The organism is Brytella acorum (assembly GCF_029309905.1).
Lineage (GTDB): Bacteria > Pseudomonadota > Alphaproteobacteria > Acetobacterales > Acetobacteraceae > Brytella > Brytella acorum.
The window spans coordinates 1-55,362 of sequence record NZ_JARBJP010000009.1 but is presented as its reverse complement, the minus strand read 5'-3'; the positions used below and the strand labels follow the sequence as shown (position 1 = coordinate 55,362).

Annotated in this window: 58 protein-coding genes, 1 tRNA gene and 2 pseudogenes (1 of these 61 only partly in view); 22 read left to right on the top strand and 39 right to left on the bottom strand. The window is 61.0% G+C overall.

What is annotated here, in order from left to right:
- Both PWM43_RS12830 and PWM43_RS12825 read right to left on the bottom strand, forming a co-directional pair.
- Positions 1 to 2,207, bottom strand: the 5' portion of a protein-coding gene (locus PWM43_RS12830) for an excinuclease ABC subunit UvrA (RefSeq protein ID WP_289842916.1). 298 nt of this gene lie to the left of the window's left edge; the window shows 2,207 of its 2,505 coding nt (coding positions 1-2,207); its start codon is at positions 2,205 to 2,207; the stop codon falls past the left edge of the window.
- A complete protein-coding gene (locus PWM43_RS12825) occupies positions 2,204 to 3,421 on the bottom strand; it encodes a DUF2075 domain-containing protein (RefSeq protein WP_289842915.1) in 1,218 nt (405 codons plus the stop codon). Before PWM43_RS12825 ends, PWM43_RS12830 begins: the two co-directional genes overlap by 4 nt.
- 334 nt (positions 3,422 to 3,755) lie before the next feature.
- Between PWM43_RS12825 and PWM43_RS12820 the strand changes: the two genes are divergently transcribed.
- On the top strand, positions 3,756 to 5,000 hold the full coding sequence (locus PWM43_RS12820) for an outer membrane beta-barrel protein (protein ID WP_394356080.1): 1,245 nt from the start codon (positions 3,756 to 3,758) through the stop codon (positions 4,998 to 5,000).
- A gap of 105 nt (positions 5,001 to 5,105) precedes the next feature.
- On the top strand, positions 5,106 to 5,498 hold the full coding sequence (locus PWM43_RS12815) for a hypothetical protein (protein ID WP_289842913.1): 393 nt from the start codon (positions 5,106 to 5,108) through the stop codon (positions 5,496 to 5,498).
- 64 nt (positions 5,499 to 5,562) lie between these two features.
- Here PWM43_RS12815 and PWM43_RS12810 read toward each other — a convergent pair whose 3' ends face one another.
- The 6 genes from PWM43_RS12810 to PWM43_RS12785 form a co-directional block, all read right to left on the bottom strand.
- Positions 5,563 to 6,507 (bottom strand): glycosyltransferase family 2 protein, encoded by a 945-nt coding sequence (locus PWM43_RS12810; RefSeq protein WP_289842912.1) that lies wholly within the window; start codon positions 6,505 to 6,507, stop codon positions 5,563 to 5,565.
- On the bottom strand, positions 6,504 to 7,529 hold the full coding sequence (gene hemH, locus PWM43_RS12805) for a ferrochelatase (RefSeq protein ID WP_289842911.1): 1,026 nt from the start codon (positions 7,527 to 7,529) through the stop codon (positions 6,504 to 6,506). Before hemH ends, PWM43_RS12810 begins: the two co-directional genes overlap by 4 nt.
- A gap of 90 nt (positions 7,530 to 7,619) precedes the next feature.
- Positions 7,620 to 7,751: a hypothetical protein gene (locus PWM43_RS12800; protein WP_289842910.1), complete on the bottom strand. Its 132-nt coding sequence runs from the start codon at positions 7,749 to 7,751 to the stop codon at positions 7,620 to 7,622.
- A gap of 162 nt (positions 7,752 to 7,913) precedes the next feature.
- On the bottom strand, positions 7,914 to 8,942 hold the full coding sequence (locus tag PWM43_RS12795; protein WP_289842939.1) for an aspartate-semialdehyde dehydrogenase: 1,029 nt from the start codon (positions 8,940 to 8,942) through the stop codon (positions 7,914 to 7,916).
- Positions 8,943 to 8,998: 56 nt separating this feature from the next.
- Positions 8,999 to 9,634: a 2OG-Fe(II) oxygenase family protein gene (locus PWM43_RS12790; RefSeq protein ID WP_289842909.1), complete on the bottom strand. Its 636-nt coding sequence runs from the start codon at positions 9,632 to 9,634 to the stop codon at positions 8,999 to 9,001.
- Between the two features lie 54 nt (positions 9,635 to 9,688).
- Positions 9,689 to 10,912: a multidrug effflux MFS transporter gene (locus PWM43_RS12785; protein WP_289842908.1), complete on the bottom strand. Its 1,224-nt coding sequence runs from the start codon at positions 10,910 to 10,912 to the stop codon at positions 9,689 to 9,691.
- Positions 10,913 to 11,116: 204 nt separating this feature from the next.
- Here PWM43_RS12785 and PWM43_RS12780 point away from each other — a divergent pair, with 204 nt between their 5' ends.
- Together PWM43_RS12780 and PWM43_RS12775 are read left to right on the top strand one after the other, a co-directional pair.
- Entirely contained in the window at positions 11,117 to 12,862 is a 1,746-nt protein-coding gene (locus tag PWM43_RS12780; RefSeq protein WP_289842907.1) for a hypothetical protein, read from the top strand.
- A gap of 82 nt (positions 12,863 to 12,944) precedes the next feature.
- Positions 12,945 to 14,270, top strand: a complete 1,326-nt coding sequence (locus PWM43_RS12775; protein WP_289842906.1) for a UDP-glucose dehydrogenase family protein — start codon at positions 12,945 to 12,947, stop codon at positions 14,268 to 14,270.
- 142 nt (positions 14,271 to 14,412) lie between these two features.
- On the opposite strand, the gene pspF is transcribed toward PWM43_RS12775, so the two are convergent.
- On the bottom strand, positions 14,413 to 15,534 hold the full coding sequence (pspF, locus tag PWM43_RS12770) for a phage shock protein operon transcriptional activator (RefSeq protein WP_289842905.1): 1,122 nt from the start codon (positions 15,532 to 15,534) through the stop codon (positions 14,413 to 14,415).
- A gap of 144 nt (positions 15,535 to 15,678) precedes the next feature.
- Between pspF and pspA the strand changes: the two genes are divergently transcribed.
- The 10 genes from pspA (at position 15,679) to PWM43_RS12720 (ending at position 26,894) form a co-directional block, all read left to right on the top strand.
- Positions 15,679 to 16,383, top strand: coding sequence for a phage shock protein PspA (gene pspA, locus PWM43_RS12765; RefSeq protein ID WP_289842904.1), 705 nt, complete (start codon positions 15,679 to 15,681; stop codon positions 16,381 to 16,383).
- A gap of 40 nt (positions 16,384 to 16,423) precedes the next feature.
- Positions 16,424 to 16,663: an envelope stress response membrane protein PspB gene (locus PWM43_RS12760; protein ID WP_289842903.1), complete on the top strand. Its 240-nt coding sequence runs from the start codon at positions 16,424 to 16,426 to the stop codon at positions 16,661 to 16,663.
- Between the two features lie 11 nt (positions 16,664 to 16,674).
- Positions 16,675 to 18,054: a hypothetical protein gene (locus PWM43_RS12755; RefSeq protein ID WP_289842902.1), complete on the top strand. Its 1,380-nt coding sequence runs from the start codon at positions 16,675 to 16,677 to the stop codon at positions 18,052 to 18,054.
- Entirely contained in the window at positions 18,051 to 19,454 is a 1,404-nt protein-coding gene (locus tag PWM43_RS12750; RefSeq protein ID WP_289842901.1) for a DUF4097 family beta strand repeat-containing protein, read from the top strand. The genes PWM43_RS12755 and PWM43_RS12750 overlap by 4 nt, the downstream gene beginning before the upstream one ends.
- An 80-nt stretch (positions 19,455 to 19,534) precedes the next feature.
- Positions 19,535 to 20,320 (top strand): MlaE family ABC transporter permease, encoded by a 786-nt coding sequence (locus PWM43_RS12745; protein WP_289842900.1) that lies wholly within the window; start codon positions 19,535 to 19,537, stop codon positions 20,318 to 20,320.
- Positions 20,317 to 21,111 (top strand): ABC transporter ATP-binding protein, encoded by a 795-nt coding sequence (locus PWM43_RS12740; RefSeq protein ID WP_289842899.1) that lies wholly within the window; start codon positions 20,317 to 20,319, stop codon positions 21,109 to 21,111. The genes PWM43_RS12745 and PWM43_RS12740 overlap by 4 nt, the downstream gene beginning before the upstream one ends.
- 163 nt (positions 21,112 to 21,274) lie before the next feature.
- A complete protein-coding gene (gene radA / locus PWM43_RS12735; protein WP_289842898.1) occupies positions 21,275 to 22,678 on the top strand; it encodes a DNA repair protein RadA in 1,404 nt (467 codons plus the stop codon).
- A 9-nt stretch (positions 22,679 to 22,687) separates the two neighbouring features.
- Complete coding sequence (locus tag PWM43_RS12730) at positions 22,688 to 23,284, top strand: IMPACT family protein (RefSeq protein ID WP_289842897.1); 597 nt, start codon at positions 22,688 to 22,690, stop codon at positions 23,282 to 23,284.
- A 69-nt stretch (positions 23,285 to 23,353) separates the two neighbouring features.
- Positions 23,354 to 24,778 (top strand): DUF2252 domain-containing protein, encoded by a 1,425-nt coding sequence (locus PWM43_RS12725; protein ID WP_289842938.1) that lies wholly within the window; start codon positions 23,354 to 23,356, stop codon positions 24,776 to 24,778.
- 160 nt (positions 24,779 to 24,938) lie between these two features.
- Positions 24,939 to 26,894, top strand: a complete 1,956-nt coding sequence (locus tag PWM43_RS12720) for an AsmA family protein (RefSeq protein ID WP_289842896.1) — start codon at positions 24,939 to 24,941, stop codon at positions 26,892 to 26,894.
- A 33-nt stretch (positions 26,895 to 26,927) separates the two neighbouring features.
- Here PWM43_RS12720 and PWM43_RS12715 read toward each other — a convergent pair whose 3' ends face one another.
- The gene (locus tag PWM43_RS12715) at positions 26,928 to 28,217 is read right to left on the bottom strand and encodes an Hsp70 family protein (protein WP_289842895.1); all 1,290 of its coding nucleotides are present in this window, start codon (positions 28,215 to 28,217) and stop codon (positions 26,928 to 26,930) included.
- Positions 28,218 to 28,350: 133 nt separating this feature from the next.
- On the opposite strand from PWM43_RS12715, the gene PWM43_RS12710 reads away from it, so the two are divergent.
- A complete protein-coding gene (locus tag PWM43_RS12710; RefSeq protein ID WP_289842894.1) occupies positions 28,351 to 28,698 on the top strand; it encodes a DUF3147 family protein in 348 nt (115 codons plus the stop codon).
- Between the two features lie 15 nt (positions 28,699 to 28,713).
- Here the strand turns inward: PWM43_RS12710 and PWM43_RS12705 are convergent, their stop codons facing one another.
- From PWM43_RS12705 to glnK, 4 genes are all read right to left on the bottom strand, one after another.
- Entirely contained in the window at positions 28,714 to 28,884 is a 171-nt protein-coding gene (locus PWM43_RS12705; protein WP_289842893.1) for a hypothetical protein, read from the bottom strand.
- Positions 28,885 to 29,089: 205 nt separating this feature from the next.
- Positions 29,090 to 29,605 carry a hypothetical protein gene (locus PWM43_RS12700; RefSeq protein ID WP_289842892.1) on the bottom strand — a complete coding sequence of 172 codons (516 nt, stop codon included), beginning with the start codon at positions 29,603 to 29,605 and terminating at the stop codon, positions 29,090 to 29,092.
- A gap of 54 nt (positions 29,606 to 29,659) precedes the next feature.
- Positions 29,660 to 31,027 carry an ammonium transporter gene (locus tag PWM43_RS12695; RefSeq protein WP_394356079.1) on the bottom strand — a complete coding sequence of 456 codons (1,368 nt, stop codon included), beginning with the start codon at positions 31,025 to 31,027 and terminating at the stop codon, positions 29,660 to 29,662.
- Entirely contained in the window at positions 31,024 to 31,362 is a 339-nt protein-coding gene (gene glnK, locus PWM43_RS12690) for a P-II family nitrogen regulator (protein WP_289842891.1), read from the bottom strand. The genes PWM43_RS12695 and glnK overlap by 4 nt, the downstream gene beginning before the upstream one ends.
- 157 nt (positions 31,363 to 31,519) lie before the next feature.
- On the opposite strand from glnK, the gene PWM43_RS12685 reads away from it, so the two are divergent.
- Together PWM43_RS12685 and cysE are read left to right on the top strand one after the other, a co-directional pair.
- Entirely contained in the window at positions 31,520 to 32,776 is a 1,257-nt protein-coding gene (locus PWM43_RS12685; protein ID WP_289842890.1) for an FAD-dependent monooxygenase, read from the top strand.
- On the top strand, positions 32,773 to 33,585 hold the full coding sequence (cysE, locus tag PWM43_RS12680) for a serine O-acetyltransferase (RefSeq protein ID WP_289842889.1): 813 nt from the start codon (positions 32,773 to 32,775) through the stop codon (positions 33,583 to 33,585). Before PWM43_RS12685 ends, cysE begins: the two co-directional genes overlap by 4 nt.
- A gap of 19 nt (positions 33,586 to 33,604) precedes the next feature.
- Here cysE and PWM43_RS12675 read toward each other — a convergent pair whose 3' ends face one another.
- The 3 genes from PWM43_RS12675 to rlmB form a co-directional block, all read right to left on the bottom strand.
- Positions 33,605 to 34,027: an RcnB family protein gene (locus PWM43_RS12675; protein ID WP_289842888.1), complete on the bottom strand. Its 423-nt coding sequence runs from the start codon at positions 34,025 to 34,027 to the stop codon at positions 33,605 to 33,607.
- 104 nt (positions 34,028 to 34,131) lie between these two features.
- Positions 34,132 to 35,130, bottom strand: coding sequence for a zinc-binding alcohol dehydrogenase family protein (locus tag PWM43_RS12670; RefSeq protein ID WP_289842887.1), 999 nt, complete (start codon positions 35,128 to 35,130; stop codon positions 34,132 to 34,134).
- Positions 35,131 to 35,169: 39 nt separating this feature from the next.
- On the bottom strand, positions 35,170 to 35,973 hold the full coding sequence (rlmB, locus tag PWM43_RS12665) for a 23S rRNA (guanosine(2251)-2'-O)-methyltransferase RlmB (RefSeq protein WP_289842886.1): 804 nt from the start codon (positions 35,971 to 35,973) through the stop codon (positions 35,170 to 35,172).
- Positions 35,974 to 36,073: 100 nt separating this feature from the next.
- Between rlmB and PWM43_RS12660 the strand changes: the two genes are divergently transcribed.
- Positions 36,074 to 36,159, top strand: a tRNA-Tyr gene (locus tag PWM43_RS12660).
- 115 nt (positions 36,160 to 36,274) lie between these two features.
- On the opposite strand, the gene PWM43_RS12655 is transcribed toward PWM43_RS12660, so the two are convergent.
- The 18 genes from PWM43_RS12655 to PWM43_RS12570 all read right to left on the bottom strand — a co-directional run bounded on the left by PWM43_RS12655 (position 36,275) and on the right by PWM43_RS12570 (position 49,292).
- Positions 36,275 to 36,607: a putative PDDEXK endonuclease gene (locus PWM43_RS12655; RefSeq protein ID WP_289842885.1), complete on the bottom strand. Its 333-nt coding sequence runs from the start codon at positions 36,605 to 36,607 to the stop codon at positions 36,275 to 36,277.
- Positions 36,600 to 36,920: a hypothetical protein gene (locus PWM43_RS12650; protein ID WP_289842884.1), complete on the bottom strand. Its 321-nt coding sequence runs from the start codon at positions 36,918 to 36,920 to the stop codon at positions 36,600 to 36,602. Before PWM43_RS12650 ends, PWM43_RS12655 begins: the two co-directional genes overlap by 8 nt.
- 4 nt (positions 36,921 to 36,924) lie before the next feature.
- Positions 36,925 to 37,941, bottom strand: a complete 1,017-nt coding sequence (locus tag PWM43_RS12645) for a hypothetical protein (RefSeq protein WP_289842883.1) — start codon at positions 37,939 to 37,941, stop codon at positions 36,925 to 36,927.
- Positions 37,938 to 39,644 carry a phage tail tip lysozyme gene (locus PWM43_RS12640; RefSeq protein WP_289842882.1) on the bottom strand — a complete coding sequence of 569 codons (1,707 nt, stop codon included), beginning with the start codon at positions 39,642 to 39,644 and terminating at the stop codon, positions 37,938 to 37,940. Before PWM43_RS12640 ends, PWM43_RS12645 begins: the two co-directional genes overlap by 4 nt.
- Before the next feature lie 12 nt (positions 39,645 to 39,656).
- Positions 39,657 to 40,193 carry a hypothetical protein gene (locus PWM43_RS12635; RefSeq protein WP_289842881.1) on the bottom strand — a complete coding sequence of 179 codons (537 nt, stop codon included), beginning with the start codon at positions 40,191 to 40,193 and terminating at the stop codon, positions 39,657 to 39,659.
- Positions 40,194 to 40,340: 147 nt separating this feature from the next.
- Positions 40,341 to 41,033 (bottom strand): hypothetical protein, encoded by a 693-nt coding sequence (locus PWM43_RS12630; RefSeq protein WP_289842880.1) that lies wholly within the window; start codon positions 41,031 to 41,033, stop codon positions 40,341 to 40,343.
- A gap of 11 nt (positions 41,034 to 41,044) precedes the next feature.
- The gene (locus PWM43_RS12625) at positions 41,045 to 41,368 is read right to left on the bottom strand and encodes a hypothetical protein (protein ID WP_289842879.1); all 324 of its coding nucleotides are present in this window, start codon (positions 41,366 to 41,368) and stop codon (positions 41,045 to 41,047) included.
- The gene (locus tag PWM43_RS12620; protein WP_289842878.1) at positions 41,365 to 42,075 is read right to left on the bottom strand and encodes a hypothetical protein; all 711 of its coding nucleotides are present in this window, start codon (positions 42,073 to 42,075) and stop codon (positions 41,365 to 41,367) included. The genes PWM43_RS12625 and PWM43_RS12620 overlap by 4 nt, the downstream gene beginning before the upstream one ends.
- A gap of 18 nt (positions 42,076 to 42,093) precedes the next feature.
- Entirely contained in the window at positions 42,094 to 42,795 is a 702-nt protein-coding gene (locus tag PWM43_RS12615; protein WP_289842877.1) for a hypothetical protein, read from the bottom strand.
- Positions 42,792 to 43,139 (bottom strand): hypothetical protein, encoded by a 348-nt coding sequence (locus PWM43_RS12610; RefSeq protein WP_289842876.1) that lies wholly within the window; start codon positions 43,137 to 43,139, stop codon positions 42,792 to 42,794. Before PWM43_RS12610 ends, PWM43_RS12615 begins: the two co-directional genes overlap by 4 nt.
- Before the next feature lie 136 nt (positions 43,140 to 43,275).
- Entirely contained in the window at positions 43,276 to 43,839 is a 564-nt protein-coding gene (locus PWM43_RS12605; protein ID WP_289842875.1) for a recombinase family protein, read from the bottom strand.
- Between the two features lie 734 nt (positions 43,840 to 44,573).
- Entirely contained in the window at positions 44,574 to 45,848 is a 1,275-nt protein-coding gene (locus PWM43_RS12600) for a virulence-associated E family protein (RefSeq protein WP_289842874.1), read from the bottom strand.
- On the bottom strand, positions 45,845 to 46,648 hold the full coding sequence (locus tag PWM43_RS12595) for a bifunctional DNA primase/polymerase (protein WP_289842873.1): 804 nt from the start codon (positions 46,646 to 46,648) through the stop codon (positions 45,845 to 45,847). Before PWM43_RS12595 ends, PWM43_RS12600 begins: the two co-directional genes overlap by 4 nt.
- Positions 46,645 to 47,190, bottom strand: a complete 546-nt coding sequence (locus PWM43_RS12590; RefSeq protein WP_289842872.1) for a hypothetical protein — start codon at positions 47,188 to 47,190, stop codon at positions 46,645 to 46,647. Before PWM43_RS12590 ends, PWM43_RS12595 begins: the two co-directional genes overlap by 4 nt.
- Positions 47,191 to 47,526: 336 nt before the next feature.
- Positions 47,527 to 47,721: a helix-turn-helix domain-containing protein gene (locus tag PWM43_RS12585; RefSeq protein WP_289842871.1), complete on the bottom strand. Its 195-nt coding sequence runs from the start codon at positions 47,719 to 47,721 to the stop codon at positions 47,527 to 47,529.
- Between the two features lie 128 nt (positions 47,722 to 47,849).
- Positions 47,850 to 48,371 carry a hypothetical protein gene (locus PWM43_RS12580; RefSeq protein WP_289842870.1) on the bottom strand — a complete coding sequence of 174 codons (522 nt, stop codon included), beginning with the start codon at positions 48,369 to 48,371 and terminating at the stop codon, positions 47,850 to 47,852.
- A 448-nt stretch (positions 48,372 to 48,819) separates the two neighbouring features.
- Positions 48,820 to 49,047: a hypothetical protein gene (locus PWM43_RS12575; RefSeq protein WP_289842869.1), complete on the bottom strand. Its 228-nt coding sequence runs from the start codon at positions 49,045 to 49,047 to the stop codon at positions 48,820 to 48,822.
- An 8-nt stretch (positions 49,048 to 49,055) separates the two neighbouring features.
- A complete protein-coding gene (locus PWM43_RS12570; protein WP_289842868.1) occupies positions 49,056 to 49,292 on the bottom strand; it encodes a hypothetical protein in 237 nt (78 codons plus the stop codon).
- A gap of 272 nt (positions 49,293 to 49,564) precedes the next feature.
- Here PWM43_RS12570 and PWM43_RS12565 point away from each other — a divergent pair, with 272 nt between their 5' ends.
- The 3 genes from PWM43_RS12565 (at position 49,565) to PWM43_RS12555 (ending at position 51,807) form a co-directional block, all read left to right on the top strand.
- Entirely contained in the window at positions 49,565 to 50,080 is a 516-nt protein-coding gene (locus PWM43_RS12565) for a helix-turn-helix domain-containing protein (RefSeq protein WP_289842867.1), read from the top strand.
- Positions 50,081 to 50,247: 167 nt separating this feature from the next.
- Positions 50,248 to 50,466 (top strand): transcriptional regulator, encoded by a 219-nt coding sequence (locus PWM43_RS12560; RefSeq protein WP_317134990.1) that lies wholly within the window; start codon positions 50,248 to 50,250, stop codon positions 50,464 to 50,466.
- A 150-nt stretch (positions 50,467 to 50,616) separates the two neighbouring features.
- Entirely contained in the window at positions 50,617 to 51,807 is a 1,191-nt protein-coding gene (locus PWM43_RS12555; protein WP_289842865.1) for an ATP-binding protein, read from the top strand.
- Here the strand turns inward: PWM43_RS12555 and PWM43_RS12550 are convergent.
- From PWM43_RS12550 to PWM43_RS12530, 4 genes and pseudogenes are all read right to left on the bottom strand, one after another.
- A complete protein-coding gene (locus PWM43_RS12550) occupies positions 51,761 to 52,999 on the bottom strand; it encodes a tyrosine-type recombinase/integrase (protein ID WP_289842864.1) in 1,239 nt (412 codons plus the stop codon). The two genes, PWM43_RS12555 and PWM43_RS12550, sit on opposite strands and share 47 nt — an antisense overlap.
- Before the next feature lie 510 nt (positions 53,000 to 53,509).
- Positions 53,510 to 53,650 (bottom strand): annotated as a pseudogene (locus PWM43_RS12540) (IS630 family transposase); the annotation flags it as partial.
- A gap of 81 nt (positions 53,651 to 53,731) precedes the next feature.
- Positions 53,732 to 54,010, bottom strand: a pseudogene (locus PWM43_RS12535) (transposase); the annotation flags it as partial.
- Positions 54,011 to 54,115: 105 nt separating this feature from the next.
- Complete coding sequence (locus tag PWM43_RS12530) at positions 54,116 to 54,700, bottom strand: DUF488 domain-containing protein (RefSeq protein WP_289842863.1); 585 nt, start codon at positions 54,698 to 54,700, stop codon at positions 54,116 to 54,118.
- On the opposite strand from PWM43_RS12530, the gene PWM43_RS12525 reads away from it, so the two are divergent.
- Positions 54,699 to 54,917, top strand: coding sequence for a hypervirulence associated TUDOR domain-containing protein (locus PWM43_RS12525; RefSeq protein WP_289842862.1), 219 nt, complete (start codon positions 54,699 to 54,701; stop codon positions 54,915 to 54,917). The two genes, PWM43_RS12530 and PWM43_RS12525, sit on opposite strands and share 2 nt — an antisense overlap.
- The last annotated feature ends 445 nt before the right edge of the window (positions 54,918 to 55,362 follow it).

Sequence of the window (55,362 nt, the reverse complement as noted above, 5' to 3'; positions counted from 1 at the left end):
GTGGCGAGCTTGATGCGCTGGGCTTCGCCGCCGGAAAGCTCGGTCGCGGCCTGGCCAAGACGCAGATAGCCGAGACCGCCCTTGAGCAGGGTGGACAGCGCCGCCGCCGGTCCCGGAATATCGGCGAGGAAGGCGTGCGCCTCCTCGACATTCATGTCGAGGATGTCGGCGATGTTCCGGCCACGATAGAGCACCTCCAGCACTTCGGGACGATAGCGTCGGCCGTGACAGACCGGGCATGGCGCATAGACGCTGGGCAGAAACAGCAATTCCACCATGACCGATCCGGCGCCCTCGCAGGACGGACAGCGACCTTTGGGCATGTTGAACGAGAACCAGCCCGCATCGTAGCCGCGTTGTCTGGCCATGTCCGTCTGTGCGAACAGCCTGCGCACCATGTCGAACAGGCCGGTATAGGTCGCAAGATTGGAGCGGGGTGTCCGGCCGATGGGCTTCTGGTCGATCACCACCAGCCGTTTCACGATGTCGAGCCCCGAAACGACGCGGCCTTGCGGCGTGCCCTCTTCCCTGTCGGTGGCGTCCTCATCGCCGTCGTCTTCCGCCTCCGTCAGCTTCTGCCCGAGCGCCCCGGCGACGATGGAAGCCAGGACCTGACTGACGAGGGACGATTTGCCCGAGCCCGAAACGCCGGTGACGGATGTAAAGACGCCCAGCGGAAAGCGCACCTCCAGCCCATCGAGATTGTTCCACGTGATATCCGCCAGAGCCAGCCAGCCGATCGGTGCGCGAACGGACGTGCCGACAGGGCGCGTCACGGATTTGACGTCCTCGAACAGATAGGGACGGGTGCGCGAATTCTTCACATCGCGCAGGCCCTCGGGCTGCCCGGAATACAGGATCGTGCCGCCGTGCTCGCCCGCATCGGGACCGACATCGACGATCCATTCCGCCTGTCGGATGACGTCCAGATTGTGTTCGACCAGGAACAGGGAGTTCCCCGCGTCCCGCAGCCGGTCGAGCGCGCGGACCAGCGCCTGCGTGTCCACCGGGTGCAGCCCCGAAGATGGCTCGTCGAGGACATACACCACCCCGAACAGGTTGGAGCGGATCTGCGTGCCCAGACGCAGACGCTGGTATTCGCCCGGCGAGAGCGTCTGCACGCTCCTGTCCATTTGCAGATAGCCGAGGCCGAGATCGGTCAGCACGGCGATGCGTCCGATCATGTCCGCCACGATACGGCTGGCGGCGATGCTCCTGGCGTCCGTGCCGGTTCGGGGCGTGGCGGCGAGCGTGGTCTGGATGTCTTCGAGCGGAAGGGCCGTGAGGGCCGCGATGTTCAGCCCCCCGAAGGTGACGGCGAGCGCGGCGGCGTTGAGGCGGCTGCCGTGGCATTCCGGGCAGTCCGAAACGACCATGAAGGATTCCGCGCGCCTGCGCATTTTCGCGCTCTGGGAATTGGCGAAGCTGTTGAGAAGGTAGCGTCGCGTTCCGGTGAATGTGCCCTGATAGGACGGCTCGACGCCGCGGGCGATGGCGGCCTGAACCTGTGCATGCGTCAGGCCGGGATAGACCGGACAGGTGGGTGTTTCGTCGGTGAACAGGATCCAGTCCCGCGTCTTCTGAGGGAGATCCTTCCACGGACGATCGACGTCCACGCCCCTGGTGACGAGGATGTCTCGCATGTTCTGGCCCTGCCACGCTGTCGGCCACGCGGCGACGGCACGCTCGCGAATGGTGAGGTTCGGGTCCGGCACCATGGAGGCTTCCGTCACCTCATGGACGCGCCCGAGACCGTGACAGCGCGGACAGGCGCCCATCGGCGTGTTGGGCGAAAACGCTTCGGCTTCGAGGTGGGGCGCGCCGGGCGGGTAGGTTCCCGCGCGTGAATAGAGCATCCGCAGCAGGTTCGAGAGCGTGGTGATGCTGCCGACCGAGGAGCGCCCCGAACTGCCGCCGCGCTGCTGTTGCAGGGCCACGGCCGGTGGCAGGCCGTCCACGGTGTTCACGTCGGGCACGGGCATCTGCTGGAACAGGCGGCGCGCATAGGGTGATACGGATTCCAGATAGCGCCGCTGCGCCTCGGCATAGATCGTCCCGAAGGCGAGCGAGGATTTCCCCGAGCCGGAGACGCCGGTGAAGACGACGAGCCGGTCGCGCGGGACGTCCACATCCACGTCCTTGAGGTTGTGTTCCCGCGCGCCGCGAACGCGCACGAATCCGTCTTTGCGGCTCGGATCTGACGTCATGAGGCTGGTCCTTTCGCATGATCGCGCAGCGCGGCGAGTTTCGCCCGGAGCGCCGGGTTGCTGGCGTACAGATAGAGGCCATGCATGGGACGGGTCATGAGCACGTTGATCGCATTGAGCATGATCTCGCGTCGGATGCGTTCGGGCTGTGCGATCCCCTGCCGCCCCGCGAAAGCCGAACGGTCCTCGTAGCGGTCCGTATCGATGATGATCCGTTGGGAGGCGTCATCCCACAGGATGGAAGGGCCGAGAATGACACCGGCATAATTCAGATCGAAACCCTGCACGGTATAGACGGAGCCGACTTCATCGATCGTATCGGGTCGTTCGGCCCAGGGCAGGCGTTCTTCCGGCAGCGAACGGTCCCAGCGCAGATGGAAGCGTCCTTCCGTGATGAAATGATCCGCGCCATCGAGCGTGTAGGGATAATCGTAGGTCGAGAGCATCCGGCATAGCCCGTATTGCCGGTCATGCGCGCGGATGGCGTCGTACATCGTCTGCGCATCGTCGAAAATACGGAAATCGAAGGCCTGCCTTGCCGGAAGAGGCAGAAGCCTGCATTCGCGAAACGCATGAATCCAGGCCGTCACATCGGCCTTTGCCCGCATGCGGAACTGATCCGTCAGATGGACGTGTTCGACGTCGCATCCATGGAGAAGGCCGTCCAGGGCGGCGCGGTCCCAGTAACTCTTGAATTTCAGAACCTGATGCGGATCGAAGACGAGCACGACGACGCGGGCGAGCGCGAGGATTTCCTGAAGATGATTGTCCTGCGCGAAATGGTTGTAGCGATCGGCGCGCGTGAGAAGCAGATGGGCTTCGTCCACGAACACCACATCCGCCGTTTTCCCGGTTTTGCGGAAACTGTTGATGAAGGTCGTCGGGCGCGCGTAATCGGCTTTGCGGAGGCAAGGCAGCGTTTCGGCGACGCGCCTGTAGAACTTGATCATCTCGGGATGATTGACGACGAACAGATTTTTCGTGTTCCGCAATGCGTCCTGTCCGTCCTTTCCACGCGCGATCGTCTGGATGCGATCGAAGGCGGTGTTCATGACGAGACTCTTGCCCGTCCCCGCATCGCCTTCGACGACGAACACGCCGCGCGCACCGCTCAGGTGGCCGCGACAGAACGTCACGATACGTTCGACCAGCGCCTGCTGTGCGGGTGTCAGATCCTGTTGCGGTGAGAGGGCGAGCGGCGCGAAAACATTCATGCCTTTATGGAACGGATTTTGGCACTCAGTGCAATATCTCGACGCATGGTCGGATGCTGTGGGAGGCAGTCCGGAAACCGTCGTTTTCGGTGTCCATCAAGGCGGTCTGGGCCTTCGGGACAGCGTTTTGGGCTGTTGCCGACCGGCTCGGATCAGGGGACGATTCTGGTCTTTTGGTGCCAGATCGCCTATCCGAACCAGATGTCCATCTTCGTCAGGCTGGTGGACATGGCGCGGGATCGTCTCACCGGTTTGCTCGAACCCTGAGAAGAACATGGCTTTTCCGAAGGTCGGGAGGGCCGGACTGCCCGTGGTGATCGGGAGGGCCGTTATGATCAGCCGCATCACGGCGAAAGGTACGGTATGTCTCGTGCTTCTGGGTGTCGCACTATCGACGCCGATGGCATGGGCGGAAATTTCGCTTTTTGGCGCCTCGTCCGATGAGTGGTTGCGCGGCATCGTTTTCCAGGCCCAGCTCGACGGCGGCATCATGGCCAATCCCGCGCGTCCGACGAATGGGATCAATTTCGGTGATTTTCTGGGCGACCACGCAAACCAGGCCCAGTTGAATCAGGTGACCGTCAAAATAGAGCGCGCCATCGATCCCGCGAAACAGACCTATCAGATCGGGTTCACGCTTCAGGGACTCTACGGTTCGGATGCACGCTATTATCATCTGCTGGGGGTGTCCGACCGTCTCATCGATGCGCGCTATCAGCTTCTTCCGGAGCAGGTGCATGTCGATGCCCATCTGCCCTGGCTGACGAAAGGCGGCCTCGATATGCGGGCCGGAATCCTGCAATCCCCCATGGGTGTCGAAACCCTCGACCCGACGCAGCGGCCCTTCTACACCCTGGCCTACACCTCGCAGTATTCCGCGCCTTTCGAGCATCTGGGCGCCATGTTCGACTGGCATCTGACATCGATGTTCGATGTGACCTTCGGGGTCGATACCGGAAACCAGACGAGCTGGGGCCGCGCCGATAACAACAACGCCGCGGCCGGATATTTCGGCGTCAATGTCACGGGTCTTCTGGGGGGAAAGCTCAACATCATAGAGCTTTCACGTGTCGGCCCGGAGGATGCGCGCCGGTCTCTGGGCAAACGGGCGAATACGGCTGAGAGGTTCTGGAACGATCTTTCGCTTTATTACACCGTGAATGAACGTCTCTCCCTCACCGGTGAGTTCAATTATCTCCATGACGACGGATTGCGCGCCGAAACATACAGTTTCGTCAGTTTTCTCGCCTATAAGATATCGCCGACACTAACGTTCAATTATCGCGGGGAAATCTATCGCGATAATACCGGCCTGTTCGTCAGCAGTTTTCTGAGTGACCGGGCCTATATGCAGGCCTATCTCGGCGAGAGCGTTCCCGTCGAAACCGCTCCGCCGACGACCTATGGGGCGCTGACGCTTGGATTGACCTACCATCCCGATCTGGGCGGTGTTTTCCGCGTGTTCGAAATGCGTCCGGAAGTCCGTTTCGACCGTTCGCTGAATGGCACGCATCCGTTCAACACCAACCGGAATACAGGGATGTTCACGTTCGGTGGCGACATGGTGGTGGGGTTCTGAACCGGTCGTTGCGTCTGATCCGTGACCGTATCTTGCAAATTATGTCGGACGATCCCAGTTTGAGCGGGTCTCTGCTGTCATGAGACTTCTTAAGGATACGCTGCAATGTCGATCTCGATTCATCGCGCCGCACTGGTTGCCAGTGTCATGTCGGTCGCGGCTCTCGCAGCCCCTGCCATGGCCGAGCCGGGAGGCTGTCTGAAATATGGTGCGGTGGGCGCGGTCGGTGGTCATATGGTTCATCACGGCGTGGTGGGCGCGGCCGGCGGGTGCGTGACGGGTATGATGCGTCGCCACGAATATCGTAAGGGCGAGCGTGATAAGGCGGCGCTCTGGGACAAGGAACATCCGGCGGACCCCAATCAGAGCTGGCTCGAAAAGAAGCGCACCGCGCTGACATACGAGCAGAAGGCCACGTTATGGGATCACGAGCACCCTCCCGCGCCATCGGCGGGCACGACGCCTTCGGGAACGCCTTCCACCTCGTCGCCGCAATAAGCGGGTCCGGGCCGGGCGTGTCTTTCGGGGGCGTGCTCGGTCCTGTTTCCCGGACGTCCGTTTTTCAGAGGCAGTCCTGGATGTGAGCGTCCAGAAAATGCCGTAGGGCGTCGTCGCCGTCCTGCCGATAGGCGCTTTCGTAAAACCGCCAGTGTCCACCGAGCGAGGGATGCAGGTTGGCCGCGTCGAGCGCGCGGACCCCTTCCTCGAGCTTGCGCCGGAGTTGCTCGGTGGAGCGCATGGGCACGTGCAGCATGAAGAAGCCGAATTCGGACATGTTCCGTAGAACGGCAGGGCTCCTTCGAAATTCCTCGACAAAATGGTTGCCCATCGTCGGAAAAAGGCTCTCCCGCGTCCGCACAGCGACTTTTTCGACACTCACCTTCATCGACGGCCAGACGCTGAGATCGGTTTCGCCGAGGGTCGGACCGAATTGCGTGAGCGCCTGATGTCTCTGTGAATAAAGCGCCGTCTGGGCCCAGTTGAAGAGAAGAACGGAGGCGTCGCCATCCGCGAGAACATGGTTGAAGGCGGCAGCGGCCTCGTGACCCCGGCGGGTGCAGCAGGTGATGAATTCGTCGGCATCGACAAAGAACAGCCAGCGCAGGGGCGGTGACGAGACGCGAAAATACTGCTCCGCGAAAAGGGAGAGCGCGGCCATTTTCGCGGCCTGCTGGTAGGCGACCTCGAAGTCCGTGATGTGCAGGACGCCCGCATCAGGTCGCTCAAGCCGGAACCGGGTGATGATGTCGGCGGTGCGGTCGGTGCTGTTGTTGTCGAGCAGCAGGAAGCGGCGAAAGCCGAGATGGTAGTGATGCCGCAGATTGACGCCGATAATGTCGTCGACGTTCTTGACCAGCATCAGGATCGCGGCTTCCCGCAGACCGTCCACGACCACATTATCGTTGATGCACCAGGCATCGCTGGCCCGCAGGGTGTCGAAAGCGGTTCTGGCGGCCTCTTTGAACGAGGCCGGAGGCTCCAGCAGGTGCGGATGGGTTTCCGTCACGGCGTCCAGCCGCGCATGGCCTGGCGCGTGAGGGCTTCCAGAAGATCGATGGCGGCGGGAGAGGCATTCAGGCAGGGGACGAGGGCGAATTCCTCTCCGCCAGCCTTGATGAAACTCTCCCGGAGTTCGTTGCCGATTTCGTCGAGCGTTTCGATGCAGTCCGTCATGAAGCCGGGCGTGATGACGGCGATCTTCGTCACGCCCTGCGCCGGGAGCGCTTCGACAAAGGGAGCCGTGTAAGGCTGGATCCACTCGGTGGGCCCGAAACGGGACTGGTAGGTGAGCGGCATCTGCTCGTCGCTGAACGACAGCGCATCGCGCAGGGCCGAGATCGTCCTTTCGCAGTCGTCCGGGTAGTGGTCCCCCGCCTGGACATATTGCTTGGGCAGGCCGTGAAACGAGGCGATCACCCGTTGCGGTTTGAAGGACAGGCCAGCGAGCGTCTCCCGCACACTCGCCGCCAGACCCTGGATATAGAGCGGATGGTCGGGGAAAGGCGGGACGGTGTGGACGGCTGGCTGGCGACGCAGCTTCATCAGAGCGCGGAAAAGCTGGTCATTGGCGGTGGCCGTCGTCGTCGCGCTGTATTGCGGATAGAGAGGAAGGCTGACGATCCGATCGCATCCCTGATCCATCAGACTGCGAACGGCGTCCGTGACGGAGGGTTGGCCATAACGCATGGCGACGACGACCGGGGTCTCCGCGCCCAGCCGTTCGCGCAATCCGTCAGCCTCGGCCTCGGTATAGACCCTCAGTGGGCTCGCATTGTGTTTGCGATCCCAGATACGGGCATAGGCGGCACCACTGCGGCGGGGGCGGAAAGAGAGAACGGCGCCCTGAAGGATCGGCTGCCAGATGAGCGGATTGGCCTCGATCACCCTGAGATCGGAAAGGAATTCCTGAAGGTACCGGCGTACTGCGAAATAGCCTGTATCATCGGGTGTGCCGAGATTGAGCAGGATGATCCCGGTCCGCCCTGATGGCGGGACCGGAATGCTCGGAGCGCGATGAAAGAACGTCATCGCATGATGTTGCGCCAGATTGAGGCGCGAAGGAAGAACTGGCGCCTGGTCCGGCCCGAAATCTTCATTCGGCCCGTATCCGGGATGTCATCAGTCTCGCGGACGACGTCTGGAGCGCACGGGGATAGGTCGGAGCACGAGGCGTGCCGCATCGCGCGCTGCGAGGAAGCCAACCGCTACGAGAGCGACAGAACCGAGGGAAAAGACATCAAGCAGAGACATCGTCAGCTCCGATCAGTGCGTGGCACGATGCCGCGACACATGCGTTGTCCAATGTCATCTTGGCATAGTAGGCCGTCGCCGCAACAGTTTCCTTCACATAAAATGCCGAACATAACGACCTTGTAATAAGATTATCATGTTCAGCGCCTGTTTGCCGCGTTGTCAGTGCGATTTGGAAGGAATCAGGTCCATGGCGACCAGCGCCTCGGCGATCTGCACGGCGTTGAGGGCAGCCCCTTTGCGCAGGTTGTCGGAAACGCACCAGAGGCCAAGGCCATTCGGTACAGTCGGATCGATTCGCAGACGCGACACGTAGGTGTCATCCTCGCCCACGCATTCGATCGGCGTGACGTAACCGCCATCCTCGCGCTCGTCGCGCAGGATGACGCCATCGGCATTGCGCAGGGCATGGCGCGCCTTGGCGAGATCGACGGGTTCCTCGCACTCGATGCTGATCGCCTCGGAATGTCCGATGAAAACGGGAACGCGCACGCAGGTCGCGAAGACCTTGATGTCAGGATCGAGGATCTTGCGGGTCTCGACCGCCATCTTCCATTCTTCCTTCGTCGAACCGTCATCCATGAAGCGGTCGATCTGCGGAATCACGTTGAAGGCAATCTGCTTGGTGAATTGCGCGATGGTCGGCGGGTCGTTGACGAATGTGCCTTTCGTCTGGACGAAAAGCTCGTCCATGCCGTCCTTGCCTGCGCCGGAGACGGCCTGATAGGTCGAGACGACGACGCGCCTGATGGTGAAAAGATCGTGCAGCGGCTTGAGCGCGAGCACCATCTGGGCAGTCGAGCAATTGGGGTTGGCGATGATGTTGCGCTTCATTTTCTTGAGCGCGTTCGCGTTGACCTCGGGCACGACCAGAGGCACGTCGGGTTCCATACGGAAATGCGACGTGTTGTCGATGACGATGCACCCAGCCTTGGCCGCGCGCGGCGCGTGGATGGCCGATACGCTTCCACCAGGCGAAAACAGGGCGAGATCCCATCCCTTGAAATCAAAGGTCTCGAGGTTCTGGACTTTCAATACGGTCTTGTCGCCGAAGGAGATCTCCCGACCGGCAGAGCGCGGTGAAGCAAGGGCCACCACTTCAGAGACGGGGAAGTCCCGTTCCGCGAGGATGCGCAGCAGTTCGCGCCCCACTGCTCCCGTCGCACCGACGACGGCCACGCGATAACCCATCCGATTCATGTCCTGTTCCCAGTTCGAGGTCGCCCGGTTTGGGGGCGTATGCGCCGTCAGCCTGCCAGCGGAAGGCGCTTGATCAGGGCTGAAAGACGATGGCGCCGGAGTTCGTAGCGTGCCTTGGCGCTGGTGGCCATGTAATTCAACTGGATCGTGTAGCGCGGACCAACATACGGACGGTGTCCGTGCCACGTGGTCGGGCCGTTTGGAAAGACGAGGAGCGTTCCGTCGATCGGGGGGACCTCAACGGCATAGTCTTCCATGTCGTCGGGTCCGCGCAGCAGACGCAGGCAGCCGTCCTGTGCTTCCCATGAAGCGGTGCGCGGGTTGAGATAGAGCAGCACCGTGACCCGTTTGGCGTCTGAGTCGCAATGGATGCGGCCATCCTTTTCGCGTGTGCGACCCCGCATGGTCAGCATGGTCGGTGCATCGCTCAGGTCGAGGCCGAGCTTTTCCGCGATCAGGGCCTTGAGGCGCGGCCCCTGAAGCTCGCGGACGAGCGCTGCCGTGTCCGGGGCGAGACGCAGGGCTTCGGGAGGGTACGAACCGCCTGAACCGATGGGCGGCATTTCGGCAATCAGCTTGCGCAGATCGTCCTCGGCCACGAAATGGGGGACGGTGATATGCGTGAAGGGGTCCGTTGCCACCGGCGCGGCGGCAAGGGCTTCGTAGTGGAGCGTGATAGCCATGGCGCGACATTACTGCTGCGCCATGGCGGGAACAAGAAGGCTTTGCAGGCGGAATCAGGCGGAGGGCAGATGGGCGGTCCTGCGCCGACGCCACATGTTGCAGACCAGCATTCCGAGGATTCCCACGAGCATGCCGACCGGCGTCGAGAAGAGTTTACCGGGCGGCAGGAACGTCATGAGAGCAGCGGCACTGCCGCCGATGCTGAAGGCCATCGTGCCGAGCAGAGCGGATGCGGACGCCGCCTGATGTCCGTGATGCGTCATGGCCAGGACCATGGCGTTCGGGCCGATGAAGCCGAGCGTGAACGTCGTGGCGACGACGAGGGCGCAGAGCGGGAAGGGGTCGGCGGGTCCGACGAGGTCGCTCAGGCTGACGATCAGAAGGGACGCGCCGCAGAGGAGTGACGCGCCGATCCCGTATTCCATGATGCGGATATAGGACATGCGCTTGGCGATTCGGCTGTTGATCTGGGTCGCGGTGATGAAGCCACAGGCGTTGATGCCGAAAAAGACGGCGAAGGTGCTGGGGGAAAATTGCAACAACTGCTCGAAAAGCTGCGGGGCGTTCGACAGATAGGCGAACATGACGAATGTGCTGAAGCTCGACGTCAGGGCCGCAGTGATGAAAACCGGTTCGTGAACGAGGGACAGATAGCGCCGCAGAATCTCGATGGGCGGCAGGCGACGGCGATGCTCGGGCGCCAGCGTGTCGGGCATGATGGCCGCGCAGAACACCAGCATCAGGATCGCCGCGATCGCGCTGGTCCAGAAAATCAGCCGCCAGTTTCCAAAGTTCAGGAGAATGCTGCCCAGAGTCGGGGCCAGAATCGGCCCAACGCCGAACACCAGCGTGAGCTGTGACATCAGACGCACGGCCTCATGTCCGGTGGCGACGTCACGCACGATCGCGCGGGGCGCCACGGATGTGATGGCCCCCATGAGAGCAGCAAGAAAACGCAGCCAGCAGAACGCGTCATAATTTCGCGTCACAGCCAGGAGGGCGGAAGACAACGCGTAGCCCGCCAGTCCGATCAGTAAAGGGCCTCGTCGTCCGAAACGATCCGAAAGGGGACCGAGGCAGAACTGCCCGACGGCGAGTCCCACGAACCAGCTGGCGAGTGTCAGCTGTGCCGAGCCGGGTCCGTGTCCGAGGTCATGCTCCAGCTGCGGGAAGGCTGGCAGATACATATCCGTCGCCAGAGGTCCGATGGTGGATATGAGGCCCAGAAGGAGCACCTGCCCCCATGAGAGGCCCTGGGGGGAGGTATTTTGTTGCATGGAAGACACAATGAGAAAAATCCGAAACGGGAAGCAGCGAGCGTCGACCCAGCATGAAATCGACAGAAATGGCCGCATATCAACACGGTCCGCGCGCTGTCATAAGACTGTCATACTGCCGTCACGAAAGCTTCGCACTCCACAAATAGGAAACTTTGTAGGGACCGCTTCGACCCCAACCGCCATAGCGAGACGAAGCGCCCCATGCTCCCGAAGTTCCGAAAGAACTCGATTCTCCTTTGTTCCACCACGGCGATGGCGGCCGTGCTGTTCGCAGCACCCGCCCGCGCCGATGCGCTCAGCGACATGGAACGCCAGATCCATGCCATGCAGGCGCAGTTGGCGAAGATGAAGAAAGAACACGACGTCGAGATGAAGCGCATTCACACGCAGCTCGCCGAGCAGCGCGAAAGTGAAGAGCGGAATCCGTATGCCGCTCGTAACAATGCGCGCAATCATTCCTACACGATGCCGCCCCCGCTCGCGACGGCCAGCTCGTACGGCAACAGCACTCTCGATATGCCATCCGCGCCCGTTCGTTTGCCTGCGATCACGGCCAATACGCCTTACGCGCAACTGACGGGAACGCCCACAGGGAAGGTTCTCGATCTCTACGGTCCCCTGCATCGTGGCCAGATCCAGATCGGTGGCGTGCGCATTACGCTGGGCGGTTACCTGGAATCCGCCGGTATTTTCCGGAGTCGGAATAACGTCTCCGACATTTCATCGAATTTCGGCACCATTCCGTTTGCGAACAGCCCGAACTATCACATGAACGAATACCATCAGACGGAGCGTCAGAGCCGTCTGGCCGCGCTGGTCGAGGGTGACATCACCAAGACCCTCCGCGCTCAAGGGTATATCGAGACCGATTTTCAGGGAGCAGGGGCCTCCTCAAACTCCCGCCAGTCCAACAGTTACGTTCTGCGCTCCCGCGTATTTTACGGGCAGTTGATTGATGATGCCAACGATTGGACGGTTCTGGGTGGTCAGAACTGGTCGCTGGTCACACTCTACAACCACGGCCTCGCCGCGCGTGATGAGCAGGTGCCGCTCGTGATCGAAGCGCAATATGTGCCTGGTTTCAACTGGACCAGAAATACTCAGGTCCGTGTGGTCAAGGGCTTCGACCATGGCCATTACCATATCGCGGCATCGATCGAGAACCCGCAGCAGGTGATCGCGGCCGGGTCGGGAGGTGTCTATCTGCCGCCGGGCGCGAAGACCTCGACCTATCAGAATGCCGGCGTCAACGTGAACAATCCCTCGACGAATTATTCGACGGATGTCGCGCCGGACGTGATTGCGAAGTTCGCAGCGGACCCAGGCTGGGGCCATTACGAAGTCTATGGATTGCTCCGCTTTCCGCATAGTCGTGTGTCCTATGTCGGGTATGGCAGAAGCCACACGACGGTCGCTGGCGGCGTCGGCGGCGGCATGGTGCTGCCGCTCATCGATAAAAAACTGTATTTCCAGGCATCGGGACTGGTCGGCACGGGTGTCGGGCGGTACGGAAGCGCCAATATTCCGGATGTGACCATGGGCCCCAATGGTCAGATCCGCCCGGTCAACAACGCGAACGCTCTCGCCGGTATCTATGGAAATCCCAGCAAAAGCTGGCAGCTTTATGCCTATGGTGGCATGGAGATGGTCCGTAACCGCAGTTCGTTTGACGTAAACGGGAAGGCCTATGGCTACGGCAATCCGCTATATGAAGTGGGAGGCTGTGCGGTCGAGGAAAGCCCGCTGGCTTGTCAGGCGAGCGTCAACAAGGTCGTGCAGGGAACAACCGGTTTCTGGTGGACGGCTGAACATGGTGACTACGGGACCATCAAGGTGGGCGCCCAGTATTCCTACACCTATCTGACGTCGTTCAGCGGTGTGGGCGGCCACCCGCATACAGACGACAACATGGTCTTCTTCTCGCTGCGTTACATGCCCTTCCAGTAAGCCGTTACGACCGCGCCTGACTTCTCTCGCCCCGACCTCTGCGGTAGGTTGGGGCGATTGAGGTTGGGAAGGTAAAAAACTGATGCGTATCGCGATGATCGGCGGCGGTTACGTCGGGCTCGTTTCGGGAGCCTGCTTTGCCGAGTTCGGCTCTGATGTCGTTGTTGTCGAAGCCGATCCCGCCAAGCTCGAGATGCTGCGCGAAGGCCATATTCCGATCTATGAACCCGGTCTTGAGAAAATCGTCGACGGTAACGTTGCCGCCGGGCGACTGAGCTTCACAGACGATCTGGGCGCATCTCTCGACGATGTGGACGCCGTGTTCATCGCGGTGGGCACGCCGTCGCGGCGGGGCGGCGGTCATGCCGACCTGACCTATGTCTATGAAGCTGCCCGTCAGATTGCGCGGGCCGCGAAGTCCGATCTGGTGGTCGTGACGAAATCCACCGTTCCGGTCGGGACGGGACGGGAAGTGGCGCGCATCCTGGCCGAAGAGCGTCCCGATCGCACGTTTTCAGTCGCTTCCAATCCTGAATTTCTGCGCGAAGGGGATGCGATCGGCGATTTCATGCGTCCGGACCGTGTCATCATCGGCATTGACCGGACCGACCATGCGGCGGGCGTGCGCGCCGAAGAGGTCATGCGGGCCCTGTATCGCCCGCTCTATCGGATCGAAACGCCCGTCGTCATCACGGATCTCGAAACGGCGGAACTGACCAAATACGCGGCCAATGCCTTTCTGGCCATGAAGATCACCTTCATCAACGAGATGGCCGATATCTGTGAAAAAGTGGGCGCGAACGTCCATGATGTCGCCAAAGGCATGGGGCTGGACCAGCGGATCGGAAAATATTTCCTGCATCCGGGACCGGGTTACGGTGGTTCCTGTTTTCCCAAGGATACCCGTGCTCTCACCGCGATCGGTGAAGACGCCGGTGCGCCTTCGCAGCTGGTGGCGGCCACGGTGGCCGTCAACGAGGCGCGCAAGAAGGCCATGGCCGAGCGGATTATCGCTGAGGCCGGTGGCGATGTCAGCGGCAAGGTCATAGGCATCCTGGGCCTGACGTTCAAGCCTCAGACGGATGACATGCGGGAAGCTTCGTCGCTTCCCATTCTGGCCAGACTGAAGGATGCCGGGGCCGTTCTTCAGGCCTATGATCCCCAGGGCATGAATGCGGCCCGTTCCTTGCTGCCCGCAGAGGTGATCTACGCGCCGGATGCCCTGACGGCGATTACGGGCGCCGATGTGCTCGTCGTCCTGACGGAATGGTCGGAGTTCCGGGCGCTGTCGCCGAGCCGTCTTCGCGATCTGATGCGCGGCAAGATCATTGCCGATCTGCGCAATATCTGGGATCCGGCGGAAATGCGCGAGGCGGGCTTTGACTATCGTTCGATCGGACGCCCTTAAGAGCCGGATTGGCGCATTGTGTCATAATCTGTGGTGAATGCCTCAACATCCATGACGTGACACGCCATTTTTATCGCTGTGATTTCGTAATCGCGGGCAATATCCAGTTTGGCACGGTTTCTGCTCTAGAAGCCGCATGTCATTATTTTTCCTCCATCGTCGCGTTTTCGCGACTCAGCGATCGCCGGGCTTCCTTGTCCGCCAGGCCGTGCAGCCTCAGATGATGCCGGAACTGGTAGTAGGTCAGGCCGAGAGCTTCCGCCGCGCGGCGCTGGCTGAACTGGGCGTCGATCAGGGCGCGCGTCAGCAATTCGCGCTCGAAATTCCGGATGCGTGCGGTGAAGTCGCCGGCCTGTTCTCCGATGTCGGAGCTTCGGCTTCCGTTGTCGGACGCGACCGTCTCGGGCCCGGACATCGTCGTTTTTTCGGGCGTGGCGGCGGGAAGGGATGCGGGCGCGGGACCGTTCCAGCTCTGCGCCGTCGCGAAGGGATCGATGATGATCTCGTCAAGCGGTCTGTCGGCGCGTTCATGACGGTACACGCTGCGTTCGATGACATTGCGCAACTCACGGACGTTGCCGGGCCAGTCATAAGCCCTGAGGGCGTTCAGGGCTTCGTCCGTAAAGTCGGCGAACAGACGGCGTCCCAGACTTGCGGTCATGCGGGTCGCGAAATGCGTGGCCAGAAGTTCGATGTCGTCAGGACGTGCCCGCAGGGGCGGGATAGTGACGACGTCGAAAGCAAGGCGGTCGAGCAGATCGGCGCGAAACGCGCCGTTCCGGGCCATGGCAGGCAGATCGGCGTTGGTCGCGGCGACGACGCGCACGTCCACATGGATCGTTTCGTTGCCGCCGACACGTTCGAAGCTGCCGTATTCGATGACGCGCAGGAGCTTTTCCTGCACGGCCTGGGAGGCGGTGGCGATCTCGTCGAGGAAAAGCGTGCCGCCATTGGCGCGCTCGAATCGCGACAGGCGGCGTTTCTGTGCACCGGTGAACGCTCCGGCTTCGTGACCGAACAGTTCGCTGTCGAGCAGCGTATCGGGCAGGGCCGCGCAGTTGAGCTTGACCAGAGGGTGGTCCCAGCGTGGCGAGAGCATGGCCAGGCGGGCTGCGACGAGTTCCTTGCCTGTTCCGCGCTCGCCGATGACGAGCGCCGGACGGTCGAGCGGAGCGAGACGGGAGACATGATCGAGCATGGCGAGAAAGGCGGGAGCCTGACCGAGCGGTGTCGTCGTGTCTTCAGGTTTGGCGAAGGGCGCCATTTTTCAGCAGGCCTCGTCCGTTTGCGGTGGTCTCGACATGAGTTTCGCTCATGGTTTCACTGTCGAACCAGTTCAGCCGTAATTCACCGTGCTGACAAGAGCATCGGTTTTCTGCTTATCTCTGAAATATAAGGAAGGAACGTCATGGGTATCTTCTCCCGCCTCGCGGACATCGTGAACTCCAATCTCAATGCGATCCTGGCCAGCGCCGAGGACCCTGAGAAAATGATCCGCCTCGTCATCCAGGAAATGGAAGACACGCTGGTCGAAGTGCGGAGCCAGGCGGTCCGCATGATCGCCGAGCGCAAGATGCTGGAGCGTCGGGCGCGCGAGATGCTGCGTGACGAAGATGAGTGGCGTCGCAAGGCCGAGCTGGCTCTGACGCGCGACCGTGAAGACCTCGCCAAGGCGGCTCTGGCGGCGCGTGCGACGGTCGAGCAGTCCCGCACGGCGCTGGATGGCCAGATCCTGCTGGTGACCGAAAGCCTCGATCAGCAGCATGACGATATCGCCAAGCTGCAGGCGAAGCTCGCGGATGCGAAATCACGTGAAAAATCGCTTTCCCTGCGTCATAAGGCGGCGCAGAACAAGTTGCGCACGCGTGAAGCGCTGTATGATCCGCGGGTCGAAAACGCCTTCAACCGTTTTGAACAGGTCGAACGCGCGCTGGACGAACTGGAAGGCAAGTCCGAGGTTTATGATTTCGGGCGCGTGGGAGGCCCGGGGCGTCGTCAGCCGACGTTGCAGGAAGAACTGGCCAGTCTCGAGACGGATGTTGCCGTCGAGAACGAACTGGCCGAACTGAAGAACCGCATGAAGGTACGCCAGTCCGGTCCGGATGCGTCGTAGGCGGCTGCGGACAGGAACATTGGGTTAGGGACTGGGCGTCATGGATATTACCGGGCTTGCGGCGGTCACGATGCCGTTCATCATGGTGATGTATATCGTCTCCGTAAGGACGCGTACCAAACGCGAGCTTATGAACGGGCAGAGTGCGATGAGCGCGGCCAGCCAGGGCGCGCTCGATCAGGCGCAGGTCCAGGCTCGACGGTTGGAGGAGCGGATTGACCATCTCGAGCGCATTCTCGACGAGGATGCGCCGGGCTGGCGTTCGCGTGTGGCCGGATAAGGTAGCAGATCATGGGACGAAGGATCGCGCGTGGCCTTGCTGGCGCGCTCGCCATAGCGGGAATGTTCCCGATGACGGTCATGGCGGAAGCGCCGGGCCACGACGGGGGGAAAAACCGCATCGCGGTCGAGGAGCTGGAACTTCAGACGCCCTGCATCGGTCGTGTCCAGATCGAGGTCGATGACGGGCTGCATGACGGCGTTTCGTTCGACGCTTCGGACGCCGGCTCGGCGCATGCGACGATCCAGATGAAAAAAGATCAGGGCGACAGCAAGGTCGTGATCGCGACCAAGGCATGCGCGCCCCGTGCCGTCCTGACCGTGACCGTTGCGTCGACTGTCAGCGTCTCGATCCATAACAGCCAGGGCACGCATTTCGTCGCTCGGGGCCAGATGGCGTCGCTGGAAGCCAGCCTTGAGGACGGAGCGTTTGATGCGAGCGTCCTCTCGACGGCGGATCTCAATCTGCGGGGCGATGTGCGTGTGCATGTCGGCGTGTTGCAGCGTGCCGCGCAGATCATGGCCAGCGAGAATGCCAGCGTGCTGGTGGACCGCGCGGATCTTGATGCGTTTTCGGCCCAGATGGCGGATGCGAGCAGTCTTCGGATCGAGGATGGACGGATCGACGCGTTGACGCTCGTGACGGGCGGCAATGCGAACGTGGCGATCGGTGGTCGCCTGACGACGGCTGCCGTCACCGCTGCCGGCACCGGACAGGTTCTCATTCCGGCCCCCAGCGGCCCCTTGACCCGCAACGGGACGGGTGCGGTGGTGACGGGACCGCTTCCCAAGCCGCCGGTGGCGGCATCGGCCGTTTCCACGCCGCCACCGTCCACATCGACCGCGACCAAATCGTCGCCGCCCGCTCCGGCCCCGTCAGCCGAGTCTTCTCCGCCAACCTCGTCCCCGCAGGCTCCGGTTCCGACGCCCCCGGCTGTGCAGGCACCGGTTGCAAAGGCACCGGTCGCACAGGTGCCGACCGCTCCGACGGCACAGGCCCCAATAGTGCAGACCCCAACTGCGCAGACACCGGCCTCACAGGCGCCGGCCGCACAAACGCCGTCTCCGCCAAAGGCAGCGGAGCCCGCCACGTCCCAGACTGGTAGCGAGGGGGCTGCGCCCGCTTCCGTGGCAACACCCGCTCAACAACCGATATCGCCGCCAAAAGGGAGTGCCGGAGCGACGGATGATCCGGCTGACGTCTCTGTGCCGCCGGCGCAATCGCAGACCGGGGGAGCTCCGGCGACGCCTGCCGTCGTTCCGACGCCGGACACGCCCAAGGCGTCCACGCCCCCGAGCAAGGCCGCCAACGAGAACGACGCCGCGACCGCGAAGCCGCAGGCAACGCCGACCAAGAGCAGCGACGATTCCAGAAGGAGTGAGGGTCAATGAATCGTCGCGCGATGAATCCATCACGACACAGATCCCCCCTTGCCGTGCTCCTCGCTGTGACGGCTTTCGGTGCCGTGACCCTGGCGGCGGCTCCGGCATCGGCGCGTGATACGGCCATGGGCGTGCTTTCCACGGCGAAACATCGCTTTTATGTGCGGCAGACCTGTCTGGACAGCCTGCATATCCGTGCCGGGGTCACCTCCGGCGCCGGGGAGGCCTCGACGGTTCCGGACGGGATCTCGTTTCGTTCCAATGGAACGGAAGCCGTGCTGGAAGGCCGTTCCTGCTCGGGCATGATGACCGTGCAGATCGGCCCCGATACGGCCGTCATCCTTTCACCAAGCGATACGAATGTATCGGTCGATAGTTTTCTGGCGCCTGTCGTCGCACGGACGGGTGATGGAAACCTGACTATCAGCCATGCGTCCGCGCTCGTGCTACAGGCTTCGGGGGACGGCAACGTTTCGGTCGGGACGCTGACGGGGCCGGCTGAGATCGTCAGCAACGGGAGCGGCTCTCTTCATATTGGGACGGCGGCATCTCCCGAAATGAATGTCCTGCTGGGCGACTCTTCGGACCTGACAGTCGGTGGCGGTTTTGTCGGCTCGCTGGCCATTCTCGATACGGGATCGGGGGATGTCCGGATGCACGGCGTCACCGGCGATGCCTATCTGGCAGCGCTCGGGAGCGGCAGTATCCGCACCAGCATGGTGACAGGGAACGTTCAGCGTCGTTCGGGCGGCATGGGAAGCGTGGCGGTCGGCCATGCCAATGGTTCGGTTTTCGCGTCCCAGGATGTTTTCGGCAAGGGCGGCGTGTCTCTGGCGGATGGTACGGCTCTGACGCCGGACGCGATCCGCACGGCAAACGGCACTGTCATCGGCACGTCCGGGATCAGCGGCACCTGGGCGGAGCTTCTGACCCCGCACCTGGATACGATCGCCGCGCCGGAGCCTCCCACTCCGCCGACGCCGCCGTCGGCCCCCACCGTGGTCCATGAGGAAAACGACGATTCGAGTGTCGATATCACGACGGACGGCTCTCATGTGACCGTGCGCCGGGGGCGCGTGCATCATCACGATGACGGGCTTTCCGGCAGCTTCGTGTTGTTGATGATCCTGCTGGGGCTGACGGTGATGTTCCGTCGGCGGATTTTCCCGCCTCTGGTTCGCTGGCTCGAACAGCGCGGCTACACGGCCGAGCGCGCGCCGTTGCTTCTTCAGCCGTTCTTTCGGCCGCCGCCTGTGGTCGAGATGGAAGTCACGGATCCACGTGTGCTGGCACTGCGCGAGCGCCTGCACGGCATGGAGCCGCGACTGGCGAAACTGGAGGGGTTCGTGACGTCGCGCGACTTCCATCTCTACCGGCAGTTTCGCGATCTCGATCGTGATTCGGCATAGGACGGCGGTCCCTGCTTTGACGTGAGGGGCGCGGCGCGCTACGGCTTGATCATGCTTTCCCATCGCGACGCGCGCCCCACGTGAATTTCGTTCTCGAACCGATCGCGGCGGTCGGCCGTGCAACCCTCGCCTTGATCCGCAAGGCCGGGGCGATGTCGCTGTTCGGCATGGCGGCGCTCTCTCATCTGGTGAGGCCGCCTTTCTACTGGCGCGTGTTTTTCACCAGTCTGATCGAGATTGCCTATTTCTCCCTGCCGGTGGTCGCGCTCACCGCGATCTTCTCCGGCGGCGTGATCGCCCTTCAGTCCTATACCGGGTTTTCGCAATATCACGCGCAAAGCGCGATCGCTTCGATCGTCGTGCTGGCCGTCGTGCGGGAACTCGGACCCGTACTCGCCGGGCTGATGGTGGCGGGGCGTGTCGGCGCGGCCATGGCGGCCGAGATCGGGACGATGCGCGTCACCGATCAGGTCGATGCGCTCTGGACCCTTTCAACCGATCCGATGAAATATCTCGTGGCGCCGAGACTTCTGGCCGGAACGCTGGCGCTGCCGTTTCTGGTGCTGATCGCCGATATTCTGGGCGTGATGGGCGGTTTCGCGGTATCGACCAGCAAGCTCGGATTCGCGCCGGACGCCTATATCATCAACACTCTGGCGGCCGTGAAGCCGATGGACGTGATTGTCGGACTGGTGAAGGCGGCGGTTTTCGGTTTCCTGATCGCGTTGATGGGCTGCTATCATGGCTATACGAGCCGGGGAGGTGCGGAAGGCGTTGGATCGGCCACGACATCGGCGGTCGTCGGCGCGTCCATTCTGCTGCTCGCTTTTGATTACCTGCTGACGGATCTGTTCTTCGCGCAATGACCTCACAGCCGAAAATCCGCATCCGTGGCCTCAAGAAGGCGTTCGGCGACAAGAAGGTTCTCGACGGAGTCGACCTCGACGTCGAAGCGGGCACGTCTTTCGTCATCATCGGCGGCTCGGGCACCGGCAAATCCGTCCTTCTGCGCTGTATTCTCGGCCTGATCGCGCCGGATGAGGGCCGCATCGAGATCGATGGCGAAGACATGGTGACGGCCGCGCCGCGCCGCCGGGAGGAACTCGTCCAGCAGATCGGCATGCTGTTTCAGAACGGGGCGCTGTTCGACAGCATGAGCGTGGCGGACAACATCGCGTTCGGTCTGCGCGCCAAGGGGCGTGCGAAAGCGGATGCGAAACGCGTGAGCTGGAGCGCGGCCCGGCTTGCCGCGGGCGACATTCTCAAACAGGTGGGGCTGGACCCCTCCGTGGGGGCATTGTCACCGTCCGAGCTTTCGGGCGGGATGCAGAAGCGCGTCGGTCTGGCGCGCGCCATTGCCGGAACGCCGGACATCATGTTTTTCGACGAGCCGACCACCGGGCTGGACCCGATCATGGGGGCGGTGATCGACGGGCTGATCGTCGATTGCGTCAAGCGACTGGGTTGCACGGCGATTGCGATCACGCATGACATGGCCTCGGCCCAGCGGATCGGGGACAAGGCGGCCATGCTCTATCAGGGCAGGCTCGTCTGGCAGGGTCTGGCGGCGGATCTGATGAACAGCGGCGATCCGCTGGTCGACCAGTTCACCCACGGGCGCCGCGAAGGCCCGATCACGATGGAACTGCGCCGGTAAGGCCGGTGCCGGAAGGGCCTCCCGGCGACGCCTGTCTGGTTCGTCACCGGTGACTTCTCCGCCCGAAGAGTTCTTGTTTTGTTTGCATCGATGGGCCATCTTCTGAATTCGGCAGGCGGCCAGCCGCCCGATGCCCACATCCAGCGCGCAGGATCGATCTTTCGTGGCCAAACGCCCTTCCGCCCAGTTCGTCTGCCAGTCCTGTGGCGCCGTTCATACCAAATGGGCGGGGCGCTGCGACGCATGCGGTGAGTGGAACACACTCGTCGAGGAGAGCGTGGAGCCGACGCAGAGAGCCGCGCCGGGCAAGACGCGCAAAAGGGCAGGACGGCTTAACGTCGTGCATCTTGACGGGCAGATGTCGCCGCCGCCGCGCATTTCCACGACGATCGCGGAATTCGATCGGGTCCTGGGTGGCGGGCTGGTACCCGCCTCGGTGGTGCTGGTGGGGGGCGATCCCGGCATCGGAAAATCCACGCTCATGCTTCAGGCAACCTGCGCCCTGGCGCGTGCGGGGCAGAATGTCCTGTATGTTTCGGGGGAAGAGGCCATCGACCAGGTGCGGCTCCGTGCCCGCCGCCTGGAGCTTGCCGCGCCGACACTTGACCTGGCGGCGAGCATCAATGTTGGCGATATCGCCGCCAGTCTCGAGCAGGAACGCGGACATACGGTGGTCGTCATCGACTCGATCCAGACCATGTGGCTCGAAAGCGTCGAAAGCGCGCCGGGCTCGGTTTCGCAGGTCCGGGCGTGCGCTTTCGAACTGATCCGTCTGGCCAAGACCATCGGGTTTTCGCTGATCCTGATTGGCCATGTTACCAAGGAAGGCACGCTGGCCGGGCCGCGTGTTCTGGAACACATGGTCGATGCCGTCATGTCGTTCGAGGGCGATCGCGGGCATCAGTTCCGCATTCTTCGTGCCGCGAAAAACCGTTTCGGCGCGACGGACGAAATCGGCGTCTTCGCCATGACGGATACCGGGTTGCGCGAGGTGGCCAATCCGTCGGCGCTGTTCCTGGCCGAGCGGCGGGGCAACATCGCCGGGTCGGCGGTCTTCGCGGGGCTCGAAGGAACGCGTCCCGTCCTGCTGGAAATCCAGGCCCTGCTCTCGCCCAAGGCGGGTGACGGCGCACCGCGCCGGGCCGTCATCGGCTGGGAGACGGCCCGGCTGAACATGTTGCTGGCCGTGCTGGAATCGCGGTGCGGTCTGAAGCTGAGCAGTATGGATGTCTATCTCAACATCGCGGGTGGCCTGCGGGTCAACGAACCGGCGGCCGATCTGGCGGTGGCGGCGGCCCTGATTTCGGCGGCGACCGGCACGCCGACGGCGGCGGATGCGGCCTATTTCGGCGAGGTGGGGCTGTCAGGCGAGGTGCGACAGGTCGCGCAGTCGGACCTGCGGCTGAAGGAGGCCCGCAAGCTGGGTTTCGAGCACGCCATTCTGCCCCGCCGCGTCGTGTCCGGTTCCGCGCGTGCGAGGCCGCCGGAGGGGCTGCGTCTCGGGGAAATCGGGCATCTGAACGATCTCGTCGAGATGTTCACGACCAGGGCTCCGGCGGAGACCTGATTTCCCGTTATGGCGCGCACGCTGACCGGACCCGCGACGCTCGATCTGATCGTCAGAAAAAGCCTCTTTCGCGCCCAGGCGGCCCCGGTCGGCGGCGAAGAGGAGGCCATCGCGTTTTTCGACGCGGTGAAAGCGCCGGACGCCACCCATAACTGCTGGGCATGGCGTATCGGGGCGCGGTATCGCAGCAGCGACGATGGCGAACCGGGCGGGACGGCGGGACGGCCGATCCTTCAGGCCATCGAAATGCAGGAATTTGACGGCGTCATGGTCGTCGTCACGCGCTGGTTCGGCGGCATCAAGCTGGGGGCGGGCGGGCTCGTGCGGGCTTATGGCGGGGCGGCGGCGTCGTGTCTGCGGGAAGCGGAATCCGTGCCCATCGTGCCGATGGCGACGATCCGCCTCCATTGCCCGTTTGCTCTTCTGGCCATCGTCCAGTCGCGGTTCGAGGGCTGGAACGCGCGACAGCTTGCCTGTGATTTCGATGCGGAAGGCGCATGGATCGATCTCGCCGTCCCGCAGGAGGCGATCGGCGAACCGCTGCGGGTTTTGCGGGATCTGACCCGGGGGCAGTCCTCCATCGAAGTTCTCGATCCGCTCCCGTGAAGAGAGGCGGTCATGCCGGTGGGGGAGGCATGAAATGACGGCGGCGACAGACTGCGCTATATGGCACGGATGATCGACCAATCCATCCCATCCTCCGTCCGCCCCACTGAACCGCCGCTCAGGACCAGAGCCGAGCGCCAGGCATCTGGCGTTCATTTGAGAAAGAAGACGCGGCGCGGATGTCACAGTGAATGGAGTCCGCCGAAGGATCGGGCGGACCCGGTGTCCATTCTGGTCGCGCAGGGCGAGCGCCGCATTCCGGATCTTCTTCCCATTCGTTACGGACGCATGAGCGCCTCCCCGTTTGCCTTTCTGCGCGGGGCTGCGGCGGTGATGGCGGCTGATCTCGCGACGACGCCTGTCGCGGGTCCACGCGTTCAGAGCTGTGGGGACTGTCATCTGGCGAATTTCGGGAGCTATGCGTCCCCCGAGGGCCTGCCCGTTTTCGATATCAATGATTTCGACGAGACGCTTCCCGCGCCCTTCGAGTGGGACATCAAAAGACTGGGGACGTCGCTGGTTCTGGCAGGGCGCGAGGGCGGCATGTCGGACAAGGCGGCCCGCAGGCTGGCGGTAACGATGGCCTTGGCCTATGCGGGCGAGATGAACCGGCTTGAGAGCATGACGCCGCTGGAGATATGGTCCAATCGGATCGACCTCGCGGCGGCGATCGAGGGGTTTTCGGACAAGAACGTCCGATCCCGGGCCAAGACCCAGCTCGCGGACCGGCTGGAGAGCGCCAGCAACCATTTCGGTCTGGTGGCCGATGATCGCGGCGCGCCCTCCCTGCGGGAGCGCCCCCCTCTGGTGATGCGGCTCCCGCATCACGAGGACACCATCCGGCAGGCTTTTGCGCGCTATGTGGCGACGCAGCCGCCGGAGCGCAGCATCCTGCTCGATCGCTACAGATTACGCGATATCGTCTTCAAGGTTGTCGGCGTCGGCAGTGTCGGCACGTTCTGCGCGATCGGACTGTTCGCGACGGCCGATGGCGAGACCCTGCTATTGCAGATCAAGGAGGCCCAGCGTTCCGTCATGGCGCCGTTCGCCGGTGAAGCGCCGTTCCATAATCAGGGCGAACGCGTGGTGGTGGGACAGCGGATCATGCAGGCGGCGTCCGACGCTTTTCTGGGATGGACCCATAGTCCGGAGGACGGCGCCGATCCTCGAACCCAGACCCTGTCCGGGGCGGGACGACAGTTTTACGTGCGGCGCGTGAAGGATGCGCGGCTGGCGGCGATCGGTTCGGATGTGGCGCAGGAAGGACTGGCGGATTACGCGCTGCTGTGCGGGCGGACGCTGGCGCGCGCCCATGCGCGCTCTGGCGATGTTGCGATCATCGGCGGCTATGTCGGCAACGGAAAGGCGTTCTGCGACGCGATCGGCAGCTTTTCCATGCTGTACGCGGATCAGACCCGGACGGACTGGAACCACTTCAGGGACGCGATCAAGGCCGGTCGTCTTGCCGCCGTCACGCCGAAACAAGCAGGATAGTCGGAAGGCCGCGTCCTTGATCATGAAACCGGTTAATTCGACAGGTGATGGTCCGGCATGACGGACAACGTCTTTTTCTCTAAGAGAACCGACGGGCTGCCGGAGGGCGGCTTTTTTGCGTGCCGATCTCTCCGGAAGACCGTACGCCGGGAGAGATGGAATGACGGATCAGACGCACGCCCCGCCTGAGGTGACAACCCCTCGTGACCGCCGACGTGCGATCTGGCGGCGCGTTCTGTGGGGTGGCGGCGGATTTGCCGCCGTATGCGTCGTGGCGGGTATCGCGGGGGTGACCTATCTCACGCACGGCAATCTCGGACCTTTCGTGGCGCGCCGGGCCAGCGCCATGCTAAGACGCGAGGTTCAGGTCGCGGCGATGCATGTCACGCCGGGGGCATGGCTGAAGATCGAAGTTGAAAACGCGCGGCTGGCGAATATCGCCGGAGGCAGCGAGCCGGACATGGTGCGGGTCGGTCATCTCTCTTTCGAGGTGCGCGCCATCTCCCTGCTCCATGGCCCTGCCATCCTGCGGCATCTGGCCCTTTCCGATGTTCGGGTGCTGGTGGAGCGCACGCCGCAGAAGCTCCCGAACTGGCGGTTCGGCGCTGCCGCCCTCACGCCTCCGAAGCCCGCGGCGACCCCGCAGACGGTGAGCCCGCAGACGGCGAGCCCGGATGACAGGCGTCATTACCCGACCCTGCTCGACGCCCGGATCGTGAATGGCGAGGTCATCTATCGGACCGCACACGGGGCGTCGTTTCGCACCACGCTGAAGACCGTGACGATCGATACCCGGAACGCCGACACGCCGGTGAGCTTTGCGGTCGATGGCGCGTATAATGACGTGCCGGTCCGCATGACCGCGACCTTACAGCCGTTTTCGGCGCTCCGGCGTATCCGCGACCCCTATGGGATAGACCTGCAGGCGACATCCGGCGACATGGTGATGACGTTCAGGGGCACGGCTGTCGATCCGCTCAATGCCGACGGCATCGTCGGCGCGGTGAGCGTGAAAACCGAGACGTCGAAGTCGCTTATGGCGATCGCGGGGATGGCGGGGCCGCAGGACGTCGCCCTGCGGATGGCCGGGCAGTTCGCTCATGACGGCAGCCTCTGGACGATCACCGGGGGCGAAGGGGCGGTCAAGGACAATCCGATGACCGTATCTCTTCTCCGGTTTGTGGAGGGGATGCGTGGGCAGCCGGATCATGTGACGGCGGATATCGCGTTCAGCCGTCTCGATCTCAACGAGTTTCTCGGAGATCGGAAAGCGTCGGACACGGCGAACAAGGATATGGTGCTCGATATCGACCGCGCGCCCGATCCCCTGATCGATGCGAAAGTTTCTGTCGGGAGCCTGAGCTACAACGTTCTGCATTTTTCCAATATGGCTCTGGCGGCATCCGTCATGCCGGGTGTCGTGTCGGTCGAGAGGCTGGCGCTGGATTATCTTGGCGCGCGACTGAATGCTTCAGGGCGCATGCAGGCCGTCGATGGCGGGGGCGCTCATGTCAGCGCGGTGGTGGATGTGAACGGACTCGACATCCAGAAGCTGCGACAGACGCTCGGCTTTGCTTCCGTGCCGTTGCAGGGGCGGCTGGACCTGCGCATGACCGCCGATGCCACGCAGCGCACCCTGAACGCGGCGGTGCATGAAGCGGATGTGGCGGCTGCCGTGTCCATGACCGGCGGCCGCATCGATCGGACCGTGATCGGCGCGGCCTCGACGGATCTGCGCATGATCTTCCGGCGTCCGAAGGGCATGACGCCGGTTGCGTGCCTGCTGGGCGTCGTGAACGCGCATGCCGGTGTCGGCTCCGCGTTGCCGTTGCGTGTCCGAACGGCGGAGGGGACGATATCGGGCAATGCCCGTTTCGATCTGAACCGGAAATGGTTTAACCTGATATTCGGGAGCCAGGCTTCCACGACGAGCAGCTTCGCGCTGGATATTCCGGTTCAGGTCAGCGGCGGGTTCAGCAGCCCGCGTATTCTCCCGGCGCGATGGACGGCTGACGGTCGGAGCATGCTGGCGGAGACGAGCCGGCTGAACGCCCTGCCCGTGGGCGTTCGGCAGTTCGCCATGCGCAATCCCTGCTACAGACCCGGAGGTCGCTGACCGGAAGTTGATAGTGGGAACGGGCCTTTTTGTTCAGGCGGCGTTCATCAGGGCCAGACCTTCCGCGACCGATACGAATTCTCCGCCCATATCCACGCGTTCATGGCCGAAACGGCGGGTGAAGAGATCGCGGATGGCGGGAACGAACGACGTGCCTCCGGTCAGGAACACCCGATCGATGGCGGAAGCGGGCAGGTTGGCGCGCTGCAAAGCCGTTTCCACAGCCTGGTCGAAGAGCTGGAGATCGGGTGCGATCCAGCTCTCGAACTCGGCTTTCGTAATTTCCCGGTGAATGCTGGTCGTCTGGTGGGAATATTTCAGGATGGTCCGGTCGCTGGACGACAGTTCCATTTTCGCGGCGGCAACGGCGCGATAAAGCACCTGCCCCTGCTGTTCTTCGATCAGGCTCGCCAGCGCATGGAGCTTCTCGGGCTCTGACGCCGTGCGAGCCACGTCGGCGATGTTGCGCAATGTCTGGGGGGTCCGCATCAGGGCGAGGCGGTGCCAGCGGCCGAGGCTGGAATACCATTCCGCCGGAACGGGCAGCGGCGCGCCGCCCATGACGCGATAGGTCGTATTCCGACCCAGTTCGGGTGCGACGACATGGTCGATGATGCGATAATCGAGCTGGTCCCCGGCGATGCCGACGCCAGCGTAACCCAGCGGCGTGGCGCGCTGTTCGGCCAGCGGGTCGAAGCGCAGGATGGAGAAGTCGCTCGTGCCGCCCCCGAAATCTCCGACGAGGATTGTCGCGGGAGCGTCGAGTTTGTGCGCGAAGCGCCAGCCCGCGGCTTCGGGTTCCAGGGCGACATGGATCTCGCCGAACCCGGCGGCACGGAAACTGTCGCGCAGCCGCGCTTCGCCGAAATCGTCGTCAGCCCGGTCACCCGCGAAATGAACGGGTCGTCCCACTGTGGCGGTCACATGGGCGGGATCGATGGCGAGGCTGCGCATCAGTCGGGCGAGAAAACGCGCGATGAGCGTTTCCAGCGTCATCACCTGGCCGACGAGCCGCGTCTGCCGGAACGAGGCCTGCGCCAGATACGACTTCATGGACATGATCAGACGACTTTCCGCCGGATCTTCCAGATAGGCGTCGATGGCTTCGGGGCCGATCGCGTCCTGCAGGGCGCGGCCATGGGACATGTTTTCGTCGTGCCACAGACAGAGCAGCGTCCGGCATGTGTCGGACGGCTCATGATGAGGGAAGGAGAAGCGCGCGGGATGAGGGCGACCATCGGCGTCGAGCAGGACGACGACCGTGTTGGTCGTGCCGAAATCGATACCGAGCCTGATGCCGCGAGACGATGCAATGGATGACATCGCGACTGCATAGGCAGGGCGATCCCGTCTGTCTATATTTGGGAGACGTCAGGGCAGAGGGCCGCGTGAGGCCCGGAACGACAACGGCTCTTCGACGGCAGATCGACCGGATTGAAAAAAGGCACGACCACTGATGTTTTTCGTCCTGAAAGCCGCCTTGTCCGGTCTCATCATCGCAGCGGTTTCGACCATCGCCAGGCGCTATCCGGGACTGGGCGCTCTCGTGGCCTCGCTCCCGCTGATCTCCATTCTGGGGATGGTGTGGTTATGGCAGGAAACGAAGGACCCGGTGCGCATGGGGGCCCATGTGGGCGCGACCTTCTGGTACGTCATTCCGTCACTGCCGATGTTCCTGCTCATTCCATGGATGATGCGGCAGGGGGTGCCGTTCTACGTCGCACTCATCGCGGGATGTCTGGTGACGTTCGTACTCTACAGTCTGACGATGTGGCTGGCCACGCGCCTTGGCGTAAGTCTGTAAGCGCCGGATCAGCCTCTATTCATGCGAACTGGAATTGTCCGTCTCCAGGCCGGGCGCGGCGGCCGACTGGTTGCTGATGCCGTGCTGGTGGACAGAATCCGAATCCGTCTGCGACCCCGGCGCGCACGCACCGAGCGGCGCACAGGCGAGGGCTATGAGAACTGTTTTGCGTATAAATCCCGTCATGACGATGCTCCTTCCTGATGGTGTTCAGAAAGCCAACGATACGGGACATGGATCAGTTGCAAAACGCGCTCGGGCTGAAATCTGGTGGGGCACAGCGCATCGACATAATAAAAAAGCCTGCCGATCCGCCACTCGGGGCAGTTCGGCAGACATTTTCAGGACGTGCGTCCAGGGGGGAAGCACCATTCAGAACGGATGAAAGTTTTCAGCCTTTGAGGTGCCTGTTGCACTCGGACCAGTAACCGCCGCCCTTGACGATCCATTTCAGTCCGCCATTCGCACCGGAAGCCTTGTTCGCATTATACTGATCGGCGCATGTTTTCAGTCGGCCCTTACCGGCGGACAGGGTGCTGTATTTCGAGGATATCGCGCTCGGAAACACCGCGCCGCCCGTGGAGACGGGAGCGGGTCTGGAGACCGGCGCCGGGGTGCTGGCCGCCGGGGTGCTGGCGGGCGCCGCCGTCGGTGCGGATGTCGCGGGCGCGGGTGTTGCCGGAGCGGCTGTCGTCGCGGGAGCTGCTGCCGGTGCCGCGGCGTCACCGCACTGTGTGGACTTGTAGGTCTTGTAGTCCTGGCCATTCAACGATCCGGCCTTCTTGGCCGCCCGGAAGTTCGCGTAGCATTCCTTGGCGGTCATGGCGTGAGCGGATGGCATGAAGGCGGCGCCTGCGGCGATCATCCCGGCCAGCATGGCGGGAGTCGCGAAACGGATCAGGAACATATGTTTTTCTTTCCTTGAAAAATGCGGGATAAAAATGCGGCGAAAACGCGCGGATCAGTTGATCCGCTCACCGTGCAGAACCGTATCCAGCCCTTCCATTTCCTGTTCACGCGTCACGCGCAGGCCGATCACCAGATCGATCGCCTTGAGAATGACGTAGGTCATGATCACCGTCCAGACGATCGTAACGCCAACAGCTTCGGCCTGCCGGATAAACTGTGCGAACGATCCGACCACGCCCGCCGGATTGGCGTCCGTGGCGGAAAGCGGGCCGTAGGCGAACACGCCCGTCAGCAGCGCGCCCGTAATGCCGCCGACACCATGAACCCCGAACGCGTCCAGACTGTCATCGTAACCAAGCTTGTTCTTGAGAATGACGGCCGCGAAGAAGCAGACGCCACCCGCGATCAGACCGATCAGGAGCGCGGGGCCGGGCAGTACGAAGCCTGCGGCGGGCGTGATCGCCACGAGTCCCGCCACCGCGCCCGAGATGATGCCCAGCGCTGTCGGCTTGCGGGAATGCAGCCACTCCACCAGCATCCACGCGATGCCGCCACCGGCGGCGGCGACCTGCGTCGTGAGCATGGCCATGCCTGCCCGCCCGTTGGCGCCACCGGCCGATCCCGCGTTGAAGCCGAACCATCCGACCCAGAGAAGCGATGCGCCGATAATGGCGTAGGTCAGGTTGAACGGCGACAGATCGTCGACCTTGTAACCATGCCGCTTGCCGAGCATCAGGGCGGCGACCAGACCGGCCACACCGGAATTGATATGCACGACCGTGCCGCCCGCGAAGTCCACGGCGCCCAGCGTCGCGAGCCAGCCGATCGGACTCCACACCCAGTGCGCGACCGGCGCATAGACGCACAGAGACCAGAGAACCGTGAACAGACAGAGCGCGGAGAATTTCATGCGTTCGGCGAACGCGCCCGCGATCAGGGCGGGCGTGATGATCGCGAACGTCATCTGGAACATCACATAGACGCTCTCGGGGATCGTCATGGCCATCGGATTGGGGGAATCCGTGCCCATCACGAAAGCCGCATCCGCGCCATTGTGGAAGTGATCCGCGATGCCGCCGAGCATGAAGTGCGAGAAATCGCCGATCATGGGGGTCCCGGTCGAAAAGGCGAGACTGTATCCCGCGACCATCCACACCACGCTGGCCACGCAGCAGATTGCAAAAGACTGGATCACGGTCGCCAGAACGTTCTTTTTGCGGACCATGCCCGCATAGAAAAGTCCAAGCCCCGGGATCGTCATCAGCAGGACCAGGGCGGTGCTGACGAGCATCCACGCGGTGTCACCCGTATCGATCCGCGGGGGCGCGGCGTCGGCGGCGCGGGCGAGGGAGGGCAGTGTCAGGAAAGCGGAAAGGGCCGTCAGAGCGCTGGCCCGCAGGGCGCGAGGACAGCTTGTCATAGAGCGGCTTCTCCGGTCTCGCGGGTCCGGATGCGGATGACACGTTCGAGCGGCGAAATGAAAATCTTGCCGTCACCGATCTTTCCGGTCTGTGCCGCCTGCAGGATGGCTTCGACCACGTCATCCACCTGGGCGTCGGATACGGCGATCTCGATCTTGACCTTGGGCAGAAAACTCACGTGATACTCGGCGCCCCGATAAATCTCGGTCTGCCCTTTCTGGCGTCCGAAACCGCGGATCTCCGTAACCGTCAGCCCCTGAATGCCGAGCGGCGTCAACGCCTCGCGGACATCGTCGAGCTTGAACGGCTTGATGATCGCTGTCACGAGCTTCATCGTCACTCTCCGTCGCTGAATGGGACAACCATTTGCCCGTCCCTCTATCCTTCGGATGAGTAGCCGATTTCGTGCCAGTTGCCCAACGATATCAATGCAGGACACGTCGCCGGATGCAAGCATTCCGCAAATGACGCATGTGTTCTAGATTGACCCCATGATGACGAACGATGTGCACGGAAACAACGCCTCCCGGGAAGCCGGTCCCGACGCCACGGCGGCTGCCGTGGATATCTGCATCAACGGCGCGGGTCCGGTCGGCGCCACGCTCGCCTGCCGTCTGGCGACCATGGGAATGCGCGTTCTCCTTCTGGACCGAGCGGCGTTGCCCGGCATGGAAGATCCGGCGCTGGACGGTCGGGCCTACGCCATTTCCGAAGGCTCGCGCCGGATGCTCGAGGCGGCGGGCGTCTGGGGATGCCTGCCCGGTCCGACCCAGCCCATCAACGAGATCATGGTGCGTGACGGCCGCCCCGGCGAACGTCCGTCCAGCCTGTCGCTCGATTTCGGGCCGCAGGACGCGGACGGTCCTTTCGGATGGATGGTCGAGGCGCGCGATCTGCGCATGGCGCTCAATGCGGCACTGACGCGGACGGAGGGTCTGATCCTGCGTGCGCCGGATCTGGGACAGTTCGCATTCGACGATCAGCACGTCACCATCCGGCTGGCTTCGGGCGAAACCTGGCGCGCGCCGCTCGCGGTCGCCGCCGAGGGCCGCAACAGCGCGCTGCGGAATCAGGTCAAAATTCCCGTCACGAGGCTGCCCTATCGCCAGTGCGGCCTGATCAGCGTCATCACCCATGAGAAGCCGCATGACGGACGGGCTCTCGAGCATTTCCTGCCTCAGGGGCCTTTCGCGCGCCTGCCGCTCCCTGGAACCAGGGAACATCCCAATCGTTCCGCGATCGTCTGGGCCGAGGGGGAGGAACGCGCGCGCCGTTTCTACGGCCTGCCGGATGATGTCTTCGCCCGCGAGATCGCCGCACGCCTCGGCGGAGATGACATCGGCGCGCTCGAGCCGATCGGACGGCGCTGGATTTATCCCCTCTCCGCGCAATATGCGCAGCGTTATACGGCGACGCGTCTGGTGCTCGCGGGCGATTCGGCCCACGGGCTGCATCCGATCGCAGGGCAGGGCCTCAATGCGGGATTCAAGGATATCGTCGCCCTGGCGGATCTCCTCGAAACCGCGTTCCTGAACGGCCGGGATCTGGGGGACGCCAGCCTGCTCATGCAGTATCAGCGCCGGGCGCGCCCGACGAACATGCTCATGCTGGCGGCGTGCGACGGGCTCGAACGCCTGTTCGGCAACGACAATCCCCTCCTTCGCGTCGCGCGCGATGCCGGGCTTTCGGCCCTGAACCGCATGCCGAGACTGCGGCGCGCCTTCGTCAGAGAGGCCATGGGTCTATGATGCAGAGATTTCCCTCCCCGCCCGATCTCGATGCCGTATGGCGGGACATGCTCGTGCAGAGCGATGTCTGCTGCGATGTTCTTATTCAGGGCGTGTTCGCCACGGGCATCAGCGATCACCGCAATTTCCCGAGCGCGCTGGCGGCCCTGATTGGTACGAAGCTGGCCGACCGCGCGCTTTCGGCGCCCGCTCTTACCGCGCTGGCTGCATCAGCTCTCGCCGATCATCCGGACATCGCCGAAGCCGCATGCGAGGACATGATCGCGATCTATGAGCGTGACGCCGCATGCCCGGATTACGTGACGGCGTTCCTTTTCTTCAAAGGCTTTCATTCGATCCAGGCCTATCGCATCGCGCACTGGCTCTGGCAGAACAACCGCCAGCATCTGGCCCGTCATCTTCAGAGCCTCGTCGCCGAACGGTTCAGCGTCGATATCCATCCCGCCGCACGTCTGGGACGGCGGATCGTCTTCGACCACGGAACCGGGATCGTCGTCGGCGAAACCTGCATCATCGATGACGATGTTTCGATGTTGCAGGGCGTGACCCTGGGTGGCACCGGCAAGGAGACGGGGGACCGTCATCCCAAGGTCAGGCGCGGTGTCCTGATCGGCGCGGGCGCCAAGGTGCTTGGCAATATCGAGCTGGGAGAGGGTGCGAAAGTCGGCGCGGGATCGGTCGTGCTCGAGAGCGTTCCGCCTTATACGACCGTCGTCGGCAATCCGGCCCGCAAGATCGGAACCCGACATTCGTCCCTGCCCGCCCTGGGCATGGACCAGCGTCTGCCGCCCCTCGACTACATGATCTGAGAGACGGCAGGTTCGAGGCTCAGTAGTATCCAGGCGGATACACGACCGGAGGCGGCGGTGGCATCATGCCGCCCGCCATCGGGGCGGTGCTGACGACGACAGCGCCGATCAGGCCGGAGGCAATGGCCGTCAGCAGGAACTGATTGCCATTGCGGACCCAGTAATAGCCGCGCGGTGGCGCATAGAGACCGCGATAGCCGTTCCAGTCGTTCACGACATACCGCTGATCACGCCACCGGTCGAAACGATCCCCGCGGCGCCAGTCATCGCGTCCACGGCGAAAGTGGCCGGGGTCGCCGCGTCCGGGCCCACCGTGTTCAGGCCCGTTCCAGCCTCGTCCGCCCTGATTTGGGCCCCAGCCCGGGCCTGGCTGGGCGTTGGCTGCGACCGGAACAATGCCCATCAAGGCGATCGTTGTGAGAACAAGGCACTTGCGAAGCATGATATTTCTCCGTTGACAGCCCGGAAACCTGCATTCCGCCTGTGGCGAGATTGTGAGGAATCAAGGGCCGGTCGGTACCGTTACGCTCGAATTGTAACTCGCCCTCAAAAACCGACGGCCACGGCCTTTCCGATCGTCGTCCCGCTTTCGGACAGATCATGCAGACCTCGCAGCGTGGCCGCATGGATTCCGGTCACACGTTGCGTTTCCGTGGTTTGCAGGATGCCCGCATCGACCAGTCGCGACACGGCGTCGAGAATTTCATGTTGACGGATCATGTCCGGTGTCTCGAACAGGGAGCGGGTGTACATCAGCTCCCAGGACAGCGTGACGCTCTTGGTCTTGAAGGGCAGGATATCAAAGGAGGTGGGGTCGTCGATCAGGGAGATATGACCTTGCGGCGCGATCGCCTCCCCAAGGAAGGCATGGTGGGCGTCACTTCCCGTCAGGCTCGCGATGTAAGGCACCGTCGGGTATCCCAGCGCGGCGAGCTGGGCTTTCATGTCCTGCCGATGATTGATGACATGATGTGCGCCCATGCGCCGTACCCATGCTTCCGTCTCGGGGCGGGAGGCCGTGGCGATGACCGTCAGCCCCGTCATCTGGCGCGCGATCTGGATCATGACCGAGCCGACACCGCCCGCGCCGCCGATGACCAGCAGGGCGTCGGGTCGGTTGGTGGGAACGCGCATTCGATCGAACAGCATTTCCCATGCGGTCACGGATGTCAGCGGAAGTGCCGCCGCTGCTCCCCAGTCCAGTGTCCGGGGCTTGTGTCCCGCCAGGCGTTCATCGACGCAGTGGAATTCCGCGTTGGCGCCCTGCCGGTTGATCGCGCCCGCGTAAAACACGGCATCGCCGGGCTGAAACAGGGTGACGTCGGCGCCAACGGCCTCGACGGTGCCCGCCACGTCCCATCCCAGAATACGGTATCGCTCGCCCTCGAAGGCTGCGGTGCGGCGGCGGACCTTCGTGTCCACGGGATTGATCGAGATCGCCTCGACCTTGACCAGAAGGTCCCGTGCGCGGGGCACAGGCTTGGGCAGTTCAACGTCCGCAAGCACGTGACTGTCACCGATCGTCTCGTATCCGACAGCTTTCATGTTTCCTGCTCCTTCCCTGTCACGCGGCATTTGCCGATCTCAGACCGGCCTTATGAGTTCATAAAGTGCAACGGCGGCTGCGTTGGACACATTCAGGCTTTCCATGTCGCCCGGCATGTGGACACTCGCGATCTCGTCGCAGCTTTCGCGCGTCAGGCGCCGCAACCCGGCGCCTTCGGCACCGAGCACCAACGCGACACGACGGCCTTCGTATCCCGCGCCATTGAGGCGGCCCCCGCCCGCATCGAGGCCGACGACCCAGAGGCCGGCATTCTGCAACTGCGCGAGGGCGCGGGAGAGATTGACCTCCCGCAGGACGGGCACAATATCGAGGGCGCCGGAAGCGGCTTTTGCCATGACTCCGCTTTCCTGGGGCGTGTTCCGATCCTGAAGAACGAGGGCGGCGGCACCGAAGGCCGCCGCCGATCGCAGGATCGCGCCGATATTCCGAGGGTCCGTCACCTGATCGAGCACCAGGACAGGTCCGGGTCGCTCCAGCGCATCCTCAAGAAGCAGGGATTCGAGAGGCTCGACCCGCAAGGCGACCCCCTGATGCACGGCATCGCGCTCGCAGAGCTGATCGATGCGAGAGCGCTCCACGACGTTCGGCGTCACCGGGAGTTTCAGCCCTTTCGTCTCCAGCGCGGTCAGTCCCTCACGGGTTGCGAGGATCTCGTGGATCTGACGGCGGGGATTGGCCAGCGCGCCTTCGGCCGCATGCAGGCCGTAGAGCCAGTAGCTCGACCCGCTGCTGCGTGACGAAGAGGGTCTGGACCCGCGCTCACGCGAACGGGACTCAGGAGAACGGGGGGTAGGCCGGGCACCGGCGGAACGTCTGGACATGAAGGCGGATATAATCCGATCCTACACCTTCCGTCATGCAACAAAACGACTTATCCCCGGTTGACTTCCCGGAAAAAGCGCCATATTTCCCAACCCGGCCGGAGAGGTGCCCGAGTGGCTAAAGGGGGCGGACTGTAAATCCGCTGGCGTACGCCTACGTTGGTTCGAATCCAACCCTCTCCACCATCATCGCCGAATAAATAGCAGAAAACAGCCGTTTCTTGAATTGTCGGCCAGTATGACCCATGATGAAACCCACGATAGAGCACGCGATATCGAGGGGTAATGGGACACGATTTCTTTATCTTTGATCGCCCACGATCTCTCGCCAACGCGCGAACGGCAGCACAACTAAAGGCTCGGCCCTGTCGCGTACCAGGAAGAGCGCATCTGCATCTCCTAACCACCGCTCGAGGGTAACGAAGCCCTCGCCAGACTTCCGGGCCTTCACCTCGCAGACGAATGGCGGGGCGTGCGGCCCGCGCGCGTAGACGTCCACATCTGTGCTGGCGGTGTTCCTGAACTGCATGGCGCCGGAGAGCGGTACGCGCTCGGCCTTGATGCCTGCATTTCTGTGAAGATCCACAATCTTGCGCTCTACACGTGCGCCTTTGTCGCGGGAAGCCTTACCCATTGGCGGCGCGCTCCCGCTTTTCGGCTGCTGTCAAATAATGGCCCAATTTTTCCTCAAGCGCGCCGTCCTGATCGAGCAGCATGACCCCAGTCGAGGACGCCAGGCGCATCAGCTCGATCACGGCGTCGGGCCCATTGTTCTCGCGGGCGATCTGCATCAGGTGAATGAGCATCAAGCCAGCGGCCCGATTCCGTTCCCGATCGACCGAAACCGGCACGTCGGCGGCCATCCATCGTGCCAGCTTGTCATGAGCATCACGGACGATCCCGCGCGCGATCTGGGCGTCGCCGCCCTCTATCTTATGATCGGTCATTATCTCAAAGCCATGTGGGGACGATTTGTTTGGAGAATTCCTTGCGCACGGCCTCTACGTGGGTGAACCACTGGCCTCCTGGCGTCTCACTCTCCAATGAGTGGCTGATGCCAAAAGGCGTCCAGAGACCGGATGAGGCGAGATTCTGGGGAAGGGCGGATGTGTTCGGCCTCCAGGCCTCTGGAGCGTAACGGCTCTCCAGGTAGATCGGCTCGAGATAAAGGATGTTCGGGTTGTAGAAGCAGGTGAACTCGACGCCCGATTGTGAATAGGCCGGATATCCTATCAATCCTGTCTTCGACGTGATGCGTACGGGGTCGTTCACCTCCCCGATGTCGAGATCCGGCGGCCATATCTTCAGCGTAACCGGATGGGCCTTACTCCCCCCTTCGAGCGCGTAGGGTATCTGATAGTCATGGTGAAGCTTTTCGAGCTGCTGATGGACGCTGCCCTGAAGGTAGACATTCCCCGCAATCGGAAAGTTCACGCCGCGATTGATGAAGTTCAGCTTGGCCCGTGTGGCGATGTCGGAAAATATGGCCTGAGCCGTGGTTGGCCCACGGAAGCTCCGACTCTCGATGATGGTGGCCTTGGCTTCGTAGTTCGTGAAAGCGAACACCTGAAAGGCTACGTTCGGCGAGTTCTTGAAGTCCGCGAACGCCTGCATGATCCGACCGTAGAATACCGTGGCCATGCCGGATTCGTCGTCTCCGGCCTCCACGAGGACCATGCTGTTGGCGATCGCGATATTCAGCGGTCTGTTCCCGGACACGGCGGGGGCTGCGACCGAAAGTCGGTTCATCATGGACAGCGTCATGCCCTCGATGCGCAGGGCCAAAGACGCCGCGCTCGTCCAGCCGCCGTTGCGAATTTCCACCTGACAGCGATGTCCCTCAAGGACCGCTGTGTCATCCGTGGCGCTCGGACCCAAGGCGCCTGACGCCACCGTGAAGGTCACGGTGATCTTCTTTTTCGTGAAGGAGTGTCGCGCGTGCGAGTGCGCGGTAACGCTATCGCTCATTGCACGACACTCCGGCTTTCGTGCTGCGCCTGCATCTGGGTGAGAGCCTGCTTTAACCCGTGAGCAAGCTGCTTCGGATCGTTTGTGTTTGTGTGAACGTGGATATCGCCGACGTTGAAGGTGCTCTGATTGGCGCGCGTTTGTCGGTCGATCTGCTGAGCCAGCCCGTAGCGGATCATGGTTTCGGCATCTGACGCTGGGCGCTCCGCCAACTTCGTAAATACTGCCGTGGCGCCATAAGTCGTCGCGTTCGGGTGCCTCAATAGACGCGCCGCCTTTCGCGTCCCTGCGTCACCTCCACTCTGCATCTCATACAAAACCGCCTTCAACTGATCGCCGTAAGCCGCAGTTCGGACATCGATGCCAGTATGTTTCAGGATGTCGTCAACGCGATCCTGATGCCATTGCATAAGCCCGAAGGCGGTCGGCATACCGAATTTGTTCCGGTCCCCGCGCGCGCCGGCATAGAATCCGCTTTCCCGATAAAGATTGGCTGTGATGCCGAGCGCGGCCTCGCGTGAGTACCCCGCTCCCTCGAATGCTTTGATTGCCTGCTGTGCGCGGGCAACGCGGTCGCGGCGTGCGTTGAACGCCTCCGCTGCATCGTGTTCTGCGCTGTTCGCCTCGGATGTAATAGCCAGACCTGCTGAAATTTCAGCGAAGGGCACCATGCCGAGCTTTGCGAGAAGGCCGAGTTTCGGTGCTGCTTTGGCCGTGACCTCCGCAGCCATAACGCCTCCTGCCTTTGCCTCCTCTGCCGCAGCCTGGGCTGCCTTGATGGCACCCGGCAGTGCGAGAAGGTCACCGACGAAGCTCCGCATTTTGAGTGCGGCCATGACGGCGATAAGCGACACGAGGGCGGCGGTGACGCCCGCAATGCCGGTGGCGAGAGGACCGTTTTCTTGAATCCATTTATCGATCGTCGTGACGATGTGATCGAGTTCAGGCGTGATTTTCGCCAAGCCTTTCTGCGCGAGCGCCTCCGCGTGCAACTGGAGCATGGCGATGTGGGCCTGTAGCGCCTGATACTGGGCAATGTCCTTGTCCGATGGGACAGGAAAGGTATCGCCGAACCGCTTGTTGTCAGCAAACGCCTTGTCATCCATCTGAATTTCTCGAAGCTGACCTTCGCCGGTCACTCCCGCGATCGAGAGCCATCGTTTCAAGGTTGCGGCGTCCATGTGTTGGCGCTGTTGTGCGTCGTGCAGCCTGTCGATGATGTTGGTGGCAATATTCCCGTTAGCGTCCTTGAAATCTGCCACCCCAAGGGCTGAGAAGGCCAGAGCCTGAGATGATGCGGCCTGCGGGTCCGTGAGCTTCGCTTGCATGTTGGCGAAAGACGCGGCGACCTCGCCATGCGTCCCCCCGGCTGCCTGAGATCGCGCTTCCAGCTTAGCGAGCGTCTGAGCCGACATGTCCAGTTGCTTGGCTGTGTAGCCCAACTCGCTGTTGAGATTCATCACGTCGCTGGCGAACGCCTTGATGGACCGTCCGGCTGTGAAGACCGCCAGCATGCTGATAAATTCGCGCCGCGTCTTCGCAAAGGCGTCCCCCGCCTTGTCCCAGCCGTCAGATGTGACCTTGGCAGTCTTGTCCGACGCTGTTTCCATCTGCCGCAGGGTCCGGATGGACTCGCGCGCGCCCTTGCTCATCTTGGAGGGGTCGAGGTCGAGTTCGATGACGAGGGTGTCGATGATGCTCATGTCATCGGCTCCTTACGCCTTGCGCCTAGCTGCGACGCCGAAAAGAGGAGAGTCCGGTGTTGGCGCGGATCCGGTCGACATGCCTGCGCCCCAGCGCGCCATTTCTTTTTGGCGACAGCTTCGGAACATTGCTCGCGCTGCATCGAGAGGCGCATTGCTGCCATCAAGGCCCAGGCGCTCGAGGCCGATGCGATAGATATCGACCGTGCTGTCGCAGGCTAGAACATCGTCGCCGACGAGCGGTCGTACCTCATCCATAGCTTTTCGATGCTCGCGCGATGCCATCAGGCACCGGATGGTCGCGTCCTGGGCCGGGGTCTGTTCCTCGAGAATGACACTCTTGGCGCGACCGTACTCATCGGGCGTCAGATCCGCTTCGAGCATGCCAAGGAGGGCCACGACGTTCAGGGCCAGTTCTGAAGAGTCCTTGCCTTCACGCTGACGAATATCGACGCAATCATCGATGGCGCGCCAGATATCATCCCGGCCTTCAATGGAAAGACGACTGTCGAGAAAGGATGTCAGGGCGTCGCGGGTTGCTTGTTTCATGATGGGTTCTCGCAGGAGAGAAAATTCAGGGTGGGGAGGGACTGGAGCATCCCTCCCGCTCGCCATCGCGGGGTGAGCGCCTCCCCCATGGCTTGTCGGTGTTTCAGGAACGCCACTTGCCGACTTGGCGCGACCGCCGCGGGCGGTTCACTTCACTGCGAACAGGCTGCGTTTCGGTTTGGTGGCTTTGGTTTCCGCTGTAGGGGCCAGCGGGTCAGGAAGGGGCGCCGCTGCGTCGGTCTGAAGGGCCGACCATGCATGGTTCCACGCGGTTACGAGTTCAGGGTCGGAGGCCTCCCGCAGGCGCAAGCACCCGTTATAGCGGCTCTGTAGTTCCGCCTCGACATCGTGATACATCGCAGCGTCAGCAAGCTGTTTAAGGACCGTGTAAGCGGTTGCGAGCGCCTTCTCTTGCCTGCGCATGTCCTCGATAAACGCCGCCCACTCAGGGCTGGATTGTAAAACGCGACTGGCGGCCACTTTGACTTCGGACTTGGCAACGCCAAGACGCATGTTGGCATCGGGAAGCCGCGCCTTGAGATCCGCAATAACCCTTTCCGCTGACTCCAACTCATCGCGAGCCGATGCGAGCGCGTAACGCTGATCGTTGGTGTTGCGGAGAACTGGTTCGCGACCTTCCCTTGCAGCGGCGATCAGTTCGTCCGGATCTGCCTCGCGCGACCTATGCAAGGCTTTTTCAGCTTTCTCGACCGCAGTCTTTTGAGCCCAGAGCCGTTCCCGTGCAGCACTCAAGGCCTCATTCGTGGCCCGATGGGTTTCACGGGCTTCGTGCTCGTTGGCGATCGCCTCGGCAAGATATTTGCGTGTATCGCTGGTCATGTGTGCGCTCCTTACGCTTTGCGGCGGGGCGACGCGCCCGCCAGGGGGGAGTCAGAAGCCGGGGCCGCGTCCTGCGCGATCGACGGGCGGTGCGTGGCGCGGTGCATTGCAGTCTGAGCCGCCATGACGAAAAGAGGCTCCATGCCATCGGGAGAGACGCCGCCCGTGTCATATCCGAGCGTGCGCAATGCCTCTCGATACATTGAGGATGCGTGATCCAGCCGCATGGCATGATCCATGCCGATGATGTTCGCGACGCGGGCGCGCGCCACGTCGGCTTCGCGCTTGCGCGCGCGATCCGCCGCAAGGGCCAGGTCGATCGAATGTCGCCTCATATGGCGAGTCTCCTGAGCGATGATGAATGTTGGGGGCGGTATCCGGCGAAGCTCGGCATCCGAGCCTTCGCCTTCTGGGAAAGGACGCCGGCAATGGCGTTCACCAGGTCGTCATGCCCACCAGGCGCATGGTCGACAGAATCTTTGCCACTGCGGGCCGTGCGGCGTTCAAGGCCACAGAACTGGCGCTCGATCTGCCTGAGGTCGAGAAGTTCGACCTTGCCAGCGTTGAGGCGGGGAAGGGCCTCCAGGTAGAGGCCCGATCGGTCCTTCTCGCTGGGAGCATACGTGATGCCATGAACGCGGAACCGTTCGCGGGGCCATTCGCCGCCATACCGATCGCCCGTGACCGTGTTCAGCCCATAGGCCTTGATCGTCTCCGCCAGTTCCTTCGTGGCGGCATCGGGCGAGAAAGGCGGCTTGATCTCGCGGACACAGTCGAGAACGGCGATGTCGCCCTCGTCATGCGCGATCGCGAGCGTGAAGCTGTCACCAGAACCGCCAGACGGATCGACAAAGGCGCGATAACGATGCGTCTTGACGAAGGGCAGTTCGAACCGCCCTGGCACAGTGCATGCCTGAATAACTTCCGGTGAGATGAAAGACGCGATGTCTGAACGGAATTCCGCGCCGTATTCGGCGGCCGCGGCAGCCGGATCCTCCTCATGGGCTTCCTCGACAATGGCCGGATCGAGAGCCGGGTTCATCTCTAGGCTGGTCCCGCGCTAGACGAGCACGCGCGCGTCGTCCTGCCCCCAGTATTTGCGGAACGTCTTGTAGAGAATGCCGCGCTTGGCATATGGCGACGAGGCGAGAAGGAGCATCGAACCGGGGATAGTGCTCAGTCCCGGTCGGATCGCTTTGATGATTTCCTCATCCGGGTTCGCGCTGGTGTCGTCCGACCGCCAGAAGGCAGTCTCGTCCGCAAGCACTGCGGCAAAGGTGTAGCCACGCGTGACGCGAAAGGAAGCGGTCGCAATCTCAATGACGACACGGTTCGAAAGCATGATGGTCTCGTTCGTCTCGTCCTGCACCATGCGGGCCAGCATCGGCACACTGGCAAGCGCGCCGGAGATGTACCGGAAGATCGTGCGAGCCTGCTTCCGGTCTGACGCGATGACTGCGACAGTCGCGACTTCCCCAGGCGCGAGGTAAGGCGTGTAATCCCGGAACGCGGAGAGATAGGTCGCGATCAGACCAAGGATGCGGCTCTTGCCAGCCCGGCGCCCGCAGATCAGGGCGGCCATCACGAATGCTTCGGCGGGAGGGGCGGTGCGCCCCGTGTGCTGGCGATAGAGGGTGAGGGCCGTCTCACTCATCGGCAGCGCGAAGAGGGCGTCGAGAAATGCTTCCCACGCGCCCCATGTGTCGCCCGTAAAGTGTGGGCCGAACAAATTGGGATCGCGCATCGCTTGGACGATGTTCATGCGGCGCGCTCCGAAATGTAGGCGGAGAGCGTTTCGGGCGAGGCGGCAGCGCTCTCGAGGCCCAGCGCCCGCATGATCCGTGCATGGGTATTCGACCAGGCGAGATATTGGCGCGCATCGCGCTCGGCGGGAGCGCCCCCTTGCAGCATGTGCCCGTCCATCAGGGTCATATGCAGCGTGATCCACGCGGCCCGTTCGATGAGGGCAAGCTGCGTCGGAGAGGGCTTTCCGCCCACATGGGCAATCAGATCCGCACGGACTTTTTTCAGCACCCGCGCATATCGGGTGCGTCCGTCCATTTTCAGGAGGGCTTCAGGGCGTGAATAGGGGCCAATCTTGCGCATACATAGAGTGTATCGTGCCTATATTTAAGTATTCAATGAAAAAAATCGTTGCATATCAAGGCATTATAATCGTCCTAATGCCTCCTGTTCTCTCTGTTTATTTCTCATTGCCTCGAAATTATTTTGCGCATGCCGCTTATTCGACCTTCCCGAGGCAGCGATAGACGCTCGTGCGGCCCATCCCGAGCCTGCGGGCGATCTCGGTCGGCTTGATGCCCTGAGCGGCCAGAGCACGAACCTCGTCTTCCTGACTACGGGCCGAGGGCTTCCGCCCCTTGTATTTGCCCTCGACCTTGGCCTTGGCGATCCCTTCGGCCTGCCGTTCCTTCATGATGTCGCGCTCAAATTCAGCGACGGCGGCCAGCATCGTGAGCATCAGCTTGCTGGTCGGGTTGGTGGTGTCGAGCGTCGTGCCGTTCATGCTGAGCACGATCAGCCCGCATCCCTTGGCCTTCAGGGCCTCAACATGGCGCAGGAGGTCGGCTGTCGAGCGGGCCAGGCGGTCGGGCTTTGTCACGACAAGGACATCACCGGGGCGCATATGGTCGAGGGCCGTCGTCAATTCGGGGCGATCCGTCTTCGCTCCGCTGATCTGCTCCGCATAGACCCGACCACAGCCAGCGGCAACAAGATCACGCCGCTGACTTTCCAGGCCAGCCATTTGTTCCGTGGTCGAGGTGCGAGCGTAGCCGATTTTCATGGCGAAGTGTTCCTTTAGGGCCTAGACCCTGACTCTATACCGCCCCAAAATGCCGAAAAGCAACCCTATTGGAACGGAAAAGTGTTCCAGGCGAAATGTTCCGATAGAGCAAGCCCTATTGGGACATAAGGAATGAGGAAATGAGAACAAACGAGCACTGTGAATGAATGCGCTGGGCGCAGGATCAGGCAGGCCATCAACTGGCAAGCAGTTTCTCATCTTGACTGCCGTTTTTTCCATGGAATGGCGGAAATCTGCGATTTACGTAGAATCGATGGCCGTAACACGGCTGTCATCTTACCCACAGAATCAGGGGACAGGTATCGGGATAGCTTTGTGGATAAACTCCGCCGGGCTTGGTGATCCCTGCGCTCGGCATGACTTTCCTGCTTTGTTCCAGAACGAATCCGCACGTTGACCATGCGCGTAATGTGGCGAAAAAAAGTTGCGGCGTGGTGCAGTCGGAACGCTGGAAGCATCCCGGCGTCGGGCACGTCAATTTTCGTGCGCGGGTTTTCACCGGAAATTGGGGTGTATCGATCTGGGAGGCAGTATGGGTCTTTCTGCACGAGAAATGCACTGAAACCCGCACGGGTACGCCTCGGCTACCGGGAAGTCGGTATCCCCAAAAACTGACGCACCTGACGCACCTGACGCACTTCCCTATAGAGCGGTATAGCGATGACTTTCGACAGACTCCCACTATAAGAAAGTGCGTCAGGTGCGTCAGTGCGTCAGGTGCGAACACGGTAGTTCCAATAACGTTCACCTTTGTTTCCCCGGACACCTCGGACCCATCCAAGCCGCTCAAGAACGGCACTGATACGTCGCTGATCCGATGTCCCGAGTTTCGGCGTGTCGATAAGCAGAGCCTGCCGTGCGACCTCAAGGATCGTGATTTTCGATTTTCCATTCAGGAATTGCGCGACAGCTTCTTCCCAAGCATCCGCTTCGTAACGCGCCTCCTGCTCGGGAGCGATATGGTCAGCCTCAAACTGCGAGTCCGGCCACCATTTCTCGCCATCTGCGAAACCGCACGCCGCCTCCGCAAAAAGCTGGTCTCGATCGCGGGCAAGGGCATCGGTGTCGATCTTACCTACCTTGACCGGCCAGAAGCGGCGACCGCCTGTCTCGTCGCGGAGATAGGCTTCCTTGTTGGTGGTGCCGATGAAGACGCACTGGCGCGGCTGGATCACCTCTTTGCGCCCGAAGCTGGGGCGGTAGCGTTCAACAGATCGCGTTATGAAGGCCTTGAGGGCAGCAGCCTCGGATTTGTCGAGGGCCGACATTTCCGCGACCTCAATCAGCCATTTGCCGTTGATATGCTGGGGCACGTCTTTTCCAGCTGATCGGATGTCCGGCAGATTATCGGAGAACCATTTGCCTCCCAGGATTGCGCAGGCCGTTGATTTTCTGAGCCCCTGCTTTCCTTCGAGGACCATCATGTAATCTGCCTTGCAGCCCGGAATCATGACGCGGGCCACCATGGCGATAAGAAACATCGCTCCGATGCCGCGCGTGTAAGGCGTGTCCTCGGCCCCAAGATAGACACTCAGCCAGTTGTCGAGACGCTCCGTTCCGTCCCACTCGATATGCCCCAGCCATTGCCGCACCGGGTGAAAGCTGCGCTCGACGGCGCGTTGGTCAACAGCCTGATGCGCGACATCCTTCGACAGTTTTGCGAGGCCGTTTCGCTGTAGCCACTCCTGAACTGCCGACACGTCAACGTCCCGAACCGGACGCCCACGGGAATCGTCCTCTGTATAGTCGACGATCGTCCTGGGAACAGGTGCGCATAGAATTGGGGCGTTCAGCATCTCGTCATATGCGAATAGGCGACGTAGTTCGGGGGCCTCACGCAGCGCGATCATGGCATTGGCGAGATTTCCGCGCGGTTCGGAATTGGTGTCCGTGTCGAGCGAGTTGAGCCACTGATTGGCTCGATGCGCTTTCTTTGCGATCCCGGTTGCGTCATGCACAATCTTGTCAATGTCGTGAGAAGCGATCACCCGTTCATGCTCCTTGCCCGGAGCGCGGACGCGATGGTGCGTTCGATCTCGTGTTGTGTGAGCCCAGCCTGGAGCGCTGCGGCGGCCATGGCTTCGGCGATCTGGCTGGCTGTCAGGTGCCCGGGCGGGATGAAGCGTCCGAGCGCGTACGTCTCGGCGTTGAGCGTGTCGTTCCGTGCGCCCTCGGGCGCCGTGGCCACGTTCCGGATCGCGCCGCGTAGCGCGCCCTGGACGTACCGATCGGCATTGCGCAGTCCATCCTCGATCTTCGCGAGGTCCGCTTTTGGGGGCGGCGGGGGCATAATCGTCTCGACCAGCCATGCGGGCATCGGCTGGGGCGGCACGTTGGCGATCAGTTCCAGCCCGGCCGCTGGCCACCAGATGACGTAACCGCCTTCTCCACGCACATCGAGGCCGAGCACGCCTCCGATGCGGGCACGATTACGGATGCCTTCACGATGCCGGAACACGACATGGATCCCGCCTGATTTCGTCCGGTGCATCCGATGTCCATGCAACTGCACGCAATGCGCGTCATACCATTCGTGGGCGGGGTCATGCTGAAGGTCGAGGTCGAGCACACAGATCCCCGATGCGTCGCCGGTCGCGACGCCGATCAGCGGACCATAATGACGGTGCCATAGGTCCAGCGTATCGCGCTCGGTCTTGGCCGCATCCTTGAAGCCGTTGGGGCAAGCTGGCGCCTTCGTCGGCAGGCACGGGAAGACTCCTAGACCACGCTTCGTCAGTGTTGCCGCCTTGAGTGCAGTCTCGGAGGGATAGTGCAGGGCTGCGCTCATCGTGCATTCTCCTGCCTAGAATTGGCCGCAGCCAGGAGAAACCACCGATCATGGGCGGATGTGGCTAAACTCATGGCTTCTTCACGCGCACATTCGGCGGTAGCGCCCTCTTGCACCCGTGCGTGGATATGCATGCCCAGAAGATGATGAAGCACCGCGTGCCATTTGGTGTGGTCAACTCTTTCGCGGAAGAATTTATCCACGAGTTGCCAGCCATTACCCCATTCGGGATTGGACGGAAGCTCAGTCGAGAGCGGGAAGGTCGCCTCGGTTTCGATCGTGGGCGGCGCAGGCAGCGTCCAGTCTCGTACGGGTCGGTCATGCAGCGCGCTGAGACGGGCGCTGATCCGGCGTGCCTCGGCAATAGTGCACTTGGGCGCGATGTCGCGCATGTGCCCGGTCATGTAAGCTACATCGACCCTGAAATAGCAGGGCACATTATCCTGCGACCAAACTGCACTGACATAAATCCGCTCGATATTTTCCCATTGAACACGCGCGGCGTTTTTGGAGTAGAGAGCGGTGTCGTCGACAAAACTCATCGCGCGGCCCTCCGTGTCTCAATGGCAGCGCTGGCGGCGGCGATCGACGGATAAAGGACCGGCAGACGGCAACCCGGCATTATGAGGGCTGCGCGTGGCTCTCCATCAGGAGAACGAGCATCCGACAGCAGGATAAGACGCGGTACAGGTGTTCTCATGCGGACGCAGCTTGAGCGCCCGCGCTTCTTCAAGCTCGGCAAGGAATATTCTCCGATATTCCGACCGCATTTGTCTGGACAGGCGGGCCGCTAGGGCTCTATGAAACGGGTGTCGATGCCATTTCGAGTAGAGCTTTTGCGGTCGCCGGTCTGCTTATGCGGATCGGCGATTTGCGTTTCAGGCGGCTTTTGTTTCGCGGTTCCGTTCGAAATAAGCGTGCATCGACGCTACCAGGATGCGACGACTTTTGCCGATCTTGGCGCTGGTGATCTCACCCCGTTCGATAAGGCGGTAAATCGTAGCGGGGCTGAGGCCGAACATCTTGCGGATCGTTTCCGGCGCAGCATACAGCGGCTCATTTTGACTAGTCATAAGGATTGGTCCTTTCCTCTCAGGAGCGTGCCTGAGAAAAGGAGACCACAAGCGGATTCGGAAACCTAGCGAATAAGTTCTCTTAACCTTCTCTGGGGGGAAGTATGCTCTAACTTTCCCCTCTCTATTTATGAATGGTTCGAGCCGAATTGTTCTAAAGCGTCGCGTATCAAATCCCGAGCCTGTTCTGATTCGATATTGTATATTTCCTGAACACGTTTGCGCACGCCGGCTTCCGTGCAGCCGCTCGAACGTAATCCGTGATAAATCGTGTGTATCATGCTCAAGCGTGCTAGGCGCTTCATGTCTGCAAACGGTCCAGATCCTGCCCCTTGCCCGGAGGCAAGAGAGAGCGCCGCTAGCACAGAGTTGCGAGCAGCGGTCGTCCCAACTTTGCGGTCTGCTTCGGGGATTTGTGCCCGCCGCACGTGCCAATCGGCGGTCAATTCTTCCTGGGGCATTTCTCCCCAACTGAGCGCCTGCATATTGAACGATGCTCTCAGCAAATAATTGGCGACGTCGGCAGGTATTGTCGCGTCTTTTGTAATGGCAAGTTGACCATCCTGTTCGACTGCCTGCTTCTCGAGAGAGCGAAACAGGGCTCCCCAAAGCAATAGCGGGTTGTCTTTCTCGTCGTTGTTTTCTGTCACCCTGCGCCTCCGCCGCTTGCCCGCATATCATGAGGCGGGGCGACCGGAGCGGAGATCCGGAATTCGGGGGCCAGCCTAGCCCCGCCACATATGAGGATGCCGTGATCACGCCAGTATTGACAAGAATCATCGTGTTGCTTCTTTCAGCCGCCAGGACAAATTGCAGAGGCAGCGGGTTAGCTTCAAAGAAAGGCGCGTGACCAGCACGACGACGGCCAAGGCGAGTTCCAACGCAAGACGTCTCATTGGAGCGATCTCCGGAGTTGGCAGTAGCGTTTGTCAGGCACGCGACTGACAGGACGGTCAAGAACCTCCTGCCAATATCGGGAGCATGTGACGTGCGGGATGCTCAGCTTCGCGCCGATCTCCTTCCACGAGTGCCCGCGCTCCCTGAGGCGGACCAGTTCGGTGACGCGGGTGGAAGGCCAGATTTTGCGAGGACGTCCCATCACTCATGCCCTCCAGTCGCCAGGGCGTCGTGACAGAGGCTTACGATTAGATCGGGGCGGAAAGGATAGTCGAGCACAAGCCGCGCCTTCGCCCTCATCTCGGGGTGGCTCTTTGCCTCCATTCCGGCAACGCGCCGTATCGCTCTGTCCATTTCCAGGAAGTCGGCGGCCAGCGTCGCACGCTTGCGCAAGCGTGCAATCTCCCGCGCTTCGGTTGAGATGCTCATGCGGGATATCATGCCTTTGACCCCTCCGCCGCATCGAGGCGATCATCCCACCACGACATCAGATGGTCGGTGAGGGAGTCCAGGGCCTCCAGTGCAGGATTGATCCACTCGGGATCGACTTCGACCCCAGGCTCACGAGCCATGCGCTCGCGTAAGCACATCTGAAGGATACCGACGCCATAAAACGTGCGCTGGATTTTCCTGCCCTGCATGATGAGGAGGGTAAGGCGTTCTTTGTCGCTCATCGCACCGCCTCCACAGCGTAGGCGTGGCCGCTCGTGACTGGGTCCGGCGCGAGGAGAAAAACGATGGTGAGCGCGAAGAGGGTAGCGAAGAGCAATGATGCCCCGATGGGGGCGAAAGGGATTGTACAGAGGCGCGTGTGTACGCTATGGGCGTGCTTAGCCATTGCCGAATTCATCCTTCGGATAGTGGTTAGATCGGCTAGTGAGCTGGTACCTCCTAGCCGATCGCATCATTCCTTGCGGAACGGCACCTTTGATGCCACAATCAACATATGAACGCAAGCGAAAAAGGCACTTATAGTGCCATAGTAACACCTGGGCAGGTACGAGCCGCGAGGGCTTTTTTAGGTTGGTCGCAGGACGAGCTGTCCGAACGTAGTAAAGTACCTAAAAGGACTCTTATTCGCTTCGAGATGGGAGAAGGAATACCGCGCCTTTCAACTATAGCGGCTCTTCGGGACACTCTTGAAAGGGCTGGGCAAGTTTTCTCTGATGGAGACGGTGTAAAAGATACTACCAAATGGTTCGTATTGCCTCACGGGGAATCACCAAAAGTCTTGGATCTTGAGAGCAGGATTACTATTACCCGCAAAGAGCATGAGCATTTTCAGCTTGGGGTGGAAGAGTGTGGTCGTTGGCATGGCATGTTTGGCCCACCTGAGGGAGGGTATCACAAGCACAGTTACGCTAAAGATGGAGATAGTGGATTAATAGTAGATATAAGAACCAGAACAGACAAAGATTATGGTCATGTTAGCCAAGTAAAATTCGTTCCTGATGAAAGATAAATATATCTTTTGATGAAAAATATGGAACACACTGATTTCAAGATCGGAGAGTCCTTCTGGATCTGCTCCAAGGAATGGCGCTGCACGGACATTGGCCAACGCACTGTGGTCGCTATCAAAATTGAGGCAGGCCGCGACCCATCTTGGTATAATGGGCCGCCCTTCAACTGGGAGTACGTGATTTGGCTGAGGCAGCCCAAGTATCCCCCACAACAATCACCCGCCTTGAACGGGGAGAGGATCTTTACCCCCGCACCATCGAAGCCATCCGCGCCGCCCTGGAATCCGCAGGTGTCGAGTTCGTGCCGGAGAACGGCGGCGGTACCCTTATGGCGTATTCGTCCCGTGATATTTTCTTTGACCTACATGAAAACACTACACCTTAGGGAGTTAAGTAAATTTTATCCTTCTTAGAGTTCTAAGTATGGTTTAGTATGGTTTAGTATGGTTTAGTATGGTTTAGTATGGTTTAGTATGGTTTAGTATGGTTTAGTATGGTTTAGTATGGTTTATGTTTCTTTTGCGGGGTTAGTATCATGGATCCAGTAAAAAATCCCTACGCTCCCGGTGCCGGGACGCCACCGCCGATTCTCGCTGGCCGTGATGAAATATTAACTAAAGCTCGACTTGCGCTAGAGCGAGTAAAGATAGGGCGATCTGAAAAAAGTTTTATCGCAGTCGGCCTGAGAGGGGTCGGCAAGACAGTAATTATGAATCATGTACAAACACTGGCTGATGACAATGGATATCATACGGCCTATATAGAAGCATACGATCAAATATCCTTGGCGTCAGAAATAACAAAAAAACTACGTCCAATTCTTTTAAAGTTGTCACGAAAAGAAAAGTTTGAAGATTTAGCCAAGAAGGCGCTTCGTGGTCTTAGAAGTTTCGCATCTGCTCTAAACGTATCTTTTTCTGGGGTTGATTTCAGTATAAAATCTGAGGAGGGGCTTGCGGATAGTGGAGATATTATAGCAGACCTTCCGGATCTATTTGTGATAGTTGGTGAGGCCGCTAAAGAACAAAAAACTGCGATTGCTATAATAATAGATGAAATTCAATATTTAAGCGAAACAGATATGGAGGCGCTTATTATGGCTATCCATAGATGTAATCAAAGGTCTCTGCCCGTGCTCTTGTTCGGTGCGGGATTGCCTCAGCTAAGAGGAAAGATGGGCAATGCAAAATCGTATGTTGAACGTTTATTCGACTTTCCGACAGTAGATGCGCTCAATCAAGACGAGGCAGCTAGAGCTGTATTGGAGCCTGCGCTCAATGAAGGTGTGGAGTTTCAGAAAGAAGCGCTTAATGAAATTCTTCGCGTAACGCTTTGTTATCCCTACTTTATACAAGAGTGGGGGCATGCTGCTTGGAATGCTGCGGAGACGACATCTATAACACTTGAAGACGTTAAAAAGGCTACTCCCGCGGCGCTCGACCGATTGGATAAAGGATTTTTTCGCGTAAGGCTGGATCGAATGACCCCAACGGAGAAGAAATATATAAGAGCTTTAGCGGAACTGGGGCCCGGACCGCACCGATCTGGTGAAGTTGCTTTCATTTATGGGGCTGAAGTGCAAAGTGTGGCGCCCATTAGATCATCTCTTATCGGGAAAGGTATGGTGTATAGTCCTGCTCATGGAGATACAGCATTTACCGTTCCCTTATTCGATGATTTCATGAAGAGAGAGATGCCGGATTGGAAGGCGGATGAAAAACAGTGATTACCTTGGTCTCCCAAGCCTCCATCATCTCCCGGCGCTTGGCGAACAAATCTCCGCGCCGGTAAGCGGCTTCGACCTTGTTGCCGACCGCGTGAGCAAGCGCCATCTCGGCGACCTCGTTCGGGAAGTCCGTTTCCTCCGCAGCCCAGTCGCGGAACGTGGAGCGCAGGCCATGCACGGTCACGGCTTTCGTTCCGGCCGCCAGGTGCAGCGCCTTCGACAGAGCCACGTCAGAGAGCGGCTTTCCGGCTCGGTGTCCTGGAAAGATGAAATCGCCTTTTGCCGAGTCACGCAGGGGGCGCACAGCCTCGAGAATGGCCAGGGCGCCGTCCGTCAATGGAACGCGGTGTTCGCGACCTGCCTTCATGCGCGCAGCCGGGATAGTCCAGACCCGGTTCGCAAAGTCGATCTCCGACCAGACGGCGGCCCGCACCTCACCCGATCGCGCGACCGTCAGACAAAGGAAACGGACGGCCTTCGCGGACAAGCCATCGGATCTTGCCAGCGCAGCCATGACCTTGGCGATATCCTTGCGCTCCACAGCCGCGTGGTGTTCGACCTTCGTGACCTTCGACGGTGCGGGAAGGATATTGTCGAGGTGTCCGCGCCACCGGGCCGGGTTTTCTCCTTCTCGCCATCCTTGGGTGCGGGCGTAGTCGAGGACACGCTCGATGCGGCCACGCACGCGTCCGGCTGTCTCGGTCGTCGTTGCCCAGATCGGGCGCAGGACGGCTAACACGTCATCAGTCTCAATCGCGACGACGTTTTTCTTGCCCATGTGCGGGTAGGCGTGGTGTTCCAGCGAACTACGCCAGACTCCGGGCGAACGGGGATCACGCCAGGCGGGAGCGCGCTCGATGATGTAGCGCTCCGCGACTTGGGCGAAGGTTAGCCCTGTTTCCTTGCGCCTTGCGGCCTTCTCCTCGCGTTTGCGGTCCAGTGGGTCGATCCCGTCGAGGACCATCAGGCGCGCTTCTGTCGCTCTTCTGCGGGCGTCGGCGAGACTGACATCGCGAGCGGAGCCAATGCCCATTTCGCGCGCCTTGCCGGTGACGGGGCTTTTATATCGGACGGACCAAGATCGAGTGTTGTTCCTCACCGTCAGCCAGAGATTGCCACCATCACCGAACACGCCGTCCTTGAGGGAGGCGACGGTGCGGGCTGTCAGGCGGTGAGACGTGATTCGCGGCATGGTTCGGATATACCACGAAATCCCCAAACCCACGATGGAACAGAAGGTGAAATCCCACGTTTTGACCCATGTTAAAAACGGCGATTATGGGACGCGTTTGGAGAGGTCGAGAGAAAGAGGGAAAAATTTATAGCGTTGATTCAGAGGCTTAAAAATACAATCTGATATGGTGAGATAGGTAAGTTAGGTGGAAACCCTCTCCACCATTGACCTCATATATGTTTATGGTTTCTGAAAACTCCTCGGTTTCGAGCCGCTTTCTGCGCTTCCTTTTCTTCTGTAGTGATGAGGACGAGGGATCAGGAAGCAGTCCGGCGTTTTTGATGTTGAAGAAGAGTGTCTGACGCAGACAGAGGCGGTTGAAAGACTGTTCCAGGGCTTCGATGTCACATTGAGGCGTGCTGGCAATCTGCTGATGTCGAGCCCGATCCTGAACATTACGCTGGCGGCGGCTCCCAACCAACGCAATACCAATGATGAAAAATAGGGTTTCGGAGCCGACCTTTCGCTACTCTCGCGTTCCCGACGCAGCCAGAGGATCGCTGTTGAAACCCCTATACCGAACCGGGCTGCAATCGAGCGAGCTGATGTCCCCGCAGTGCCCGCCTCCAGAACCCGCTCCCGAAGATCATCACTCAATGCTCGTGCCATCACCGTCTCCATCAAGGAAAACGGTGAATCACATCACGCCGTCACTGTCACCAAGCGATTCTGATTTCAGTAAAACCACTCTAGACCAAGGAAACGCATGAAATACAGGCGGTCGTCGCTCGGAGATTCCATCGGCTCTTCGGAAAGATTATTTAATGTCGGCATTATCAGAGCCTTGAATATACGCACCGGGCCAAGCGGAGGCATCCGCCTTTGCTCCCATCCGCATAGGCCAGAGGCGGTCCAGATCAAGACGGAATACTTTCAAGTCCATGGACAGGAAAACGCTTCGAGTTAATCGTTCAGTCTGCTCAGATGAGTCAGGCGCTTTTCAAGCGGGCTGCTTCTTGATTCATCCACCTCATCGTCGCGGAAGAAATGGAATTACAGGAAGCGGTTCAAAACCAAGGAATTTTTAAAAGCCTCCAGCAGGCATAAAAACTCGCTTCAGCCAGGGTACAACCATTAGGTATCCAACGTTGATGGTGGGTATATAATGCGCTCTCGGTTCTCCACGATAGCGTCAGGAGTCATCTTTGCCCGAGTGGAATTCGTAAGCGAAAGGATGTGAAAGACCGTCTGGTTGTTTTCCAGAAGATAATCCGTGATGATCCGTCTATGACATCGCCACCAGAGGACTTCGGCACACATGATGGCAACGGTGTCCTGTCTGCCCAGTTCAATGAGTTTTTCCAATCCCTGATGAAATGCCTCCCCCAAGGCATAATCGGCATAGTTGTGAAAACTCTGCACGCGCCAGAAAGCATTGGTTTCTGTGCAAACCGTTTTTGAGCGGGGACGTCGTCCGCCAAGTTCTGGAATATGACAATATCCAATCCCATGTGGGATGAGTTCCGCGACAAGACGTGAACCATCAAACTCCCGATTACGTCTGGAGTACGGAAAGGCGCGGACATCCACAACCATCGTAATATTGTAATGGCGCAAGATCGCGATAAAATCAGATAATGAATGTGTTGAATGACCAACTGTGTAAAAAGCTTTAAAAGCCTTATCGGTCTTTTGCATAACGGGAGAAGAAACAGTCATGCAGTTCGAGACTTTCGAAATCGGCGATATTGTGTCCTGGAATTCCGAGGCCGGTTATGTCACGGGTCGGATTCAAGCCATACACACCACGCCTTTTATGGTGAATGGATATCAGCACCATGCAACGTCCGCAAATCCACAATACGAAATTGAAAGTCTCAAAACCGGACATGTGGCCTTTCACAAAGGCGCGGCCTTGACACGGGTCGAGCAATAACAATTACTTTTGCAATCGGTGTAGTGCCTCATATCAGACTGATAATGTGAAAATAGTCATGACTGATTTCTCTTGGTTCGGAAAAGACTTTTATAGGTTGTAGGCAAGACTCCCTTCAGTCGATCATTCCGGCATCTGATTTTCTGATCAAGGGCACTCAGGCGGTGCAGGCCATGAGCCAGAGGATGTATCAGCCTCTTCGAAGGGACCATAGTTCTCACACTGCCATCGTAAAAATAAAATCGATCGATTTGTTGTGACTGCACACACTAGGGTTTCCGCATAATCAATTACTGACCGGTTTTATGAATCCTGTGCACAAGATCCTGATTCGATGGCAGGTTATGTGTAACATGACATGCCCCCCTTTTTGTTACCACTCAAAAAGAGAGTTTCCGGTTTTTATGGTTTGGGGTTGATGGGATGACAAGCGTCTCGGGGGCAT

Coding starts and splice junctions, on each gene's coding strand:
- PWM43_RS12635 (WP_289842881.1), bottom strand. CDS start 40,193: ATGAAACAAGCAACCCGCGACGCCCTGACATCCTTTCTCGACAGTCGT.
- PWM43_RS12650 (WP_289842884.1), bottom strand. CDS start 36,920: ATGACCGATCATAAGATAGAGGGCGGCGACGCCCAGATCGCGCGCGGG.
- PWM43_RS12605 (WP_289842875.1), bottom strand. CDS start 43,839: ATGAAAATCGGCTACGCTCGCACCTCGACCACGGAACAAATGGCTGGC.
- PWM43_RS12760 (WP_289842903.1), top strand. CDS start 16,424: ATGGATATTACCGGGCTTGCGGCGGTCACGATGCCGTTCATCATGGTG.
- PWM43_RS12750 (WP_289842901.1), top strand. CDS start 18,051: ATGAATCGTCGCGCGATGAATCCATCACGACACAGATCCCCCCTTGCC.
- PWM43_RS12710 (WP_289842894.1), top strand. CDS start 28,351: ATGTTTTTCGTCCTGAAAGCCGCCTTGTCCGGTCTCATCATCGCAGCG.
- PWM43_RS12525 (WP_289842862.1), top strand. CDS start 54,699: ATGCAGTTCGAGACTTTCGAAATCGGCGATATTGTGTCCTGGAATTCC.
- PWM43_RS12645 (WP_289842883.1), bottom strand. CDS start 37,941: ATGAGCGATAGCGTTACCGCGCACTCGCACGCGCGACACTCCTTCACG.
- PWM43_RS12570 (WP_289842868.1), bottom strand. CDS start 49,292: ATGAGCGACAAAGAACGCCTTACCCTCCTCATCATGCAGGGCAGGAAA.
- PWM43_RS12630 (WP_289842880.1), bottom strand. CDS start 41,033: ATGACCAGCGATACACGCAAATATCTTGCCGAGGCGATCGCCAACGAG.
- PWM43_RS12610 (WP_289842876.1), bottom strand. CDS start 43,139: ATGCGCAAGATTGGCCCCTATTCACGCCCTGAAGCCCTCCTGAAAATG.
- PWM43_RS12655 (WP_289842885.1), bottom strand. CDS start 36,607: ATGGGTAAGGCTTCCCGCGACAAAGGCGCACGTGTAGAGCGCAAGATT.
- PWM43_RS12550 (WP_289842864.1), bottom strand. CDS start 52,999: ATGCCGCGAATCACGTCTCACCGCCTGACAGCCCGCACCGTCGCCTCC.
- glnK (WP_289842891.1), bottom strand. CDS start 31,362: ATGAAGCTCGTGACAGCGATCATCAAGCCGTTCAAGCTCGACGATGTC.
- PWM43_RS12730 (WP_289842897.1), top strand. CDS start 22,688: ATGGCGCGCACGCTGACCGGACCCGCGACGCTCGATCTGATCGTCAGA.
- pspF (WP_289842905.1), bottom strand. CDS start 15,534: ATGGCGCCCTTCGCCAAACCTGAAGACACGACGACACCGCTCGGTCAG.
- PWM43_RS12715 (WP_289842895.1), bottom strand. CDS start 28,217: ATGTCATCCATTGCATCGTCTCGCGGCATCAGGCTCGGTATCGATTTC.
- PWM43_RS12775 (WP_289842906.1), top strand. CDS start 12,945: ATGCGTATCGCGATGATCGGCGGCGGTTACGTCGGGCTCGTTTCGGGA.
- PWM43_RS12675 (WP_289842888.1), bottom strand. CDS start 34,027: ATGCTTCGCAAGTGCCTTGTTCTCACAACGATCGCCTTGATGGGCATT.
- PWM43_RS12585 (WP_289842871.1), bottom strand. CDS start 47,721: ATGACTAGTCAAAATGAGCCGCTGTATGCTGCGCCGGAAACGATCCGC.
- pspA (WP_289842904.1), top strand. CDS start 15,679: ATGGGTATCTTCTCCCGCCTCGCGGACATCGTGAACTCCAATCTCAAT.
- PWM43_RS12795 (WP_289842939.1), bottom strand. CDS start 8,942: ATGGGTTATCGCGTGGCCGTCGTCGGTGCGACGGGAGCAGTGGGGCGC.
- PWM43_RS12685 (WP_289842890.1), top strand. CDS start 31,520: ATGATGACGAACGATGTGCACGGAAACAACGCCTCCCGGGAAGCCGGT.
- PWM43_RS12825 (WP_289842915.1), bottom strand. CDS start 3,421: ATGAATGTTTTCGCGCCGCTCGCCCTCTCACCGCAACAGGATCTGACA.
- PWM43_RS12565 (WP_289842867.1), top strand. CDS start 49,565: ATGAACGCAAGCGAAAAAGGCACTTATAGTGCCATAGTAACACCTGGG.
- PWM43_RS12640 (WP_289842882.1), bottom strand. CDS start 39,644: ATGAGCATCATCGACACCCTCGTCATCGAACTCGACCTCGACCCCTCC.
- PWM43_RS12725 (WP_289842938.1), top strand. CDS start 23,354: ATGATCGACCAATCCATCCCATCCTCCGTCCGCCCCACTGAACCGCCG.
- rlmB (WP_289842886.1), bottom strand. CDS start 35,973: ATGTCCAGACGTTCCGCCGGTGCCCGGCCTACCCCCCGTTCTCCTGAG.
- PWM43_RS12800 (WP_289842910.1), bottom strand. CDS start 7,751: ATGTCTCTGCTTGATGTCTTTTCCCTCGGTTCTGTCGCTCTCGTAGCG.
- PWM43_RS12590 (WP_289842872.1), bottom strand. CDS start 47,190: ATGAGTTTTGTCGACGACACCGCTCTCTACTCCAAAAACGCCGCGCGT.
- PWM43_RS12575 (WP_289842869.1), bottom strand. CDS start 49,047: ATGAGCATCTCAACCGAAGCGCGGGAGATTGCACGCTTGCGCAAGCGT.
- PWM43_RS12625 (WP_289842879.1), bottom strand. CDS start 41,368: ATGAGGCGACATTCGATCGACCTGGCCCTTGCGGCGGATCGCGCGCGC.
- PWM43_RS12555 (WP_289842865.1), top strand. CDS start 50,617: ATGGATCCAGTAAAAAATCCCTACGCTCCCGGTGCCGGGACGCCACCG.
- PWM43_RS12670 (WP_289842887.1), bottom strand. CDS start 35,130: ATGAAAGCTGTCGGATACGAGACGATCGGTGACAGTCACGTGCTTGCG.
- PWM43_RS12705 (WP_289842893.1), bottom strand. CDS start 28,884: ATGACGGGATTTATACGCAAAACAGTTCTCATAGCCCTCGCCTGTGCG.
- PWM43_RS12720 (WP_289842896.1), top strand. CDS start 24,939: ATGACGGATCAGACGCACGCCCCGCCTGAGGTGACAACCCCTCGTGAC.
- PWM43_RS12595 (WP_289842873.1), bottom strand. CDS start 46,648: ATGAGCGCAGCCCTGCACTATCCCTCCGAGACTGCACTCAAGGCGGCA.
- PWM43_RS12790 (WP_289842909.1), bottom strand. CDS start 9,634: ATGGCTATCACGCTCCACTACGAAGCCCTTGCCGCCGCGCCGGTGGCA.
- PWM43_RS12695 (WP_394356079.1), bottom strand. CDS start 31,027: ATGACAAGCTGTCCTCGCGCCCTGCGGGCCAGCGCTCTGACGGCCCTT.
- PWM43_RS12815 (WP_289842913.1), top strand. CDS start 5,106: ATGTCGATCTCGATTCATCGCGCCGCACTGGTTGCCAGTGTCATGTCG.
- PWM43_RS12530 (WP_289842863.1), bottom strand. CDS start 54,700: ATGACTGTTTCTTCTCCCGTTATGCAAAAGACCGATAAGGCTTTTAAA.
- cysE (WP_289842889.1), top strand. CDS start 32,773: ATGATGCAGAGATTTCCCTCCCCGCCCGATCTCGATGCCGTATGGCGG.
- hemH (WP_289842911.1), bottom strand. CDS start 7,529: ATGACGTTCTTTCATCGCGCTCCGAGCATTCCGGTCCCGCCATCAGGG.
- PWM43_RS12700 (WP_289842892.1), bottom strand. CDS start 29,605: ATGTTCCTGATCCGTTTCGCGACTCCCGCCATGCTGGCCGGGATGATC.
- PWM43_RS12615 (WP_289842877.1), bottom strand. CDS start 42,795: ATGAACATCGTCCAAGCGATGCGCGATCCCAATTTGTTCGGCCCACAC.
- PWM43_RS12740 (WP_289842899.1), top strand. CDS start 20,317: ATGACCTCACAGCCGAAAATCCGCATCCGTGGCCTCAAGAAGGCGTTC.
- PWM43_RS12780 (WP_289842907.1), top strand. CDS start 11,117: ATGCTCCCGAAGTTCCGAAAGAACTCGATTCTCCTTTGTTCCACCACG.
- PWM43_RS12620 (WP_289842878.1), bottom strand. CDS start 42,075: ATGAACCCGGCTCTCGATCCGGCCATTGTCGAGGAAGCCCATGAGGAG.
- PWM43_RS12755 (WP_289842902.1), top strand. CDS start 16,675: ATGGGACGAAGGATCGCGCGTGGCCTTGCTGGCGCGCTCGCCATAGCG.
- PWM43_RS12785 (WP_289842908.1), bottom strand. CDS start 10,912: ATGCAACAAAATACCTCCCCCCAGGGCCTCTCATGGGGGCAGGTGCTC.